Origin of the sequence: Aquabacterium sp., assembly GCF_036279675.1 — a bacterium.
In the GTDB taxonomy this organism is placed as follows: Bacteria; Pseudomonadota; Gammaproteobacteria; order Burkholderiales; family Burkholderiaceae_C; genus Aquabacterium.
In genome coordinates, this window is sequence record NZ_DASUIS010000076.1 from 1 (window position 1) to 57,293 (window position 57,293).

The 57,293-nt window shown below is 63.1% G+C and carries 48 protein-coding genes and 1 tRNA gene; 22 read left to right on the forward strand and 27 right to left on the reverse strand.

What is annotated here, in order from left to right; all coding sequences use genetic code 11:
• The 3 genes from VFW93_RS09250 to VFW93_RS09260 all read right to left on the reverse strand — a co-directional run.
• Positions 1-1,384 (reverse strand): aminopeptidase P family N-terminal domain-containing protein (locus VFW93_RS09250; protein WP_414639634.1); only part of this gene is annotated, 1,384 nt, incomplete at its 3' end.
• Positions 1,385-1,481: 97 nt separating this feature from the next.
• Positions 1,482-3,005, reverse strand: a complete 1,524-nt coding sequence (locus VFW93_RS09255; RefSeq protein ID WP_329693711.1) for an NAD(P)/FAD-dependent oxidoreductase — start codon at positions 3,003-3,005, stop codon at positions 1,482-1,484.
• 145 nt (positions 3,006-3,150) lie between these two features.
• Complete coding sequence (locus VFW93_RS09260) at positions 3,151-4,872, reverse strand: diguanylate cyclase domain-containing protein (protein ID WP_329693712.1); 1,722 nt, start codon at positions 4,870-4,872, stop codon at positions 3,151-3,153.
• A gap of 378 nt (positions 4,873-5,250) precedes the next feature.
• Here VFW93_RS09260 and VFW93_RS09265 point away from each other — a divergent pair, with 378 nt between their 5' ends.
• Positions 5,251-6,924 carry a serine/threonine protein kinase gene (locus tag VFW93_RS09265; protein WP_329693713.1) on the forward strand — a complete coding sequence of 558 codons (1,674 nt, stop codon included), beginning with the start codon at positions 5,251-5,253 and terminating at the stop codon, positions 6,922-6,924.
• 11 nt (positions 6,925-6,935) lie between these two features.
• Here the strand turns inward: VFW93_RS09265 and VFW93_RS09270 are convergent, their stop codons facing one another.
• The gene (locus tag VFW93_RS09270; protein ID WP_329693714.1) at positions 6,936-7,466 is read right to left on the reverse strand and encodes a hypothetical protein; all 531 of its coding nucleotides are present in this window, start codon (positions 7,464-7,466) and stop codon (positions 6,936-6,938) included.
• A gap of 53 nt (positions 7,467-7,519) precedes the next feature.
• On the reverse strand, positions 7,520-8,779 hold the full coding sequence (locus VFW93_RS09275; protein WP_329693715.1) for a GNAT family N-acetyltransferase: 1,260 nt from the start codon (positions 8,777-8,779) through the stop codon (positions 7,520-7,522).
• On the opposite strand from VFW93_RS09275, the gene VFW93_RS09280 reads away from it, so the two are divergent.
• Complete coding sequence (locus VFW93_RS09280) at positions 8,778-10,487, forward strand: NAD+ synthase (RefSeq protein ID WP_329693716.1); 1,710 nt, start codon at positions 8,778-8,780, stop codon at positions 10,485-10,487. The genes VFW93_RS09275 and VFW93_RS09280 overlap by 2 nt on opposite strands.
• Positions 10,488-10,600: 113 nt before the next feature.
• Entirely contained in the window at positions 10,601-10,939 is a 339-nt protein-coding gene (locus VFW93_RS09285; RefSeq protein WP_329693717.1) for a P-II family nitrogen regulator, read from the forward strand.
• Positions 10,940-10,945: 6 nt separating this feature from the next.
• Here VFW93_RS09285 and VFW93_RS09290 read toward each other — a convergent pair whose 3' ends face one another.
• The 5 genes from VFW93_RS09290 to VFW93_RS09310 form a co-directional block, all read right to left on the reverse strand.
• Complete coding sequence (locus VFW93_RS09290; RefSeq protein ID WP_329693718.1) at positions 10,946-11,560, reverse strand: TIGR00730 family Rossman fold protein; 615 nt, start codon at positions 11,558-11,560, stop codon at positions 10,946-10,948.
• Positions 11,561-11,597: 37 nt separating this feature from the next.
• Positions 11,598-12,143 (reverse strand): RDD family protein, encoded by a 546-nt coding sequence (locus tag VFW93_RS09295; protein WP_329693719.1) that lies wholly within the window; start codon positions 12,141-12,143, stop codon positions 11,598-11,600.
• A 79-nt stretch (positions 12,144-12,222) separates the two neighbouring features.
• Entirely contained in the window at positions 12,223-13,065 is an 843-nt protein-coding gene (locus tag VFW93_RS09300) for a DUF3106 domain-containing protein (RefSeq protein WP_329693720.1), read from the reverse strand.
• A 9-nt stretch (positions 13,066-13,074) separates the two neighbouring features.
• Positions 13,075-13,701 carry a DUF3619 family protein gene (locus VFW93_RS09305; RefSeq protein WP_329693721.1) on the reverse strand — a complete coding sequence of 209 codons (627 nt, stop codon included), beginning with the start codon at positions 13,699-13,701 and terminating at the stop codon, positions 13,075-13,077.
• Complete coding sequence (locus VFW93_RS09310) at positions 13,698-14,285, reverse strand: RNA polymerase sigma factor (RefSeq protein ID WP_329693722.1); 588 nt, start codon at positions 14,283-14,285, stop codon at positions 13,698-13,700. Before VFW93_RS09310 ends, VFW93_RS09305 begins: the two co-directional genes overlap by 4 nt.
• Positions 14,286-14,597: 312 nt before the next feature.
• On the opposite strand from VFW93_RS09310, the gene VFW93_RS09315 reads away from it, so the two are divergent.
• The 3 genes from VFW93_RS09315 (at position 14,598) to ilvC (ending at position 18,152) form a co-directional block, all read left to right on the forward strand.
• Positions 14,598-16,379 (forward strand): acetolactate synthase 3 catalytic subunit, encoded by a 1,782-nt coding sequence (locus VFW93_RS09315; RefSeq protein WP_329693723.1) that lies wholly within the window; start codon positions 14,598-14,600, stop codon positions 16,377-16,379.
• A gap of 175 nt (positions 16,380-16,554) precedes the next feature.
• Positions 16,555-17,046 (forward strand): acetolactate synthase small subunit, encoded by a 492-nt coding sequence (gene ilvN, locus VFW93_RS09320; RefSeq protein ID WP_290678165.1) that lies wholly within the window; start codon positions 16,555-16,557, stop codon positions 17,044-17,046.
• An 89-nt stretch (positions 17,047-17,135) separates the two neighbouring features.
• Entirely contained in the window at positions 17,136-18,152 is a 1,017-nt protein-coding gene (ilvC, locus tag VFW93_RS09325; protein ID WP_329693724.1) for a ketol-acid reductoisomerase, read from the forward strand.
• Between the two features lie 807 nt (positions 18,153-18,959).
• Here the strand turns inward: ilvC and VFW93_RS09330 are convergent.
• The 9 genes from VFW93_RS09330 to VFW93_RS09370 form a co-directional block, all read right to left on the reverse strand.
• A complete protein-coding gene (locus VFW93_RS09330) occupies positions 18,960-19,625 on the reverse strand; it encodes a sterol desaturase family protein (protein ID WP_329693725.1) in 666 nt (221 codons plus the stop codon).
• Entirely contained in the window at positions 19,622-21,133 is a 1,512-nt protein-coding gene (locus VFW93_RS09335) for a TolC family protein (RefSeq protein ID WP_329693726.1), read from the reverse strand. The genes VFW93_RS09330 and VFW93_RS09335 overlap by 4 nt, the downstream gene beginning before the upstream one ends.
• Positions 21,134-21,193: 60 nt before the next feature.
• Positions 21,194-22,615, reverse strand: coding sequence for a bifunctional enoyl-CoA hydratase/phosphate acetyltransferase (locus VFW93_RS09340; RefSeq protein ID WP_329693727.1), 1,422 nt, complete (start codon positions 22,613-22,615; stop codon positions 21,194-21,196).
• 11 nt (positions 22,616-22,626) lie between these two features.
• On the reverse strand, positions 22,627-24,363 hold the full coding sequence (locus VFW93_RS09345; protein WP_329693728.1) for an alpha/beta fold hydrolase: 1,737 nt from the start codon (positions 24,361-24,363) through the stop codon (positions 22,627-22,629).
• A gap of 25 nt (positions 24,364-24,388) precedes the next feature.
• Positions 24,389-25,516, reverse strand: coding sequence for an ABC transporter permease (locus VFW93_RS09350; RefSeq protein WP_329693729.1), 1,128 nt, complete (start codon positions 25,514-25,516; stop codon positions 24,389-24,391).
• Between the two features lie 5 nt (positions 25,517-25,521).
• Complete coding sequence (rbbA, locus tag VFW93_RS09355; RefSeq protein WP_329693730.1) at positions 25,522-28,338, reverse strand: ribosome-associated ATPase/putative transporter RbbA; 2,817 nt, start codon at positions 28,336-28,338, stop codon at positions 25,522-25,524.
• A gap of 17 nt (positions 28,339-28,355) precedes the next feature.
• Positions 28,356-29,366: an HlyD family secretion protein gene (locus VFW93_RS09360; RefSeq protein ID WP_329693731.1), complete on the reverse strand. Its 1,011-nt coding sequence runs from the start codon at positions 29,364-29,366 to the stop codon at positions 28,356-28,358.
• Complete coding sequence (locus VFW93_RS09365; RefSeq protein WP_329693732.1) at positions 29,363-30,064, reverse strand: CerR family C-terminal domain-containing protein; 702 nt, start codon at positions 30,062-30,064, stop codon at positions 29,363-29,365. The genes VFW93_RS09360 and VFW93_RS09365 overlap by 4 nt, the downstream gene beginning before the upstream one ends.
• A gap of 126 nt (positions 30,065-30,190) precedes the next feature.
• Entirely contained in the window at positions 30,191-30,676 is a 486-nt protein-coding gene (locus VFW93_RS09370) for a GNAT family N-acetyltransferase (RefSeq protein WP_329693733.1), read from the reverse strand.
• Positions 30,677-30,833: 157 nt separating this feature from the next.
• On the opposite strand from VFW93_RS09370, the gene VFW93_RS09375 reads away from it, so the two are divergent.
• The gene (locus tag VFW93_RS09375) at positions 30,834-31,571 is read left to right on the forward strand and encodes a hypothetical protein (protein WP_329693734.1); all 738 of its coding nucleotides are present in this window, start codon (positions 30,834-30,836) and stop codon (positions 31,569-31,571) included.
• Between the two features lie 42 nt (positions 31,572-31,613).
• Here VFW93_RS09375 and VFW93_RS09380 read toward each other — a convergent pair whose 3' ends face one another.
• Positions 31,614-32,387 (reverse strand): hypothetical protein, encoded by a 774-nt coding sequence (locus VFW93_RS09380; protein WP_329693735.1) that lies wholly within the window; start codon positions 32,385-32,387, stop codon positions 31,614-31,616.
• Between the two features lie 210 nt (positions 32,388-32,597).
• Here VFW93_RS09380 and VFW93_RS09385 point away from each other — a divergent pair.
• Positions 32,598-32,671: transfer RNA gene (locus tag VFW93_RS09385), tRNA-Gly, on the forward strand.
• A 95-nt stretch (positions 32,672-32,766) separates the two neighbouring features.
• Here VFW93_RS09385 and gshA read toward each other — a convergent pair.
• Positions 32,767-34,284, reverse strand: coding sequence for a glutamate--cysteine ligase (gshA, locus tag VFW93_RS09390; RefSeq protein WP_329693794.1), 1,518 nt, complete (start codon positions 34,282-34,284; stop codon positions 32,767-32,769).
• 182 nt (positions 34,285-34,466) lie between these two features.
• Between gshA and VFW93_RS09395 the strand changes: the two genes are divergently transcribed.
• A complete protein-coding gene (locus VFW93_RS09395; RefSeq protein WP_329693736.1) occupies positions 34,467-35,108 on the forward strand; it encodes a hypothetical protein in 642 nt (213 codons plus the stop codon).
• Here VFW93_RS09395 and VFW93_RS09400 read toward each other — a convergent pair whose 3' ends face one another.
• Complete coding sequence (locus tag VFW93_RS09400; protein WP_329693737.1) at positions 35,109-35,387, reverse strand: hypothetical protein; 279 nt, start codon at positions 35,385-35,387, stop codon at positions 35,109-35,111.
• A gap of 267 nt (positions 35,388-35,654) precedes the next feature.
• On the opposite strand from VFW93_RS09400, the gene VFW93_RS09405 reads away from it, so the two are divergent.
• Together VFW93_RS09405 and VFW93_RS09410 are read left to right on the forward strand one after the other, a co-directional pair.
• Entirely contained in the window at positions 35,655-37,601 is a 1,947-nt protein-coding gene (locus tag VFW93_RS09405) for a phosphate transport regulator (RefSeq protein WP_329693738.1), read from the forward strand.
• Positions 37,598-39,205: a PEP/pyruvate-binding domain-containing protein gene (locus VFW93_RS09410; RefSeq protein WP_329693739.1), complete on the forward strand. Its 1,608-nt coding sequence runs from the start codon at positions 37,598-37,600 to the stop codon at positions 39,203-39,205. Before VFW93_RS09405 ends, VFW93_RS09410 begins: the two co-directional genes overlap by 4 nt.
• Here VFW93_RS09410 and VFW93_RS09415 read toward each other — a convergent pair.
• On the reverse strand, positions 39,189-39,422 hold the full coding sequence (locus tag VFW93_RS09415) for a hypothetical protein (protein ID WP_329693740.1): 234 nt from the start codon (positions 39,420-39,422) through the stop codon (positions 39,189-39,191). The genes VFW93_RS09410 and VFW93_RS09415 overlap by 17 nt on opposite strands.
• Before the next feature lie 79 nt (positions 39,423-39,501).
• Positions 39,502-40,197, reverse strand: coding sequence for a lamin tail domain-containing protein (locus VFW93_RS09420; RefSeq protein ID WP_329693741.1), 696 nt, complete (start codon positions 40,195-40,197; stop codon positions 39,502-39,504).
• A 170-nt stretch (positions 40,198-40,367) separates the two neighbouring features.
• On the opposite strand from VFW93_RS09420, the gene VFW93_RS09425 reads away from it, so the two are divergent.
• A complete protein-coding gene (locus tag VFW93_RS09425) occupies positions 40,368-42,482 on the forward strand; it encodes a phosphocholine-specific phospholipase C (RefSeq protein ID WP_329693742.1) in 2,115 nt (704 codons plus the stop codon).
• A gap of 58 nt (positions 42,483-42,540) precedes the next feature.
• On the opposite strand, the gene VFW93_RS09430 is transcribed toward VFW93_RS09425, so the two are convergent.
• Positions 42,541-44,028 (reverse strand): NAD-dependent succinate-semialdehyde dehydrogenase, encoded by a 1,488-nt coding sequence (locus VFW93_RS09430; RefSeq protein ID WP_329693743.1) that lies wholly within the window; start codon positions 44,026-44,028, stop codon positions 42,541-42,543.
• Between the two features lie 171 nt (positions 44,029-44,199).
• Between VFW93_RS09430 and alaS the strand changes: the two genes are divergently transcribed.
• A complete protein-coding gene (gene alaS / locus VFW93_RS09435; protein WP_329693744.1) occupies positions 44,200-46,827 on the forward strand; it encodes an alanine--tRNA ligase in 2,628 nt (875 codons plus the stop codon).
• 47 nt (positions 46,828-46,874) lie between these two features.
• Here the strand turns inward: alaS and VFW93_RS09440 are convergent, their stop codons facing one another.
• Positions 46,875-48,014, reverse strand: coding sequence for a GGDEF domain-containing protein (locus VFW93_RS09440; protein ID WP_329693745.1), 1,140 nt, complete (start codon positions 48,012-48,014; stop codon positions 46,875-46,877).
• A gap of 221 nt (positions 48,015-48,235) precedes the next feature.
• On the opposite strand from VFW93_RS09440, the gene VFW93_RS09445 reads away from it, so the two are divergent.
• The 6 genes from VFW93_RS09445 to dut all read left to right on the forward strand — a co-directional run bounded on the left by VFW93_RS09445 (position 48,236) and on the right by dut (position 54,443).
• Positions 48,236-49,135, forward strand: a complete 900-nt coding sequence (locus VFW93_RS09445; RefSeq protein WP_329693746.1) for a metal-dependent hydrolase — start codon at positions 48,236-48,238, stop codon at positions 49,133-49,135.
• Positions 49,136-49,331: 196 nt separating this feature from the next.
• Entirely contained in the window at positions 49,332-50,216 is an 885-nt protein-coding gene (locus tag VFW93_RS09450; protein WP_329693747.1) for a metal-dependent hydrolase, read from the forward strand.
• Between the two features lie 73 nt (positions 50,217-50,289).
• Positions 50,290-51,357, forward strand: a complete 1,068-nt coding sequence (locus VFW93_RS09455; protein WP_329693748.1) for an AraC family transcriptional regulator — start codon at positions 50,290-50,292, stop codon at positions 51,355-51,357.
• 307 nt (positions 51,358-51,664) lie between these two features.
• Positions 51,665-52,699 (forward strand): helix-turn-helix domain-containing protein, encoded by a 1,035-nt coding sequence (locus tag VFW93_RS09460; RefSeq protein WP_329693749.1) that lies wholly within the window; start codon positions 51,665-51,667, stop codon positions 52,697-52,699.
• A gap of 62 nt (positions 52,700-52,761) precedes the next feature.
• Positions 52,762-53,994, forward strand: coding sequence for a bifunctional phosphopantothenoylcysteine decarboxylase/phosphopantothenate--cysteine ligase CoaBC (gene coaBC / locus VFW93_RS09465; protein WP_329693750.1), 1,233 nt, complete (start codon positions 52,762-52,764; stop codon positions 53,992-53,994).
• Entirely contained in the window at positions 53,991-54,443 is a 453-nt protein-coding gene (gene dut / locus VFW93_RS09470; protein WP_290672260.1) for a dUTP diphosphatase, read from the forward strand. The genes coaBC and dut overlap by 4 nt, the downstream gene beginning before the upstream one ends.
• A gap of 11 nt (positions 54,444-54,454) precedes the next feature.
• Here the strand turns inward: dut and VFW93_RS09475 are convergent, their stop codons facing one another.
• On the reverse strand, positions 54,455-54,976 hold the full coding sequence (locus VFW93_RS09475) for a peptidylprolyl isomerase (protein ID WP_329693751.1): 522 nt from the start codon (positions 54,974-54,976) through the stop codon (positions 54,455-54,457).
• A 141-nt stretch (positions 54,977-55,117) separates the two neighbouring features.
• On the opposite strand from VFW93_RS09475, the gene VFW93_RS09480 reads away from it, so the two are divergent.
• From VFW93_RS09480 to VFW93_RS09490, 3 genes are all read left to right on the forward strand, one after another.
• Positions 55,118-56,278, forward strand: coding sequence for a JmjC domain-containing protein (locus VFW93_RS09480; RefSeq protein WP_414639637.1), 1,161 nt, complete (start codon positions 55,118-55,120; stop codon positions 56,276-56,278).
• A gap of 37 nt (positions 56,279-56,315) precedes the next feature.
• The gene (locus VFW93_RS09485) at positions 56,316-56,831 is read left to right on the forward strand and encodes a hypothetical protein (protein ID WP_329693753.1); all 516 of its coding nucleotides are present in this window, start codon (positions 56,316-56,318) and stop codon (positions 56,829-56,831) included.
• Between the two features lie 158 nt (positions 56,832-56,989).
• A complete protein-coding gene (locus tag VFW93_RS09490; protein ID WP_329693754.1) occupies positions 56,990-57,208 on the forward strand; it encodes a hypothetical protein in 219 nt (72 codons plus the stop codon).
• Positions 57,209-57,293: the final 85 nt, after the last annotated feature.

Below are 57,293 nucleotides of genomic sequence, written 5' to 3' on the forward strand. Positions count from 1 at the left end.
CCAGGGTGTAGTCGCGCTTTTGCGCGGCGCTAGGCGTGCCGATAGGCCAGACGCGGGTGATGTCGGTGGTGCCGCCCACGTACTGGGCGCCGGAGTCGATCAGCAGCAGGCCTTCCTCGCACAGGCCTTGCGGCGTGCTGATCATGGCGTGTGATTCGGCTGTGGCGCGGTAGTGCGGCTGGGCACCGTTCGCATTGAAGCCGGCGATGGTGGGAAAGCTCAAGGAGACGTAGCCCGGCTGCTTCGCGCGCTCGGCGCTCAGACGCTCGTCGATCGTGAGCTCGCTGATGTGTTCATGCCCCAGCGCCTGTTCCAGCCAGGCGTAGAAGGTACACATGGCCGCGCCATCGCGTTCCATCGCCTCACGGATGAAGCCAGCTTCTTCCGGTATCTTGCGGGATTTGGCCAGCGTGGTCGGGTTGATGGCCTCGATCAGCTTCACACCTGCGGGCACCGCCTCGCGCAAGCCCCAGGTGATGCGTTTGGGGTCGATCAGCAGCGTGCTGCCATCCGGCAGTGCCTTCATGGCCGACAAGGCCTGGTTGTAGGGGCGCACGGCCACGCCATCGACAGACAGCCGTGCCTGAAGGGCCGTGTCGATCTTGCCTTCTGCCACGAACAGGGCGGCGTCATCCAGGCCGATCAGCGCATGGCCCAGGAAGACGGGGTTGTATTCCACGTCGGCGCCGCGCAGGTTCAGCACCCAGGCGAGATCGTCCAGCGTGGCGATCCAGTGGTGGGTGGCGCCCTTGTCCTTCATGGCCTGGCGCAAGGCGGCCAGCTTGTCGGCGCGAGGGGTGGCGGCGTAGGGCTGGGCGTGTTCGAACACGGCGGCAGCTGGCAGGGCAGGGCGATCCGGCCAGATGCCATCAAGCACGTCTTCGCTGGTGTGCAACTGCCAGCCCTTGATTTTCAGGGCGTCCTGCAAGAGTTGCGTCTGGGCCAGGCCCATCACGGTGCCATCGATCGCCAGCGTGGCGGGTGCGGCCACCCCAGCCTGTGCTGCCAGCCACTGCACATAGGCCGGCACGGCCGGGCCATCCAGCTTGACCAGGTCCACGCCAGAGCCAGCCAGTTCGACTTCGGCCTGCTCCCAATAGCGGCTGTCCGTGAACACGGCGGCCTGTGTGGCCGACACCAGCAAGGTGCCCGATGAGCCTGTGAAGCCGCTGAGCCACACACGACCTTGCCAGCGATCGGGCAGGTATTCGGAGAGATGGGGGTCGCTGCTCGGGATGAGCACGGCTTGCCAGCCCTTGTCGGCCATGCGCTGGCGCAGGGCCTGCAAACGAGTCGAGACAGGCCATGATGCTGGCGAAGAGGCGGGGCTGGAATCAGCGGCAGAAGCGTTCACGGCGTGCGGGCGGCGCTGGGAAGCGCGCATGAGGGACACAAGCCCTCATGTTGCCATGACAAGGCCAGCCTCAGCCGAGCAAGGGGCAAGCGGTGGCGGGCGTCAGACACCCGGCCACCAGGCCTGATCAGCGGGCGGGCGAAGGTTGCGCAGCCGGCGCACCTTGCGACGACGTGGCAGCGGGGGTGACCACCGGCGTGGCCGCCGTCACGCTCACAGGTGGCACGGGCGGCGGCGCCACGCGCACGAGCATGGCATTGGGCTCCAGTGCGTGCGGGTCCGGGAACACGCGGGCGTGGCGCTGTGAGGTGAAGTAGGCCCAGGCCCAGTCCATCATCACCACGGTGCGGTTGCGGAAGCCGATCAGGAAGTACACGTGCACGAACAGCCAGAACAGCCAGGCCGAGAAGCCGCTGAACTTGATCTGCTTCTTGGTGAAGGGAATGTCCAGCATGGCCACGGCGGCGCGCTTGCCGATGGTGGCCATCGAACCGTAGTCAAAGTAGCGGAAGGCCTGAGGCTCCAGGCCTTTCATGCGGCGGATGATGTTGAACGCCGCCTTGCGGCCCATCTGCTTGGCGCCGGGGCTCACGCCGGGCACGGGCGTCGGGTTCTCGGGATCCAGATAGCTCTTGGCCGAGGCCAGGTCGCCCACCACGTAGATGTTGTTGTGGCCAGGGATGGTCAGATCAGGCTGCACGATGACGCGGCCGGCGCGATCGAGCTGGCAGCCCGTGCTCTTGGCCAGCGCACGCCCCAGCGGAGAGGCCGCCACACCGGCTGCCCACACCACGGTGCGGCTGGGCAGGAAGTGCGAGACGGCCTTGGTCGAGCCATCAGGCTGCGTTTCGTTGAGGTCGTAGTGGATACCAAAGGCGGTGATGTTGGTCACCTTGGCGCCGGTCAGAACCTCGGCGCCCAGCATTTCCAACTGCTCCTTGGCGCGCCTGGACAGGTCTTCCGTGAAGGTGCCCAGCACACGCGGCGCGCCTTCCAGCAGGATCACGCGGGCCACGCGCGAATCGATGCGGCGGAATTCCGCGCTCAGGGTCTGTTGGGCAATCTCGGCCATGGTGCCGGCCATTTCCACGCCGGTCGGGCCTGCCCCCACCACGGCGAAGGTCAGCCAGGGCTCACGCTTGCTCGGGTCGGTTTCGCGCTCGGCCTGTTCGAAGGCCGTCAGCACACGGCGGCGGATGGTGAAAGCGTCACCCAGCGTCTTGAGGCCGGGGGCGTACTTGGCCCAGTCGTCTCTGCCAAAATAGCTGTGCGTGGCACCGGCCGCCAGAATCAGGTTGTCGTAGTGGATGTGCTCGCCGCCATCCAGCACCACGCAGTTCGACGCCGTGTCGATGGACGTGACTTCACCCATCAGCACCGTCAGATTGCCTCTGGCGATCTGGTCACGCAGGATATGGCGGATCGGGCCGGCAATCGCGGGCGCAGGCAGACCGGCTGTCGCCACCTGGTAGAGCAGGGGCTGGAACAGGTGATGGTTGGTGCGGTCGATGACCACGATCTCGACATCGGCACCAGACAGGGCCTTGGCAGCTTCAAGGCCGCCAAAGCCGCAGCCGATGATCACGACGCGAGGCTTTTGTTGCGCTTGGGTTGATCCGGTACCAGAAAACGACGAGGTAGATAGGGTCATGCGCGACAAGAAGGAAGGTGGGACGAACAGACGCCAGCAACTTCCGCTCCAGCGTCCTAAAGAACTAAGTATTTATACCAGTAACCCACTGTGCCATGTGGCCTTGCACCGCCCTGGTGCGCCCCTTGATTGCGGGTAAATTGCATCAATTCGTCCCTTGTCGCAGCAAAGGCATGGTTTCCCCGTCTGACGTCACGGGATCCTTTGACATGATGAAACCGGCCTTGCCTGCATGCTTGGCCGCGTACATGGCGGCATCGGCGCGCTGGCAGAAGGCTTCGGCAGATTCACCCGCCTGCAGAATGGCCGCGCCGATGCTGGGGCTGACGATCACCGAGTCCCCCGACATGTCGTGCGGCACGGACAAGCGCTCCACGATGCGCTGGCAGATGCGAACCACCTCGCCCGGGTTGCCCGCCCCCTCCAGGATCACCGTGAATTCGTCGCCCGCCAGACGGCACACGCAGTCTGTCAGGCGCACACAGGTCAGCAGGCGTTTGGCCACTTCGGCCAGCAGGCGGTCGCCCGCAGCGTGGCCATAACGGTCGTTGACGCCCTTGAATCCGTCCAGATCGATGTAGAGCACGCCCAGCGCCTGAGGATTGCGGCGTGCGCGTGCCATGGCCTGGGTGAGTCGTTCGCCAAAGGCCCGGCGGTTGGGCAGGCCCGTGAGGCTGTCATGCCGTGCTTGTTCTGCCAGTTCACGCTGATGGGCCTTGAGCACCGAGATGTCGCTGAACACCCGGATGTGCTGGGTGATCTTTTGCAAATCATTGCGCAGCGTGCTCACGCTCAGCCAGGTGTCCAGGGTTCGGCCGTCCTGGCAGACCTGCCTGCTTTCGCCGGACCAGCGCTGGTTGCCCTTCAGCGCCTGGATGACGCCTGGCAGATGCGATTCGCGCAGCGGCGGCATGCCCAGCAACTCGGCGTTGCGTCCGATCACCTCGGCCGGGGTCATGCCGGTGAGGTTGAGGAAGGCCGGGTTGACCATGACGATGCGGTCCACCGCGTCACTCACGACCACGGCATCGCCGGTTTCGTCGATCACGCGGGATGCCAGCTTCAACTGCTCTGCCGCCTGGCGCTGATCGGTCACGTCGCGTGCGATGGCCAGGATGTGGTCGACCTCGCCGTCCACGCCATAGACCGGCGCCTTGATCAGGTCGACGATGCGCTCGCCCTTGGGCGTCTGGTAGGTCAGATTCGGGAAGTGGTGGATGCGCGGGTCGCGCAGCACGGCCAGATCCTGCTCGTCGCCTCGGCGGCTCACGTCGGGGGGCAGCAGATCGCTGGCCTTGCGGCCCAGCACCTTGTCGGCCGGCAGTTGCATGACTTCCGCGGCCGCCTTGTTCCACACCACGTATTCGCCGGCACTGCTGGGGCGGGTGCTGCGGGCATAGACCGCCATGGGCAGGCAATCGACCAGCGTGCGGTAGAAGGCTGTCTGCTCGCGTGCCACGCCCATGGCATGGTGGGCCTCGCTGGTGTCACGCGTGATCACGGCCAGGCCGTCGTCCAGCGGCACGATCTGGTGATGCAGCCAGCGCGCCGGCAACTTGCTGCCTGGGCGCGTGAAGGCGTGTTCTTCCACCTGGGGTTGGTGCAGCTCGATGGCGCAGGTGAGCCGGTGGAGGAAGGCCGCGTGCAGGTGCGAAGGCAGGACGTCGAGCAGCAACTGCCCTTGCAGGGGCTTGTCGGCATGGAACAGCTCCCCGCTGCGCGGATTCGCCTGCATGATCTCATAGCCCACAAAGCGCCCGACCTGATCGCGCCGTGCCGCCAGCGTCATGACGCCGACTTCGCAACCCTTGGCCACAGCCTGCCAGAGCCTTTCCGTCTGCAGCGTGCGCTGCAGTGTTTGATGCATGCGCCTGTGGCTGTGCCACATGCTCAACCCTGCGATTCCCGCTAACACGATGCCCGTGAAGTGGGCGGAAGAATGTGGCGAGGACGACAACGCAAGACCGAGGACCAGACCTGCGGCCGACAGCAACTGGGCTGTGACCGAGGGGCGACGGTAAATGGTGGGCGTCCCCATGTTCATCGATTGGATGAATGAAGACATGGACACCCCGACTGCAAAACAACAGCATCCGGGATTTCGGAAGCTGGCGCCGGACCTTTAGCTCATCTTGAACTGAATGTTTCCTGATTCTCCGGTGCAAGCCTGAGTTAAGCTGGTGGATTGCATCAACGACAAGCTGTTGAGAGGGCTGCCGGCGCACTGGGTGGCCATAGCCATTCCATGCCGACCATTTTCGAGCACGAAGCCTTGCCCGCAGGCGCCCGACTGGGCGAGTTCGAGATCCAGAAGATCCTGGGTGTCGGCGGCTTTGGCATCGTCTATCTGGCCATGGACCACGCGCTGCAACGCCAGGTGGCCATCAAGGAGTACATGCCTGGTTCGCTGGCCGGTCGTGGCCCGGATCTGGAGGTCGTGGTGCGCGCCGCTTCTCAGGCGGACACCTTTGCCTTGGGCCTGCGCTCCTTCATCAACGAAGCTCGCCTGCTGGCACGCTTTGATCACCCGTCGCTGGTCAAGGTCTACCGCTTCTGGGAAGAGCACGGCACGGCCTACATGGTCATGCCTTATTACCAGGGGCAGACGCTGCAACAGGTGCGTCGCCACATGAGCGGCCCGCCGGACGAGGCCTGGCTGCGTCGCCTGATGATCCCTCTCCTGGGCGCGCTGGAATGCCTGCACCGGGAAAACGTCTTCCACCGCGACATCGCCCCCGACAACATCCTGCTGCTGGACGACGAGAGTGGCCCGGGCATGGGGCGCCCCGTCTTGCTCGATCTGGGCGCGGCGCGCCACGTCATCGGCGATCACACCCAGGCGCTCACGGCCATCGTCAAACCCAGCTTTGCCCCCATCGAGCAATATGCGGAAACGGTGCAGATCCGCCAGGGCCCCTGGACGGACCTGTACGCGCTGGCGGCCGTGGTGCACTTTTGCATCACGGGGCGCCCCCCCATGCCGGCTACGGCGCGCACGGTGCACGATGCCATGCCCACCCTCAGGCAAATGAGCCCTGGCCTGGCCAGCGATTTTGATTGCCACCTCAGCGAGCCTTTCATCGCGGCGATTGACCACGCACTGGCCGTGCGGCCGCAAGACCGACCTGATTCGGTTGCGGCCTGGCGTGAGGAGCTGTCGGGCATCGTTTGCAAGCCTGTTGGTGGCGCCGAGGCACCAGATTCCGCAAGTTCCGCTCAGACCGTGCTCGTGCGCAATGCGGCGCAAGAGGCGCCGCCCGGTCATCAGGCGATCGAGGCTCAGGCCTACATGACGACGATTCCCGCTGCGGGCAAGCTCAATGGCCCCCCCGCGTGGTCGGCTGGAGCCTCTGCGGCATCGCCTCGCCAGTCACAGGGTGACGCGACCGTCGAGCCCACCGTGCCCATGCCGTCTCCGGGCAGCGAGGCTGCCGCCCGGCCGGGCAAGCCTGCCGGCGATAGCGCCTTGCACATCAACTGGTTGAAGTGGGGCTTTGCGATGCTGGCCTTGCTGACGGGGGTGGCGTTGTGGTGGTCTCAGCATGGCCGGCACAAGGGAGCGCCCGTGCCTGCGCCAGCAGCCAGCGTGGCGTCGGTGAAGGGGCAGGGCAGTGCGCCTGCCGAGTCTCGCAAGCGGGCATCAGCCCCCGCTCCGGCCACATCGCCCTCCAGCGCCGTGGCCGTCAACAAGCCCAGGCGGCCAGCCCGGGAAGAGCCAGCGCCGCCTCGCAAGGAAGACAGCAAGGTTGTGGCGAGCGATGCCAATGAGCCTCTCAACCCGCGCAAGGCCTGCGCAGGCAAATCCTTCATCTTGCTGGCGATCTGCATGAAGCGGCATTGCTCCCGGGCTGACTATGCAGCCCATCCGGAGTGTGAGCGCATGCGGCAGCAGGAGGCCGCTCAGCGACCCAATTACTGAGTCGCCACGAATCAGGCAGCGGCTCGCTCGGAGCCCCTCAGGGCCATCCAGGTCTGCTGCAGGATGCGGGCGTCGGCGCTGGCGCGATGGCGCTCCAGGCCGGATTTGATCGCCACGCCGCGTTTGACTTCATGCCACGCAGCGGCTTCGCTGTCAGACAGCAAGGCACGCAGGCTCTCCAGCTTGAAGGTCGGGCTGCGGTCAGCGGCCTCGTACAGGCGATTGAGCCAGGTGTAGTCGTGCGCCCATGCGTCCGAGTACACCGTCATGCCGCGCAAGCGGTCGTTGAGCACGTCCACGATTTCTGTCGGGCTGCGGCCACTTTGCTGCAGTTGCTCCCGCGTGATGTTGTGCACCGTGGCGGCATTGGGATCCCAGTGCTGCCAGTCGGCCTGCGGTTTGACGAGGCTGCACCAGGTCTGGCCGTTGGGCTGGACGAAGCCAATTTCAATCGGATAGCTGCCCAGGCCAAAACCGGATGCCTCTATATCCAGTATGGCGGGGGGAACAACGGCCGTAGCCTGTGCAGTCGAGACCAACATCTTTTGCCCTGATTTCTAGGATGGTGCATGTGCTTGAACAGTGTCGCACTTCGTCAAGTGTCCTGATCTCCGGGTTTGAACGGGCTTCGCGCGTCTAATTCGGCTGCATATTGATCAACGCCAAGCGTTTCCCGCATCAGGAAATCGGCAACCGCCTGGCGCAATCCCTCGTGCCGCAGCCAGTGGGCCGAGCGAGTCGGGACGGGCAGCAGCCCGCGGGTGAGCTTGTGCTCGCCTTGTGCGCCGCCTTCGAAGCGGCGCACACCATGCTCGATGCACCAGGCCAGTGGCTGGTAATAACAGGCCTCGAAGTGCAGGCAGGAGATGTCTTTCATGGCGCCCCAGTAGCGGCCGTAGGCCACACGATGTTCCGGGTCATATGCCAGCAAGGCCGATGCCACCCTTTCGCCTGCCTGGCTGGCGATGAACAACACCCAGTTGTCGGGCAGGGCATGGGCGGCCATCTGCCAGAACGTGGGTGTCAAGTAAGGGCGCTGCCCTCGCTCGTGGTAGGTCTGGGCATAGCACTGTGCGAAGAAGGCCCAGTCGGCCCCGGTGACCTGCGGCCCGGTCAGCACCTCGAAGCTGACGCCGGCCTCGCGCACCTTGCGCCGCTCCTGCTGGATCTTCTTGCGCTTGTCTCGCTGCAGGCTGGCCAGGAAGTCTTCGAAGCTGTCGTACGGCGCGGGCTCCTGGTTCTGCCAGTGAAACTGCACCCCGTTGCGGATCAGCCATCCTGCTTGCCGGGCGCGCTCGGCTTCGGCTTCGGGCAGAAACAGCACATGCGCGGAAGACCAGCCCTCACTGACACAGCGATCAACCATGGCCTGCAACAACAGGCCACGTGCTTCGTCTTGCGCCGCATCGCTCAGTGCCGGGTGAACCAGCAGCCTGGGGCCGGGTATGGGCGAAAACGGCACGGCGCCCAGCAGCTTGGGGTAGTAGCGCTCGCCGTGCCGGGCCAGTGCGCGATCGTGGGCATCCGCCCAGGACCAGTCGAACACGTATTCGCCATAGGAGTGGCTTTTCAGGAACAGCGGGCAGGCCGCCTGGATGCGCCCCGTGGCGTCCTGCAAGGTCAGAAACTGCACTTGCCAGCCGGTGTCCGGGCAGGCGCTGCCGCTGTCCACCATGGCACGCAGCAGGGCCATGCGCAGGAATGGGGTGCCACCATCAACCGGCGACACCAGTTCATCCCACTGTTCGGCAGGGATCTGATCGAGTCGCTCGTGCCAATGAGCCCTCAGGCCCGGTACCATGCTGGCTTGCGCACCAGCCTGACTGTGCGCACCTACTGAATCGAATCTGTCCATGAACGCTGTGTCGTCTGTTGCCACCCCTGCCCACGCACTGGAAGTGGCCTTGCTGCAATTCAACCCTGTCGTGGGTGACCTGAAGGGCAATGCCCAGGCCATCATCGACGCCAGCCGCCAAGCCTACGCCAATGGCGCGCGTCTGGTGGTGACGCCGGAAATGGCCCTGTGCGGCTACCCTCCTGAGGATCTCTTGTTGCGTCCGGCCTTCATGGAGGCGTGCGACGACATGGTCGCGCACATCGCCCGAAACCTGGCCGATCTGCCGGATCTCCATCTGGTGCTGGGGCACCCCCAGACCGGGCCGGGTGACGATGTGCGGACGCGCTCCTGGTCCGTGCCGCGTCGGCTGAATTCGGCCAGCCTGATTCATGGCGGGCGTCTGGTGGCCAGCTACGCCAAGCGCGAGTTGCCCAACTACCAGGTCTTCGACGAACGCCGTTATTTCATCAGTGGCCGCGAGGCAGGTCTGGGCCCGGTGGTGGTGGACGTACTGGGCTGGCGCGTGGGCCTGCTGGTTTGCGAAGACGCCTGGTTTGACGAGCCCGCCCACTCGGCGGTGGGCGAGGGCGCGCAGGCTTTGGTGGTGCTCAACGCTTCGCCATTCCATGCCAGCAAGCGCGCCGAGCGTGAAGCCCGCATGGGCGACCGTGCCCGTGCCCTGGGTTTGCCGCTGGTTTACGCCCACATGGTGGGCGGCCAGGACGAAGTGGTGTTCGACGGCGCGTCGTTCGCGGTGGACGCCCAAGGCCAGGTGGCCGCGCGCGCGCCCAGCTTTGAAGTGGCCACCCTGGCCGTGACCCTGCAGCCTCAAGGGCAGGTCAGCGGCACGCTGGCCCCGGCCTTGTCGTACGAAGCTGAAATCTGGGCCGCCCTGGTTTGTGGTGTGCGCGACTACGTTGGCAAGAACGGCTTCCCGGGCGCCATCATCGGCTTGTCCGGTGGCATCGACTCGGCCCTGGTGCTGGCCATTGCGGTCGATGCGCTGGGCGCCGACAAGGTCCGCACCGTGATGATGCCGTCACCTTATACGGCCGACATCTCCTGGATCGATGCCCGCGACATGGCCGATCGCCTGGGCGTGCGCCACGATGAAATCGCGATCAAGCCGATGTTCGAGGATTTCAACCAGTCCCTGGCGCCCTTGTTCGTCGGCCGCGCCGAGGACACGACGGAAGAGAACATCCAGGCCCGCATCCGTGGCACCTTGCTGATGGCCCTGTCCAACAAGACCGGCGCCATCGTGTTGACTACCGGCAACAAGAGCGAGATGGCCACGGGTTACTGCACGCTGTATGGCGACATGGCCGGCGGCTTTGCCGTCATCAAGGACCTGGCCAAGACACTGGTCTACCGACTGTCGCGCTGGCGCAATGCCCAGGCCGTCGAAGCAGGGCATGTCGAGCCCATCCCCGAGCGCATCATCACGCGGCCGCCTTCGGCCGAGCTGCGCCCCGATCAGAAGGATCAGGACAGCCTGCCCGAGTACGAGGTGCTGGACGCCATTCTGGAGCGCTACATGGAGCTTGATCAGTCCATCGAAGAGATCGTGGCGGCGGGCTTCCCGCGCGCCGATGTGGACAAGGTCACCCGCCTCATCAAGATCAACGAGTACAAGCGCAGACAGGCACCGGTGGGTATCCGCATCACGCACCGTGCTTTTGGTCGCGACTGGCGCTACCCGATCACTTCTCGATTCCGCGCCTGATTGCTTTTCCGCAGATTGCCTTGCGCCTAAAAGCGCTCAGACGTGCTTAAATAGCTGCAATGCGATGCAGCATCGCCCCTATTTTTCGCTGACTTTATTTCGGAGTTCCCGCCATGAAACAGATCACCGCCGTCATCAAACCATTCAAGCTGGAAGAAGTCCGCGAAGCCCTGGCCGAAGTCGGCGTGACCGGCCTGACCGTGACCGAGGTCAAAGGTTTTGGTCGTCAGAAGGGCCACACCGAGTTGTACCGTGGCGCCGAGTACGTGGTGGACTTCCTGCCCAAGGTGAAGATCGAAGTGGTCGTCAAGACCGCCGATGTGGACCGTTGCATCGAGGCCATCATCAAGGCTGCCAAGACAGGCAAGATCGGTGACGGCAAGATCTTCGTGACGCCTGTCGAGCAAGTGGTGCGCATCCGCACCGGCGAGACCGACGAAGCAGCCGTCTGATCCCGCTCAGATCTCGGACGCGACGCCGCCCGGGCCAGGCTCAGCCAGGTCTGGCGGCGTTTGTGCTTTCAGGCGCGCAAATTCATCTTCGATGCGGTCCAGCAGGCTGTTGATCTCGGTGTCCACCAGCAGCAGCTCCTGGACATCGGGCCACAGGAAGCCGCCATCGCGGCTGCGGTCGATGAAGCGCAGCAGTTCGTCGTAATAGCCGGCCACATTGAGCAGGCCCAGTGCCTTGCGGTGGTAGCCCAACTGGCGCCATGTCCAGACCTCGAAGATCTCCTCCATGGTGCCGATGCCGCCAGGCAGGGCGATGAAGGCATCCGCCTGCATGGCCATCTTGTGCTTGCGCTCGTGCATGCTGTCGACGACCTGGAGTTCGGTCACGCCACCGTGGCCCAGTTCCTTTTCGATCAACCGGTGCGGGATCACGCCGATGACTTCAGCACCTTCGGCCAGTGCTGCATCCGCCACCGCGCCCATCAGACCGGTGCTGCCACCACCGTAGACCAGGCGCCAGCCTCTCAGCCCGATCTGTCGGCCCACTTCGCGTGCGGCGGCCAGGTGGGCGGGGTCCAGGCCATTGCGGGAGCCGCAATAGACGCACAGCGACAGGGACATGTTCAGGCTTTCGTTGTGATCGTTTGAAAGAGTCGTTTCAGGCGCGGGTGTCGATCAGCCGGGTACGGCAGATGATGTCGTGCAGGAACTGGCCTTGGGGCAATAGCCACGTCAACGAGGTGTAGATCAGGATCCAGACACCCATGGCGCCATACAGGAGCTTGGACTGATGCCAGCCTACCAGCCAGGCCGCCACCCACGGGGGCATGAACCACAGCCAGGCGAGCAAGGCTCGTTGCAAGGCCTGCGGGAGCGAGATCGGCGCGCCCTGTTCGGTGACCAGGCGTACATGCCATGTCTTCATCGCCAGGGTCTGGCCACCATGCGTCCAGAACCAGATGAAGTAGAGGGACAGGGCCAGGAACTGTGCGGCCATCATGCCTTCGCGGCCATGCAGGCCGTGGCGCTGGTTGGTCAGGACAGAGTAAATCCCGCCCACCACCATGACCAGGCCGAACAGCAGCACACCTTCATAGGTGAATGCGGCCATGCGGCGACGCAGTGCGGGAGCCGGGCCTTGTGCGCGCTCCTTGCAGGCGGCGGCGCTGAGTGCGGTAGGCAGGGGGGCGGAGGAAACCGTCATGGACGCAGGCAATGGGAATCAGCAAGGGAGGGCGAACGATACACCAGCTTGGCGCTGGCCTGAACGCCGCCGGGCTGAATCAGCGCCGTACCGCAGGCTCGTTGCCGACGGCCGATGCGGGCAGCGATGCCATGGCGGCACTCTGTGCGCCCTTTTTGGGCAACATGGTGACCGGATCGACGAAAGCCTTGCTGGCTGCGATCTTGGTCAGGCCGGTTTGCTGGTGCATCGGCGGCGTGGGGCGCTGGTTGACCAGGGTGGTGGTGGCGCCTGTGCCAGCCTTGACCATGGTCGGGCGCACCACGGTTGGCGTGGGGGCCGTGCCCGTGATCGTATTGGGTACCAGGTTGGACTTCTTGTCCGAACCGTTGGCAGAGGCATTGCGCTTGACGGCGAAGGCTTGCCTGGCCTCGCGCGGACCCACCATGTTGTCAGCCAGCAAGACCGGTTTGGCGCGGCGCTTGGCCTGACGGGTCAGGTCCTGCCGGTCTTCGGCAGAGAGCGCCTGGTAGGCGGCCCATTTTTCCTGGCGCTGATCCGGTGACAACTGGCGTGTCTGCTGGAAGCGCAGGCGCGCTTCGCCGCGCTCCTGTGCAGGCAGTTTGGCCCACTGGGACATGCGCTCCCGGATGCGGTTTTGCTCGGCGGGGGACAGGGCCTTGTAGCGGTTGGCCACGTTGACCCATTTGTCCCGACCGGTTTCGTCCATGCGCGACCAGTGCGTGGCCAGGGGTTGGAGGATCTGCTTTTGCTCGGCAGACAGCTCATGCCACTCGGTAGGCGTGTCGATGATCACCGGGCTGCCTGCATTGGCCCTGTTCAGCACGGCATCGGCCTTGGCCGGCGCGTGCGTGGCCCACAGCAGACCGATGGCAGCCAGGGCCATGGGCAAGGTGCGAACGAGGGTGAGGGACAGCTTCATGACCAGATCTCAGGGCGTGGTGGAAGCCGGTGCCGTCTCGGTGGTCTGAAGATCGCCGCCGATCTCTGGCGCCGCCTCTTCGATGGGGCGTACAGTCGGGCCGGTGTCGGTCTTGAGGAATTCCGCAAAACCGGGGTCCGAATAGGCGGCAGGGGGCAGGTCATCGGTCAGCAGGGCCATGTCCACGTCGGTGGCGGCCTGAACCTGTTCCTGCTTGTAATAGCGGTGGATGCCCCACAGGCCTGCCACCAGCGCAATGACCGGCAGGAGCGACGCCAGGCGCCAGCCCCATGAAGGTGGGCTGTCGTCCAGCCGGCGACCATGGTCGCTGGCGCGGGCGTAACGGCTTTCGTTCCAGTTGCTGTTCTGGCCGGCCCCGCCAGCTCCTGCCGTACTCAGCCCCGCGACGCTGACCTGAACGACTGGCGCCGGCGCCACGGCTGGCGCCAGGGCTGCCGCGCGGGCCTCTCGGCCAGCGCGAATGGCTTGTTCCCGAGCGATACGCAGACGCTCGGAAATATCATGCGGCACAGACTGCGCACCCTCTTCCAGGCGCGCGCTCAGACGCAGGGCAAAGCGCGCCTCGAGGGCTTCGCGTTGCGCTGGTGTCAGCGGGGTGGTGGGACGGGTTTTCACAATGTAATACCGCGAGATTGAAGGGCTTTGGCGAGTGACTGAACGGCGCGAGAGCAATGCGTTTTCACGCTGCCTTCCGAGCAACCCATGGCTGCGGCGGTCTCTGCAACATCCAGTTCCTCCCAGTAACGCAGCAGGAAGGCTTCCCGTTGACGTCCTGGCAGTTTGTTGATCTCTTCTTCTATCTGAATCAGGATTTCGGTTCGGCTGGCGGAATCATCAGCACCTTCCGAGCCAGTTTCGCCAGATCTCAACGATTCAAGCAGATCGAAGTCGCCGCTGTCATCCCCGTCAACAGAGGCTTCGAGGTCACCAATGTTGGTAAATACCGCATTGCGAACTTTCTGGCGGCGAAACCAGTCCAGCGTCGCGTTGGACAGGATGCGCTGGAACAGCATGGGCCACTCGTTCGAGGGGCGGTCCGCGTAACTTTGTGTCAGGCGGATCATGGCGTCCTGCACGATGTCCAGCGCCGCGTCCTCGTCGCGCACGGCGTAAACCGTGCGTTTGAACGCGCGTCGCTCCACACCTTTCAGGAAGGCGTTGAGCTCTTCTTCGTAAGAGGGGCTGGGCAGGGGAGTCATTTCGCGGGCGGATTATGGCATTGAGTCGTGAATCCTTGAGATCAGTGTCTTGGGGTTCGCTTGAATTGACGCGAAGGGATGCGATAATGTTCGTCTTTGCGCCATCTCGATCTGGTCTGAATCTGGACAGCCCGACCCTTAAGTAGGCTCCGGTGGCAGACCGCGCAGGCTCCAAATCCGCCTCACAAGGGCGAGCACGCTGGCAATCCGTTGTCGCAGTGCTGTTGTCTCAGACCTCACAAAAGGCTGTGGCGATGTAGAGGGGCACCGATCGTTTTTCGTTAGAGAAATTCGGAAAGGTTCCAATTCATCATGGACATGTCTCCTTCGGACATCAAACGCGCCGGCACGGCCGACGCACACGCTCAATCCCCCTCCGGCGAGATCCTCAACGGCTCCGACATCCTCGTACGCTGCCTTCAGGCTGAAGGCGTCAAGTACATGTGGGGCTACCCCGGTGGCGCGGTTCTCTACATCTACGACGCCCTGTACAAGCAGGACACCATCGAGCACGTGCTCGTGCGCCACGAACAGGCTGCCGTTCACGCTGCTGACGGCTATGCGCGCGCCACGGGCGACGTCGGCGTGGCCCTGGTGACCTCCGGCCCCGGCGTGACCAATGCCATCACCGGTATCGCCACCGCCTACATGGACTCGATCCCCATGGTGATCGTGACCGGTCAGGTGCCCACGCCCGCGATTGGCCTGGACGCCTTCCAGGAATGCGACACCGTCGGCATCACGCGCCCCATCGTCAAGCACAACTTCCTCGTCAAGGATGTGGCCGATCTGGCTGCAACCATGAAGAAGGCCTTCCACATCGCCCGCACCGGCCGCCCAGGCCCTGTCGTGGTCGATATCCCGAAGGACGTTTCCCTCAAGACCACTGCCTTCCACTATCCCGAGACAGTGGAAATGCGCTCGTACAACCCGGTGCGCAAGGGCCACGGCGGCCAGATCCGCAAGGCCGTGCAACTGCTGTTGACCGCCAAGCGCCCCTACATCTACACCGGCGGCGGTGTGATCCTGGGTGAAGCCTCCAAGGAACTGCGCGAGCTGGTGGACATGCTGGGCTACCCCAGCACCAGCACCCTGATGGGTCTGGGCGCCATCCCCGCGTCGGACAAGACCTTCCTGGGCATGCTGGGCATGCACGGCACGTACGAAGCCAACATGACCATGCAGAACGCCGATGTGGTGATCGCCATTGGCGCCCGCTTCGATGACCGCGTGATCGGCAACCCCAAGCACTTCGCCCAGGTCGAGCGCAAGATCATCCACATCGACATCGACCCCTCGTCGATCTCGAAGCGCGTCAAGGTCGACATCCCCATCGTGGGCGACGTGAAGGACGTGCTGCTGGAAATGATCGCGCAGATCAAGGAATCGCCGATCAAGCCCGACCAGCATGCCCTGGGCAAGTGGTGGGAGCAGGTCAACGAATGGAAGAAGCGCGAGTGCCTGAAGTTCAAGACCTCGACCGAGGTGATCAAGCCTCAGGCCGTGGTCGAGAAGCTGGCCGAGCTGACCAAGGGTACCGACTACTACATCACGTCGGACGTGGGTCAGCACCAGATGTTCGCCGCGCAGTACAGCAAGTTTGAAGAGCCTCGCCGCTGGATCAACTCCGGTGGCCTGGGCACCATGGGTGTGGGTCTGCCTTACGCCATGGGCATCAAGCTGGCCAAGCCGGATGCCGATGTCTTCTGCATCACGGGCGAAGGCTCGATCCAGATGTGCATCCAGGAACTGTCGACCTGCAAGCAGTACAACACGCCCGTCAAGGTGATCGCGCTGAACAACCGCTATCTGGGCATGGTGCGCCAGTGGCAGCAGCTGGATTACGGCGGCCGCTACTCGCACAGCTACATGGACGCGCTGCCTGACTTCGTCAAGCTGGCCGAGGCTTATGGCCACATCGGTCTGCTGATCGAGCGCCCTGAAGACGTGGAAGGCGCGCTGCGCGAGGCCATCAAGTTGAAGGACCGCACCGTGTTCCTGGACATCCGCACCGACCCGACGGAAAACGTCTGGCCGATGGTTCAGGCCGGCAAGGGCATCTCCGAAATGCTGCTGGGTTCCGAAGACCTGTAATTCACATAGGCCCGGCCTGAGGCGGGCAGGGTGCAGTCTGGTGCTTGCCGGTGCCTGACTGACGACCCTGAAAGCTTGGGACCGGGATGGACATTCAACCGATACCTGTCGCACTACGTGGCCACGGCCCTGGGGTTACCGCTCCCTGGCTAAAGAGCCCGCAAGGACGATCCATATGAAACACATCATTGCCCTTCTGGTCGAGAACGAAGCCGGCGCGCTGTCGCGCGTGGTGGGCCTGTTCTCCGCACGCGGCTACAACATCGAAAGCCTGACCGTCGCCACGACGGAAGATCCTTCGCTGTCGCGCATGACCATCGTGACCACCGGTTCCGACGACGTGATCGAACAGATCACCAAGCACCTGAACCGCCTGATCGAAGTCGTGAAGGTTGTCGACCTGTCCGAAGGCCCCTTCACCGAACGTGAGCTGATGCTCATCAAGGTGCGTGCCGTGGGCAAGGAGCGCGAAGAGATGAAGCGCATGGCGGACATCTTCCGCGGCCGCATCATCGACGTGACCGACAAGACCTACACCATTGAACTGACTGGCGACTCGGCCAAGCTCGATGCCTTCATCGAAGCCATTGACCGTGCCGCCATCCTTGAAACCGTGCGCACCGGGACCAGCGGGATCGGGCGCGGCGAGCGCATCTTGCGCGTCTGAGTCTGGCTCACCGCCGTTCTCTTTTTCCCGCTTTTGTTCCCCGCTTTCCCTCAGTTTCAACTGAACCAACTTTTCCGACGGAGATAAACATGAAGGTCTATTACGACAAGGACGCCGATCTGAGCCTGATCAAGGGCAAGAACGTGGCCATCATCGGTTATGGCTCGCAAGGCCATGCCCACGCTCAAAACCTGCGTGATTCCGGCGTCAACGTGACGGTCGGTCTGCGCAAGGGTGGCGCTTCGTGGTCCAAGGTGGAAGCCGCTGGCATCAAGGTCGCTGAAGTCAATGACGCCGTCAAGAACGCCGACGTCGTGATGATCCTGTTGCCCGACGAGAACATCCCCGAGGTGTACAACAACAACGTCGCCCCCAACATCAAGCAAGGCGCCACGCTGGCTTTCGCTCACGGCTTCAACGTGCACTACAACCAGGTCGTGCCCCGCGCTGACCTGGACGTGATCATGGTCGCCCCCAAGGGCCCTGGCCACACCGTGCGTTCCGAGTACCTCAAGGGCGGCGGCGTGCCTTCGCTGATCGCTGTCTATCAAGACAAGTCCGGCAAGGCCCGTGACATCGCTCTGTCCTACGCTGCTGCCAACGGCGGCACCAAGGGTGGCGTGATCGAAACCAACTTCCGCGAAGAAACCGAAACCGACCTGTTCGGCGAACAAGCCGTTCTGTGCGGTGGCGCTGTCGAGCTGGTGAAGATGGGCTTCGAAACCCTGACCGAAGCTGGTTACGCTCCGGAAATGGCCTACTTCGAGTGCCTGCACGAGCTGAAGCTGATCGTTGACCTGATGTACGAAGGCGGCATCGCCAACATGAACTACTCGATCTCGAACAACGCCGAATACGGCGAGTACGTGACGGGTACGGAAGTGATCAACGAGAAGTCGCGCGAAGCCATGCGCGCTGCTCTGAAGCGCATCCAGACTGGCGAATACGCCAAGATGTTCATCCTGGAAGGCAAGACCAACTACCCAAGCATGACCGCTCGCCGTCGTCTGAACGCTGTTCACCCGATCGAGACCGTGGGTGCCGAGCTGCGCGCCATGATGCCTTGGATCGCCAAGAACAAGCTGGTTGACCAGTCGAAGAACTGATCTGTGTGCCGGGTTTGGCCCGGTTGCATGATTGTTTGAATGAAAGCCGCCGGGGTGCAAGCCTCAGGCGGCTTTTTGTTTGTGCCTTGCTTGTTGTTTGATGGTTTTGGCTGTTGCTGTTGCTGTTCAGCATGCGCAGGTGGTGGCTTTTTGTCTGGGCAGCGCGGGGCGCGGCCGAGGTGGCATGCGCCCGGGCTTCAATGTTGGCGGTCCCGCCTCGCGGGACTGCTCTACGGTGCTCGTCCGGCTCAGGTGGCTGCGCAACTCGGCCTGCGGCCTCAAACATGCTCGCCATCCCCTTGTCTGTGACAAGGGGCAAACCTGAGCCTCCCTGCGCGCCTGCGACGCCAACAAGGCGCCCGGCCGCACACCACCTCAGCCTTTTTTCGCCCCGCTAGTGACATGCCTGGTGGTCTGCTGACTTCAGATGGGATGGCTTCTATCGAGCAGAGCACGCTGCGTTTTGCTTGTCAGCCGGCATGCCAGAACCCGCAGCCTGGGCATGCCACGAGCGAGGCGGAAAAGGGCTGAGCCGGCATCTGGCCGGGCGCCTTGTTGGCGCTGAGAAGCGCAGCGGGGAAGTGGGCACGCGCAGCGTGCGTCGTCAACTGACTCGCCGGAGCTGTCTGACCGGAGTGGTCGTCAGACCACGCAGGGAGTTCTCCGGCGCCACTTCCACGCGAGCATCGCAAGGCAGTCCCGCTTTCAAAGCGGGACCGTCAACAATGAAGCCCGGCCGGATGCCGGCTCAGCCCCCGCCTCGCGTTCTACCGAAAAAACGCCCAACTCAGCGCATGAGAACTGCACTTAACGAGAAGGCGCTTCCCAGTGCAAAGTCCCGCACACCTTGTCCATCAAGGGCAGCACGATGTTGAAGTTGTGTGTGTGCATGAGGTCGCGCCGATGATGAAGGCGGTGCAGCTGACGCATCTCGCGCAACCACGGCAGATTCGTCAGCCAGTGTCCGTCAGGCAGATGGTGGCAGGTGTGGAAGAACTCGTAGAGCAGGTAGCCCATGGTGGCGTGCGCCCCGAAGATCCAGCCTGTGTTGGCATCGACCAGCGCACTGATGATCCAGACTGAAGGTGCGACGAAGGCCGCCAGGTACACCACGATCAGCCAGGGCGGAAACAGGATCACACGCCAGTCCAGCCAGCTGTCGTAGCTCATCTCGCGCTCGCTGAAGAAGCTGTGATGGTCGCCAGTGTGCCGCGCATAGAAAAGCGCTGCCCAACTGCGTTTGTGATGGCCCAGTTCCCGGTGTACGAGGTAAACGGCCGCATTGAACACCAGCAGGCCCAAAGGCGCAGCCAGCCATTGCCACGGCAAGGCTTGCTGGACCTGACTCAGGAGCGCGCCGTAGGCCGTCAGGCCAAGGCCGAACACGAATGCAGCGTGCAGCAAGGCGCTGTAGTGCGGGCTGACCTGGGCCCGGTAGCGTTGGCGAAAGGCCTGGACGGCATCAGGTGTCATGGGGCAGGGCTTGGCGTGACTTTGCTGTCCGGCAGTGGGTTGGCTGTCCACCCGCCACCGATGGCTTTGTAGAGTAGCACGGTGGTCAACGCACGTGCAGTCTGCGCCTGGATCAGATCATCCTCACGCTGCAGAGCGCCCAGTTTCGCCTCCAGAACGGGCTGCAGCAAACCGGTACCCTCGTTGAACAGCTTCTCGGCGTGCACGGCGCCGTCGGCCGATGTGCGCCAGGCAGTTGTCAGTTGCAGCGCGCGTTGATCCAGCGCGCGGCGCGCACTGTAGGCGTTTTCGACGTCTTCGAGCGCGCTCATCACGGCCTGCTCATACTGCGCGGCGGCGGCTTCCAGCCTGGCGTCGCTGGCCTTGATGTTGGCCTGGATGCGTCCACCTTCAAAGATGGGCAGCTTCACGCCTGCACCCCAGGCCGTGAAGCTGGACGAAGCCGAAGGCAGGTTGCCGATTTCCAGGTGCCCGTCATTGGACAGGAAGCCCAGGTAGAACTTGGGCAGCACTTCAGCCTTGGCGCTGCCCAGGCGGGCGGCCAGGGCGCGGACCTGATTGGCACTGCCACGAACATCGGGGCGCCGCTCGAGCACGTCAGACGGCAGGATGCCGGGCAACTGGTCGGGGATGACGCTGCCATCTGCCGGGGCGCTGGCCGTTGGCGCGGGCAGGGCTTTGAGCGCCTCCGGTTGCTGGCCAGTCAGCACGGCCAGGCGGCGCAGGCGGGCGCCCAACAGAGATTGCAGTGGGGCCCTCATGGCGCCCAGCGCTTCGACGGCGGCTTGTGCACGGTCCACGTCATAGCGGTTGGCCTGGCCTGCATCGAATCGGCCCTGTGCATAGCGTTGCAGGCGCTGGGCGGTGCTGAGGCTGCGCGCCAGCACATCCATGCGGCGCTCGATGCTGCGGGCCTCGATGTAGTTGCTGGCGATGTCGCCTGCCACGATCATCTGCGCGCCATGCAGCTTTTCTTCGTATGCGAGGGCGGCCTGGCGGGCAGCTTCGGCGTCGCTGCGGCGTGAGCCAAAGATGTCTACCTCCCAGGCGGCTGCAAAACCGCTGCCATTGAAGGAGCTGATGGGGACGTTGAGTGCCGGCAGCGTCACCGGGACAGGCAGAGGCGGCAGGCTGGGGGCACTGACGTCATTGAACTTCTGGCGGCCTGTGGCACCGTAGGCCATCAGGGTCGGGTACAGCGCCGACTCCGCCATGGTCACAACGGTTCGCGCTTCCTTGACGCGCGCAACGGCCACGCGGATGTCGGCGTTGGCCGCCAGACCCTGATCGATCAACTGGATGAGCGTCGGGTCGGCGATGCCATGCCACCACCGGGCGATGTCCTGGTCTGTGGCGGTGGCGTTCGGGCTCTTGCCGACTTCCTCGAACGCCTTGGGTGTGGGCACGTCCGCAGGCATGTCCACCTTGATGGTCGTGCAGGCCATGAGGGACAGGCTCAACAGGGTCGCCAGGCTGCAGGTGCGCAGGGCAGATGGTCGGGTGTTCATGTCTGGCATTCGCAGATAGGCTCGGTACACGGCGTGTGGCAGGGGCAAGGTGCGATGTGGTCAGTTGACTGCTTCCAGCTGACCTTGTGCAGCGGCCAGCAGCACCGCCAGGGCCGTGGAGGCCACGCGCGTGCGCGGGCTGTCGGTGGAGTCGGTCAGGATCACCGGGACGCGGCAACCCAGCACAATGCTGGCCACATCCGCGCTGGCCAGAAAAATCAGTTGTTTGACCAGCATGTCGCCCGTTTCCAGGTTGGGCACCAGCAGCACATTGGCCTGGCCGGCCACGGGCGATTGCGGATCCTTGATGCGCGCCACATCGGCGTTGATGGCCGAATCAAATGACAGAGGGCCGTCAATCAGGCCGCCGGCAAGCTGGTGCCTTTCCAGCATCTTGCACAGGGCGGCAGCATCCATGGAGGATGGCAGGGCGCTGGTGATGGAATCTGCTGCGGACAGGATGGCCACACGTGGTTCATCAAAGCCCAGGATGCGGGCCAGATCGATGGCGTTCTGCACGATGTCGCGCTTGTCTTCCAGCGTGGGCTGCACGTGGATGGCCGCGTCGGTGATGATGATGGGGTGATCACACTTGGGCACGTCCGCCACATAGGCGTGGCTGGCGCGGCGATGGTGGCGCAAGCCGCCTTCGGCCGCCGTCACGGCTTGCAACAGCGTTTCACGGCCGATGTGACCTTGCATGATGGCGTCCACGCTGCCGGCGCGGGCGAGCGCCACGGCCTGCAGGGCGGCACGCATGGGCGTAGGGGCCTCGTCCCAGTCGCAGCCGGAGAGATCCAGTGCCAGTTCGGCAGCCAGTGCTTCAATGCGTGCACGTGGCCCGATGATGATCGGCTTGATCAGGCCAGCCTTGACTGCATCCAGCATGGCCATCAAGTTGTGGGCCGCGTCGGGAAACACCACGGCGCACCGGATGGCAGCGCGGGATGTGGTCAATGCCATCAGTTGAGCAAAACGCTCGTGGCGGTAGAGTTGCAGATCAGGCAAGGGCTGGGCTTCGCGCTTGACCTTGAGCGTGGGGGCCATGACCTCAGCTTCGCCGGTGATCACGGGTTTGCCCAGCTGGTTGCTGCACAGACAGTCCAGCAGGACCATGTTCTTGTCGCGCTTTTCCTTGACGGTGACCTTGACCGTGATGATGTCGCCCACGTTCACCGGCCGCACGAAGCGCAACTGCTGGCCCACATAGATCGTGCCGGGCCCGGGCAGTTTGGTGCCCAGCACGGTAGAGATCAGGGTGCCGCCCCACATGCCATGCGCGATCACCTTGTGGAAAGGCGTGTCGCGGGCATAGGCTTCGTCCAGGTGAGCGGGGTTCACGTCACCGCTGAGGATGGCGAACAGTTCGATGTCGGTCTTGGTCAGCTCGCGGGTCAGAGAGGCGCTGTCACCCAGCTGCAGTTCGTCGTAGCAGCGGTTCTCCAGCATCACGGGTGCGGCGGCATCCAGTTCGGTGTTCATCTTGTTGGTGCTCACTGTTCGTGCACGTAGTCGCCGGGGGCGTCGGGCAGCTTCTTCTTCTGGCCGGGCAGGCCCATGCGCGGCGGTGCGGTCAGGCCGCTGGAATGCTCGACCAGCCAGTTCTCCCAGGCGGGCCACCAGGAGCCTTCCTGATGCGGTGCCTCGGCCTGCCAGCGCTCGGGTGAGATGTAGCGCTCGTCCGGCGTGCGGCGGCGGATCTGGTAATGGCGTCTGGAATGGCCGGGTTCGCTCACGATGCCAGCGTTGTGGCCGCCACTGGTGAGCACGAAGGTGATGTCCAGCGGCAGCAGGTGCAGCTTGTAGACGGACTTCCAGGGCGCCACGTGGTCGCTGATGGTGCCCACGGCAAAGCAGGGGATGCGGATGTCGGTGAACCAGATGGGGGCACCGTCCACCTCATAGCGGCCGGTGGCCAGGTCGTTGTGCAGGAAGAGCTTGTGGAGGTATTCCGAGTGCATCCGGGCCGGCATGCGCGTGGTGTCGGCGTTCCAGGCCATCAGGTCATTGGGCTTGTCGCGCTGGCCCAGCATGTAGTCCTTCAAGGCGCGCGACCAGATCAGGTCGCTGGTGTGCAGCAGCTTGAAGGCACCCGCCATCTGCGAGCCTTGCAGTACACCTTGCTCGGCCATCATGGCCTCCAGCAGGTTGACCTGGCTGTGGTTGATGAACAGCAGCAACTCGCCGGCTTCGGTGAAATCGCCTTGTGCGGCAAACAGGGTGATGGTGCCCAGGCGGTCGTCGCCATCGCGGCCCATGGTGGCGGCCGCGATTTCCAGCATGGTGCCCCCCAGGCAGTAACCCACGCTGTGGATCTTGCGCTCGGGGACGATGGTGCTGATGGTGTTGACGGCCGCCATGACCCCATCGACACGGTAGGTCTCCATGCTCATGTCGCGGTCGACCGAAGTCGGGTTCTTCCACGAGATCATGAAGACCGTGTGGCCCTTGTCGACCAGGAACTTCACCAGCGAATTGTGCGGCGAGAGATCCAGGATGTAGTACTTCATGATCCATGCCGGCACGATCAGGATGGGCTCGGCGTGCACCTTGTCGGTCGTGGGGCTGTACTGGATCAGTTCGATCAGGTGGTTGCGGAAAACGACCTTGCCCGGCGTGATGGCCACGTTCTGGCCTGGGGTGAATTCGTCCACCCCGGCAGGCGGGAGCTTGTGCACGATGCGGTGCAGGTCGTCGAGCCAGTTCAGCGAGCCACGAAACAGGTTCAGGCCATGCTCGTCCTGGGTGGCGTTGACCACATCCGGATTCATCCAGGGCACGTTGGAGGGCGAGAACACGTCCATCCACTGGCGTGCGGCAAAGGTGGCCACGTTCTCGTGCTTGTGGCTCACGCCTGGCACGTCACGTGTGGCACGGTCCCAGGCGCGCTCCATCACCTGGAAGGTCTGGGCATACAGGTTGTAGGGCCAGTGTTGCCAGGCCGGGGTGCTGAAACGAGGGTCGGTACAGCAGGTCGCTGATGGGTTGGCCTGCATCAGATTGGCGGCGGCCTGCTGGGCGTCCTCCAGCGTGCCCTTGATCACATCGAGCTGCTTGCCCGGCGAAATCATCAGGTGCGACAGCCAGTCCAGGTAGACGAGCATGCCGTGGATGTGCGACATGCCGCCGGTCAGCTGCCCCAGCTCGCCCTGCACATGGCGGTCGATCTTGTGGACCAGCTCCTGCCATTGGTCGGCGCTGGGTGTGTGTACCTGGATGTCGTTGCTCATGTGATTCACCTTGTGTGTGCGGATGTCAGCCTTGTCTGGCCAGCATCGAACGGAATCTTGTCAGGGCGATGAAAAGAAACAGCGCCCCGCAAGCGGCCACGGCCAGCAGCTGGGGCCAGACGATGTCGATGCCCGCACCTCGGTACAGCACGGCCTGGGTCATCTTCACGAATTGCGTGGTGGGCGATATCTGCACGATACGCTGAATCAGCTCCGGCATGCTCTCTACCGGCGTGGCGGCGCCTGACAGCAGGTAAAGCACGACGTAGACCGGGGCGGCCAGCAGCCCGAACTGCGGCATGGACGAGGCCAGCGTGGCCAGCAGGATACCCAGAGCCGTGACGGCGAACAGGTAGAGCGCCGTGCCAGCGAGGAACAGCGGCACCGAACCCAGCAGGGGCACATGCAGCCACTCGTGCACCACCAGCCACAGCGACAGGCTGACGGCCAGCAGGATCACGCCGCCGTTGGCCAGGATCTTGGCCATGGCGATCTCGCTGGGCCTCACCGGCATGACCAGCAAGTGCTCGATGGTGCCGTGCTCGCGTTCGCGGATGACGGCGGCACCCACCAGGATGATGGCCAGCACGGTGACGTTGGTGACGATCTGCATGACCGAGGTGAACCAGTGCGACTGGTTGTTCGGGTTGAACAACACGTGCATCACGGGCGGTGCAGGCAGCATGGATTCGATGCCCTGCTGGTGGAAGAAGTCCAGCAGTTCCTTGAGGAAGATCTGGTTGAGGTAGACCACGCCCAGGCCGGCCTGCGTCATGGCAGTGGCATCGACCGTGACCTGCACGGCGGGTGCGCGGCGCGCCAGCACATCGGCTTCGAAGCGCGGCGGGATGTCGATCACGAAGATGACGTCGCTGCGGTCCAGCGCCAGCGTGGCCTCCTGATGGGTGATGTCTCGCGGGGCCTTGAAGTAGGGCGGGCGAATGGCATCGCGCAGGCGGCGTGACAGGGCGGAGTTGTCGCTGTCGATGATGCCGACCGAGGCATTGGCCACTTCGGCCTTGACACCCTTGGCGGTGGAGTAGATGGCCACCGTGAAGGCGAAGATGATGAGGGCCATCAGCGGCACGTCGCCAAACAGGCTGCGCAGCTCCTTCATGGCCAGGCGCGAGACGTTGAGGATCCATTGGCGCATGGTGCTCAACCCTCCTGCTTTCTGACCAGCACCCGTGCCAGCCCCAGGTAGAGCAGGCCGAAGCCGGTCAAGGCGGCGTACATGGGCACGAAGCTGTCAAAGCTCAATCCCTTGGTGAAGGTGCCCAGGCTGATCAACTGGAACCACGAGGCCGGAAAGCCTTTGCCTACCCACAAGGCCGAGCCCGTGAGGGTGGACACCGGGTAGAGCAGGCCCGAGAAGTTCACCGAGGGAATCAGGCAGATGATGGCTGAGGCAAAAGAGGCGGCGACCTGTGATTGCAGGAAGGCCGAGATCAGCAGACCCAGCGCCGTGGTGGCAAACACGAAGGTCAAGGCGCCGAGCGCCAACGCGAAGAAGTTGCCTTTCAAGGGTACCTGCAACAGCACGATGCTCAGGAAGACCAGCGTGAGGAAGCTCGCCATGGCCAGCGCGATATAGGGCAGTTGCTTGCCCAGCAGGAACTGGCCCACGCTGGCCGGCGAGGCATACAGGTTGATGATGGAGCCCATCTCTTTTTCGCGCACCACGCCCAGGGCCGTGAGCATGGCCGGGATGATGATCAGGCACAGCATCAGCAGGCCTGGCGTGGAGGCGTAGATGCTGCGGAACTCCTGGTTGTAGGAGAAGCGCGGTTCCAGGCTGGCAGGCAGGGTGGGGGGCGTCAGCCCCGGTTGCTCTCGGGCGAAGCGCATGGCGTGTTCCAGCACGATGCCGGTGGCGTAGCCCCGCACGTTTTCGGCGGTGAAGGGGCTGGCCCCATCGATGTAGAAGGCCACTTCGGGGCGCCTGCCACCGATCAGGTCACGCCCGTAATGCGGCGGGATCTCCACCACCAGCGCGGCGTCGTGGGCCTGCAGCACGCGGTTGACGTCGGCCATGTCCCTGAGCGGCTCGCGTTGTTCAAAGTAGCGCGAGCCGGCAAAGTGCTCGATCAACTGGCGGCTGTCGTAGCTCTGATCGTGGTCCAGCACCGAAAACGCCACGTGCTCGATGTCGAAGGAGATGCTCCAGGCAGCGGTCACCAGCAGGATGATGGGGCCCAGGATGGCGAAGGTCAGGCGGATCGGGTCGCGCTTGAGCTCCATGGCTTCGCGGCGGGCGAACGCCCACATGCGTGACAGCCACAGGGTCGTGCCATTGCTGCGCTGGTGGTTGGCTTGTGTCGACGCCCCGCCGGCTGGTGATGGTGCGGCTTGTTGCCCGGTCTGTGGCGCCTCGGCCTTCACGGTGGAGGCTGCCTGCGCGGCCTGCACGGTGTCGTCGGCCTGTTCGAGGTAGGCGATGAAGGCGGTCTCCAGTGTGTCGGCCTGCTTGCTGTCGCGCAGTTCCTGCGGTGTGCCCACGGCGAGCACCGTGCCACGGTGCATCAGCGAGATGCGGTCGCAGCGTTCAGCCTCGTTCATGAAGTGGGTCGATACGAAGATGGTGACCTGTTCGTCGCGTGCCAGTTTGGCCAACTGGCGCCAGAACATGTCGCGCGCAGCCGGGTCCACGCCCGAGGTGGGTTCATCCAGAATCAGCACCTCCGGGCGATGCAGGCAGGCCGCAGCCAGTTGCAGGCGCTGGCGCATGCCCAGAGACAGCGCCATGGGGTTGGCTTCGGCGTGCTCGGCCAGATCGAAGCGCTGGAGGCCGTCTTCAATGGCTGCATCAGCCGCCGTGCCTTCGAGGCGATACAGCCGGGCATGCAGCGCCAGGTTTTGCCGCACGCTCAGTTCTTCATACAGCGAGAAGGCCTGGGACATGTAGCCCACACGCATGCGCGTGGCCAGGTCCCTGGCGTTGATGGGCTGACCCAGCAGCATGGCTTCTCCGTCGCTGATGTCCAGCAGGCCGGTGAGCATCTTCATGGTCGTGGTCTTGCCGCAGCCGTTGGAGCCGAGGAAGCCGAAGATCTCGCCGCGCTCGATGCGAAAGCTCACGTTGTTGACGGCGATGAAGTCGCCAAAGCGGCGTGTCAGGCCACGTGCCTCAATGGCTGGCGGGCCGTCGGTGTGGGCGCGAGGCGGGATCACCAATGGCTCGCCGCTGCCGCGTTTTTCCGGGGGCAGCAAGGCGATGTAGGCCGCTTCCAGCGTCTTCTCTGGTGTGCGCTCCAGCACCGCGCACGTTTCATCAAACACGAGGATGCGCCCGGCGTCCATGGCCACGAGGTATTCGAAGCGCTCGGCCTCTTCCATATAGGCCGTGGCCACGATGACGGTCATGCCCGGGCGTTCTCGACGCAAGGTTTCCACCAGCGACCAGAACTGGCGCCGTGACAAGGGGTCCACACCCGTGGTGGGCTCATCCAGGATCAACAGATCAGGGTCGTGGACGAGGGAGCAGCACAGGCCCAGCTTCTGTTTCATGCCGCCCGAGAGTTTGCCGGCGGGGCGGTCTCGGAAAGGCGCCAGGCCGGTGGCGTCCAGCAGGCGCTGGATGCGGGCTTCGCGCTCTGCAGCGCCTTGGCCGAACAGGCGCGCGAAGAAGTCGATGTTCTCGGCCACCGACAACGTCGGGTAAAGGTTGCGCCCCAGGCCTTGCGGCATGAAGGCCACACGCGGCGCCATTTGCGCGCGGTTGTTGGCGTCGGCCATGTTCAGGCCCAGCACCTCCACCTGACCATGCTGGATGCGCTTGACGCCCGCGATGATGGACAGCAGTGTGGACTTGCCCACGCCATCAGGCCCGACCAGGCCGATGGTCTTGCCCATCGGGAGCGCCAGGTTGACGTGGTCCATGGCACGCGTGGCGCCGTAGGTGTGTCCCAGGTCCGTGACCTTGACGGCCACCTGCTGCGCGGCGTCCACGGGCTTGTCGGCTTCAGGCCGGTTCATGATGGTGTGGCCTGTGCTCAGGGTTGGGCGGCTGAGGCGGCTTCGGCCGGAGGCAGTTTGACGCTGAGCTTGGCGGGCCAGGCCACAGACGCATCCGAGCGAACGAAGCCATAGCCGGTGAGGCCTGCCTTCACATAGGCGGCATATTGAGCGGCCACTTCCGTGGGCACCTGCAGCTTGACGCGGTAGACCAGCTTGTCTCGCTCCGACATGGTCTCCACATACTTGGGCGTGAACTGCGCTTCACCCGCCACAAAGGACACCTGCGCGGGGATGACGAACTGCGTGGCGGCATCCAGCACGATGCGGGCCTCATCGCCCACCTTGAGCTTGCCGGCCACCGATGTGGGCAGAAACACGGTCATGTAGACGTTGGAGGTGTCCAGCAGCGTGGCCACGCGGCCGCCGGACGGGATGACGGAGCCAGGCTCCACCACGCGGTATTCGATGCGGCCTTTGACGGGCGCGCGCAGGCTCATGTCTTCGATGGCGATGTCCAGGCGCTTCATTTGCGCTTCGGCTTCGGCGCGGGCGGCGGTGGCCTCGCCAATGGCTGCCGTGGCCACCATGACGCCAGCGTTCTCTCCATCGCGTTGGGCCTGCCGGCGCTCGACTTCGGCGCCGGACACCAGTGCGTCCTGCTTCAACTTCGTGGTGTGATCCAACTCCAGTTGCGCCATGCGTGCCATGACTTTGCGGACTTCGGTTTCTGCCGCCGCGCGTTGCATGGCCTGACTTGCACGCTGGCGGGCAGCTTCCACGGCGGCGCGTTGCGCGACCAGCTCGGTGCTGTCCTGGCGGGCGATCAGGTCGCCGGCCTTGACGATATCCCCTTCACGCACGGGCAACTCGATGATGCGTCCTGGGTACTTGGCCGCGATCTCGATGCGCTCGACCTCCAGCCGCCCGTTGCTGCGCACCAGGCCGGCAGGAATCGGATCGCGATGGCTGTTGACCCACCAGGCCACGCTGCCGGCCACGCAGGTCAGGGCTGCCAGGATCAGCCAGGTGTTGGTTTTCTTGCTCATGGGTGGACAGGGAGATGGGCCGCGCTCAACAACTGAGCGCGCAGATGAGGGGCGATCACGTCGAGCAACTGTTCGACGCGTTCGGGGGTGATGGCGTCCCAATCCATGCGACGCATCAAGACCGAGTCTGCAAGACGGAAGCAGACAAATTGATGAAGCACGACAAAGGAGAGGGCGCGGGTCTGGAAATCGTCAGGCGAGCGCTGGATGATGCGCGCCATGATGTCGGTGAGGCACTGCTGCATGGGCTCCACCACCTGCGCAAAGATGCGCTCGAAGGCTTCGCCATGCTCGGCTTGTGCGCGCAGGAAGAACTGGATCCAGCTGGCGGGCACCTTGTCGGCCAGCAGCAGGCGGGCTTGCGTGAGCATGAACGCCATGACCTGGTCGATCAACTGGTGCACGTCATTCGTTCGGGCGCTTTGCGCCTTGAGCAACTGAAGCGGTGCGGCTTGTTCCTGCTCGATGAAGCCGGCCAGGTAGCCCGCCGCTTCGGCATACAGATCGTCCTTGGAGCCAAAGTAGTAGGGAATGGCGCCCAGGTTCATCTCGGCGGCCTGGGCGATCATGCGCGTGGTGGTGGCGTCAAACCCATGTTTGCCGAACAGATCCAGCGCCGCCAGGATCATGCGTTCGCGCGCCTGGGCGCCGCGGGAAGCGTCCGGTGTTCGGCTGGCATGCTGGGCGGGAGCGGACATGGCACGATCTGAAATCAAAGTCAGTCGATCGTATGACTTTGAATTTCTAAGGGTTTGACCCAGGTCAAGCGCTTGTTGACGCGGCTCGCTTTTGCGTCAGGCACGGCGCCGTGCCCGCGTCGGCGGTCAGTCGATCGGACGACTCATGAACACCGCGCCTGTGCCGAAAGAGGCCAGTTTCTCGCCGCTCGCTTGCTGCCCCGATTCATTGATGGCGAACCCGAACCGACTCCAGAACGCGCTGGAGTCCTGCACGGCAACCAGGCCGGCCTGTTGCAAGCCCAGGTCTTTCGCCCGGGTCAGGGCCTCGCTCACCAGCATGGGGGCCAGCCCAGTGCCACGCGCTTGCGGTCCGATGGCCAGATCGTGCAGATAGAGCCAGTCAGGCGTGATGCTGCGTTGAAATGCGCTGGCATGCAGCGCAGGCAGCTTGCCGCCCTCGATGGGCAGGCACACCAGATACGCACAGACCTGGCCCTGCTGCTCTGCCACCCAGCAGGTGTCGGGCGATGCGGCCCATTTGGATTCGAAAGCCACAAGCGGCTCATGGAATGCGGGCAGATAGCACTGTTGCTGGATGGCCAGCACGGCAGCAAGATCCTGGTGTGCCATGGGGCGAATCAGTGGTTTGGATGGGCGTGTCACGACGGAAGTGAGCGTTTAACCTGAGGTGTTTTTTGCAGACAGTCGCCACTGGTCACGCAATCTGACCATGGCTTCGTGCAAACTGCTGCCTTTTGAGGCGTAGGCCGTTTGAGGTCAAGTATTCATGATTACATATCAGCGTTCCAAGTCCTGGCAGATCGCTGCGGCCGTGGCTGTGGTGGCAGGGGTAGCAGGCGCCATTTACTGGTTCACGGGATCGTCCGATGAACACGCCGGCGTGGTCCTGGCCGACAACAAGGCCAGCGGTGCGGGCTGGGTTCAGCCTGGCGTAGGCTCGGATGATCTGGGGGCCGCTCTCAAGGTTCCAGTCCTGGCCGATGGCCGACCTGCCGACGTTCAGGCCGAAGACTGGAACACCCTGAACGGCATCATGGCCAAGCTGGGGCAGCCCAAGCAGGAGGCCGAGCGCATTGTTGGTTACCTGCGTTACCAACACACCTTTGAAGCCTGGCAGACGCTGGACGAAACCAAGGATGCCAAGCGCCGTCAAAGCGCCGCCAAGGCCTTGCTGGCCGAGTTGCCTGATCGTCTCTCAACGGGTGAGTTCACACCCATTGAGGCCAATCTGATGGGCGCAGTGCTGCTGGCTGACATCGAACCGGACGAAAACAAGCGCAACAAGCTGGTGGAAGAGCTGCAAGGCAAGCTCAATGGCATCGCGCCCATGACCGAAGACGAGCAGCAGATGCAGGCCAAGACGCGCCAGACGGAACTCAAGCGCCGCATGGCCACCGCCTATGGCGAGTGGCAGGCCAAGACGAATCCGGCAGACCGTACGCCCGCCAAGCTGGAGCAGGCACTGGAAGAAGTGCGCCGCGCTTACAACAGCGGCGAGTTCTGATCTGACGGAAGGGCGTGTGCCGACCGTGGTCGGCGCCGCTCATCAGGCGTTCAGCTTGCGTCGCGTCGCAATGGCGATGCCGAACATGCCCAAAGCCAGCATGCCCACGCTGGGAATCTCGGGCACAGGCGCTGCCATCGTGGCGGTGTAAGGCTTGTCCGAGACGTTGAAGCGCAGTGCTGGCGAAATCTTGATGTCCAGCCGACCGAAGTCGAGTTGCCCCAGCACGTCAATGGCGTAGTCGGGCAGCACCAGCGCTTGCATGAACGCAGACTGCGCGCCCGTCGTCAGCTTCATCTGCGTGAGCGACATCTGCATGGACAGGCCTCCTGACGTGGAGACGTGCAAGCCTTGTTCGACGTTGAAGTTGTAGACGTCGAAATTCCTGGTGGTGCCCGCCTTGCTGATGAAGTCAGCCGACAGCACGTTGCGCTTGAAATCCAGCGCAAAGTTGGCGAGTTGCAGGCCACCTTCCTCGCTGTAGATCCCCAACGCCGAGCCACTGGCATGACCAGCCGTGGGCGAAATGTTCAGGGGCAGCAGGGACATCGACAAGCTGACGTCCGTGACCGGCATCGAGAAGGACCACAGGCCAGGTGTGGTCTGCTTGCTGTTACCCAACGCGCGGACACTGATGCCCATGTTCTGCATCAGATCCTGCGTATCACTGTTGAAGGTGTACTGCGAATTGGCTTGAATGTTGGTGGTGGGCAGCGTCACGTTGATGGCGGCTGCTTGCGTGCTGAACGATGCCGCCACCACGCCGATGGCCACCGACGCGACATGCAAACCGGATCTGATTGAGGTGCTGACCATCTGATACTCCTTGATACCTTGATCGAAGGATGACAGAAGCGCTCCGTTGTGGCATGCGTGTGCCCTCACGCAAAAAGGCGCCGGTCAACTTGTTCACGATATGGCGTGATGTGCCGTGTGGTCCGGGCGACAACAAAGCGGTGCTTTCGACGCTTATGAATGAGGCCGGAGCGCAGACTGTGATCTGGATCACGCTAGAATGGCGCACACGCGGGTGTCGTTCAATGGTAGGACTCTTGCTTCCCAAGCAAATAACGTGGGTTCGATTCCCATCACCCGCTCCACATGTGAATTGAAAAGGCCAGTCCGAGACTGGCCTTTTTTCATCGTGTTTCTGCTGTCAATCAGGCCTCGCAGGTGCGCGAGCCATCACGGGCATTCAGACGACCAGATGCCGCTCGGACATGTAGTCCTTGCGAAAGTCCTCGAAAGACTGCTTGTCAGCGGCTTCAATGGTCGCCTGCTCTGTCAACGATGCCTGAGCCTGCTCCTTGAATCGCGCGAGCGTCTCAGCAGGCAACGCTGTCGCCATCAGTGTTTCCCGAATTTGTGCCGATCGAGCATTGGTAAAGCCTGCATGACCATCCCCCGGGGCACCCTGCAGGGCTGTGACGACGCGGGCTGAGGGCAGCAAGGATGGATCAAGCAAGGCCGCGTTGGCCGCCTGGCAGATGCGCTGGTGCGAGTCTCCTCCTTGGAGCGCATCCAGTGCCTGCGCGATCGGTTCACATTCCGCGAGAATGGTTTGGGCCCATTGAGTCAGAGGGATCTGCTGTGCGTCTTTGTCGATGCGCAGCCCGGGTTCGCGGCCGCGCGCTGCCACGATTTGCTGATTGCGCACCAGCGCCGCGATCTCCTGGGGCGTGTCCAGCGGGCTGTCTGACAACAGGCAGTGCAGCAGAAACATGTCGAGAAATCTGGCCGTGTCCTCGTCGATGCCAACCGGCAGGAAGGGGTTGAGGTCCATGCACCGGACCTCGACATATTCCACGCCGCGCTCACGAAGGGCGTGCAGGGGGCGCTCACCCGTGTGGATCACGCGCTTGGGGCGGATGGTGCTGTAGAACTCGTTTTCAATCTGCAGCAATGAGGTCGATAACTGCCGGTATGCCCCGTCCACATCCTGGATGCCGAGCGCCTCGTAGGGCGGATAGGCGTGTGTGAGGGCGTTTTGAAGCGAGGCGGCATAACCTTTGAGCCCGTTGTAACTGACGGCCAGCGAGCTCTGGGCATCACTTTGGTAGCCCAGTCGGCCCATTCGCAGCGACGTCGCGTGTGGCAGATACAGGGTGTGCTCGCCCAATGGTTGCAGGCCGTGAGGTTGGCCTTTCACGAAGTCCGCATTGACGGCCGGGGAGGCACCAAACAGCACGAGCAACAAGAAGGATTGCCGGCGGAAATTGCGGATCAGGCCGAAATAGTCTTCATTGCTGAGTCCCGGCATGGACCAGTTGTAGTGGATGCCGGAAATGGTTTGCATCCGCCTGCCGTAGCGATGCGACAGGCCCATGCGGTAGACACTCTTGGCTTTGCCAACATTGGACGATCCATATTGGCCGATGGGGATGTCGTCATCCGGTGGCAGCACGCAGGGCATGCTGCTTGCCCACAGTAGCTCGTCACCGATGGCTCGGTAGACAAACTGATGAATGCGGGTCAGTTCTTGCAGGCAGTCCTGTACGCTTTTGTGCGCGCCTGTCACCACCTCCACCTGAGATTCGCTGAAATCAGTGGTGATATGGGGGTTGGTGAGCGCAGAGCCCAGGGCTGGGGGATGAGGCGTCAGCGCCAGTTGACCGCTCGGAGTTGTGCGCAGGCTTTCCTTCTCGATACCACGTCGGATGCCAGCCAGGCTCTCCGGGGGCAGTGCGCGCAGACGTTCATGCAAGCTGGTCAAACGCAATCTCCTCAATTCATGTCGAGGCGCGAAGTTATCAGAGATCGACAAACCTTGCAGATCATGCGCTCGCTGCATATGTATCTGATGGAGCATTTCTTGCGGGATATCAGGAACAGCCTATGGTTCAGCTTGTTCCTGCCGATATGACGGCATGGCCTGTTGTCCAGAATACCCTTGACATGTGTCTGATCATCAAAAAGCCCTTGGGGCGCCACATCACTGCCGACTTCCTGGAAAACGCATGGCAGCGTAATTCCCACGGTTGGGGTACCTTCCACCTCGCCAACGGCAAGGTGGTGTGGTCGCGCGGTCTGTGCTTGCGGGAATTGATTGCACACAACGCCAGGTTGCCGCTGGACGCAGAGGTCTACCTGCACCTGCGCCGCGCCACCTATGGTGAGGTCAACCAGGACATGGCCCACCCCTATGTCGTGCGGCCGGGCATGCTTCTGATGCACAACGGCAGCATCGCCCATCTGGCGCCACAGGATCCGTCGCGCAGTGATACGTCGGAACTGGCGCGCCTGCTGCACGACATGCTGGCCGATCTGACGGATGCACAGGCAGCCAGCATCATCCGATCACAAGGGTTTCGGGCGCTCACCGCGCCACTGATTGAAGGCTCCATGGTGGTACTGATGGACGCCCAGGGCCCGGTGCGCCTGGGCCGCGACTGGCACACCATTCAGGCTGTTGACTGGAGCGAGGCCATGGCTGGCGTGGATGTGTCGAACACACATACATGGGGGCGCCAGACCTCTGCCAAGCCCTCGTCCCAAGTGGGCGAGGCTCACGCGGCTGTATTGGCCGAGCCAGCCTGATCAGGCTCTGGCGCAAGGCCAGCCCAGGAAAAAATGCTGCGCTTGATGCTCGGGTGCCCGAATGAGCCCCGAGGCGGCCATCTTCTGGATGACCGAACTGGTCAATTCCTCGTCGTGCAGCAGTGCACGCAATGCCGTCAGTGGCGTGAAACCGTTGAGGACGGCAAGCAAGCGCCTTTCGCTGGCGTTCAGCGATGAATGAATTGCCAGCAACGCAGATTGTCCTGCCGCTGTTCGCTCGAAAACAGCGTCATGAAGGTGTGACGAAGAAGGCTGCATGTCTGCTCCTGGAAGTTGCCAAAATGATCAATCACCATCGCCAGATTTCGTCGTCACTGACTGTTTTCTGAGTTCCTCAGTTCGAATCCAGAATAGCCGGTAACGCTGGTGAAACCCGAATGCCCCCTCGCCTTGATGGGGCACCCAGGTGTCCCGTCATGTTTCTGCCGACCGCTTTCGAGACTTCCCCCCAGTGAAGCGCTGCGCTGCCATGTTTTCGTCACACGTGGGTAGCAGACTCTGCGGCAGGATTACTCGGGGGCAAGCATGCAAAAGAGTCAAGCGCTGGCGTCATTGGGGCAACGTGGCCTGTTGATGCCGGTATGGGTGAAAGCGGCATTGGCCGCCAATGACAGGCTCAAGGTTTACCTGACGGTATTGCAGGCCGCAGCAACTCACGCGGATCATCCCGATCGCGAAGCGTTGGACCTGGCCCGTGAGCTGGATGCTGCAGGCTTGGGCAACGCCACCTGGTTGCATGATCTGCCTTCCGGGGCAAGTTGCATCGATGGCATCCTGATCGTGCCTGAACTGGATCGCCTGATCAGCAGTCTGGCGGATGATCTGGCCACCATGGCCAGGCCCGTGCTGGAGGCCTGCACAGATGATGCCGAGCCACATCTGCGGGTACACCAGTGGCAGGATTGGCTGGACGCATTGCACGGCGAACAACTGGAAAAATCGCAGCTGCACAGCCTCACACATGGTGACCGACATGCGGGTGACAGCGTGCACCTGCTGATCATGGATCTGCACAAGCAGATCAACCACCTGGCGGCCTCACTGGCCAGCGAGGTGATCGATGGCGCACATGTCTGGCAGTTGAACGACGACGATCGTCCGCTGGTGAGCGCGTTCATGCGGGGGCTCAACCGCACGGCGCCATTGAAGCTGGATCACCCAGGCCTGGACACGGCGGCCACGCGCGACGGTGAACTGTTGCTGCTGCAAAACGACATTGGAACCAACGATGCCCACGTGCTGGTCATGCGCATCAAGGGGCTGGACATCAGCCTGACTTACTCCGATCTGCACAGCAGCCGCTTTGCCTTCTTCCAGAGTTTGCTGGCGCCACTGGGGGCATCCTGGTCCGCGACCGAGTCTCGTGTGACGGCAGACCTCAACCAAGGGGCCGCCTATTCAGTCGGTACGGCACGCTTTGCTTGCCAGGACGAGGCGCAGTTGGCCCAGACGCTGGAGGGCCTGGGCGCGAGCATCGTTTTCCTGATCGACTGGAACCGGGCTCGCAAACGTTTGCTCCATTTCGTGAGCAAGGAAGGCGCCATTGCGGTGTTGACGGCGGCGGCACACGCTGAAGTCGGGCACATGGCCTGGTTGAAGGCGGGCGGGGAGCGCCTGGTGTTCAATGCCATGCAGACCGCTGGTGCCGGGGCCTTCCGCATTGGTGATCGACTGGATGATGTGTTGGGCGATGTTCAGGCGCAGAACTTCCTGCTGGATGTGATGCGCCTGGCCAGCGAGGCCTTGTTGCATGGTCAGCCTCTTGCGCTGATCGCCGATGAAACGCGCCTGTTGTTGTCTCGGCAGGTGCAGAAGCGCACGACGGAGTTTGACCTGCTGGATGATCACGCTGCCTATTGCCAGGCCCTGGCGCAGGCCGTCAGTGATGGCCTCGCGCACGGCCACGACAGCTTGCGCGAGGAGGCGCAGGACCTGGCTGCGCGTGCCAAGGCCTGGGAGCGTCGCGCCGATCACCTGGTGATGCAAGCCAGACAGGAGGCGGAGCGTCAACCGCGCTGGCAGCCTGTGGCACGGCTGATGGCGCTGTCCGACGACGTGGCTGACGCGCTTGAAGAAGCGGCCTTCATGATGAGCCTGATCGCCGACCATCATCAGAAGGGCTGGAACCTCGATGTGAGGCAGGCCTTGTCCAGGTTGGCTCAGACTGTCTTGCAGGCCACGCAGGATCACATCAAGGCCCTGGCCATTGCGCGCACCCTGGGCAGCCAGAGTGATGCATCCGACAGCGATGCCTTCCTGGCCGCGACCTGGAACGTGCTGCGCGCCGAGCGTCAGTGCGACGAGTTGCTGCGCCAGGCCAGGCGTGTGATCCTCCACGCCATTGACGATGCGCCCTCCCTGATGCTGGCCAACGACCTGGCCATGACGCTGGAACTGGCATCCGACCGATTATTGGCTGCAGGCTACGGGCTCAGGGAACTGGCCTTCGACAAGGCGGGAGCGCAGTCATGAGCATGGCCAACGCGCTGTATCTGATCGGGTGCGGCAGCCCTGAGCAACGGCATGAGCAACAGGGGCGTGCCACTGCTCAGACCATGGGCTTCAAGGCGTACAACCTGCTGCGCATGGCTCAGATCAACCTGCCAGTGCCCCCCGCCTTTGTACTGGGGACAGCCTACTGCCAGGACGACGCCACCCGCGCTGAAGCTTCGACGCCCAAGACCTGGGTGCCAGGCTTGACAGCCCTCCAGGATGCGTGCGGGCTATGGTTGGGTGATGCTCGTCGGCCCTTGCTCCTGTCGGTTCGATCGGGTGCGCCTGTGTCCATGCCCGGCATGATGGAGACGCTGCTCAACATTGGCTTGTGTGATGCCACCGTGCCCGGGATGATTCGTCAGACCGGCAACCCTAGGCTGGTCTGGGATGCTTACCGCAGACTGGTGGTGACTTACGGCGAAGTCGTAGCGGGGCTGGATCTCGCCTTGTTCGACGCCGAGACAGCCGCAGTAGCTGGCGGCCGCGACGAGCGGGATCTGGATTTTGCCGAGTTGCGAGCCATCACACGTGCATGTCTGGCCACGTATGCCCGAGAGGCCGGACACGCTTTTCCCCAACATCCACAGGCTCAATTGACCGCAGCGATTTCGGCCGTGCTCAAGTCCTGGCAATCAGCCAAGGCTTGTGAATACCGGCGTGTCAACCAGTTGCCTGATGACCTGGGAACCGCCGTGACCGTGCAGGCCATGGTGTTCGGCAACGCGGGTGGCCAATCCGGCGCTGGAGTGGGTTTCACGCGAGACCCCGCCACGGGTGAGCCTCATCTCTGGGTGGACTTCCTGTTCAATGCGCAAGGTGAAGACGTGGTGTCTGGCCGTCGCAGTGCACACGGTCATGATGAGATGGCCTCGGTGCTCGCACATGCCTGGCGCTCGCTGCAAGACGCAGCCAGCCAGCTGGAGCACCACTTTGGCGACATGCAGGATTTCGAATTCACCGTGCAGGACGGGCGGCTCTACATGCTGCAGACCCGAACAGGCAAGCGCACGCCACAGGCTGCAGCACGCATTGCACTGGATCTGCTGGACGAAGGCCTGATCTCACGAGACGTGGCTCAGGCACGTACCGCCAGTTTGACGCCCCAGGGACTGATGAGCACACGTGTGGTGTCAGACAATGGGCAGCCCCTGGTGCCGCTGGCGCATGCGGCAACGGCCTGCAATGGCGTGGCCATCGGCGAAATCGCCTTTGATGAGGCCCGGGCTCGCTCGCGTCAGGCGAGCGGCGCTGCCGTCATTCTGGTGCGGCGCGATGCCGAGACCAGTGACATGGCCGCGCTGGCGTCCGCGGTGGGTTTGTTGACGCAACGAGGGGCGCGTACCTCTCATGCCGCGGTGGTGGCGCGACAGCTGGGCAAGGTGTGTCTGGTGGGCTGTGGCGCCATGTCGCTGGATGAAGCGGCTCGTACCTTGTCATTCGGTGAGCTGACCTTCCACGAAGGCGATGTGATCACCCTGGATGGCAATGAGGGCGCCGTCTATCAAGGGGCGGCCAAGACCGTGGTCGAGGAGCCAGTCGAACTCCTGGCGCGACTGGCGAAACTCAACAGCGCTGAATGAGACCCAGGGCAAGCAGTCGATCGATGACGATGCGCGTGTCTTGAGCTGACATGCCGGCCAACGTCATCAGCGCGTGAGTGGGTGTCAGGCCATTGACCATGCGCAACCACAGGATGAGCTCATGGTCTATCGATGATGCCTGGCCGGCTGCAACGATCTGTCCTTTGTGGGTGCGCTGATAGACCGAGCTATCAGATGAATCCAGGTCAATGCTCATGTACTTCCAAGCCTTGAATGCGCGCGTCGTATTGTCGATCCTGGGCCTGGATCACGCAATGAGCTGAACGGATCATGTGTCAAGCTTGACGGCGCCGTGCGCGGGCCAGGCCCCACATGCCCAGGCTGGTCAACATCAGCACCACGCTTTCCGGTTCAGGCACGGCTGCGATGGTGCCGGGCGATCCAGTTTCAATCCCGTTGGCGGACAAGCGCGCACCATTGACGCCAGCCGTACTGAAAGTCGAGAGGGTCGTGTTGTTCAAACCTGCAGCGTTGTCGAACGAGCGGCCCAGCGTGGAAGCGGCAAGGTCCACGCGGGTGACGAGCGAGCCTGTCGATGTGAAGATGTTGACCGCATCACCCGATGTGCCGAGTCCCACACCAGAGCCACCATAGTTCCCGATGAGCAGATTGCCGGGGGCATTGCCGCCAAACCAGGCCTGGACGAAAGCAGCGTTGATGGCAGCATCGGTGGAGCCGGTCGAGTTGCCTTCGACGAACACGACGGATTGCCCGGCAGCAATGCTGGTCACGCCACGCAAGGCCACGGCGGAGACGAATGCATTGGAGTTGTCATCCATCTTCCAGCCGCTGATGTTGACAGCGGTGGAGCCGGTATTGGTCAGCTCGAACCAGTCTGCGTTGTTGGCGGCGCTGCTGCCAGCCGCATCGACTTCGGTGATGACGATGGCGGCCTGGGCTGTTTGCACCAGAACGCTGGCCACTGCGGCAGCCATGGCCTTCGCGGCCAGCTTGAAGGTGGTGGACTTCATCGGGTACTTCCGGGATGTGGGTGTTGATCCCACCAGCATCCGCTGCCTGGGTGACAAGGTCATGAGCCGGGTGTGGTCCCTATGGCTCTTTGGTCTGAATGCGGCATGGCCTTCATGCGAGCGTCACGTCCCCTGATTACCTTGAGGTCAGTTTTTTCACGAGGACTGTCATGCAAGATCAAAGCCGTCGCCAACTCCTTCAACTGATCGCCGCGGGCGCCGCAGCCGGCGCACTGCCCAACAGCATCGCCAGGGCCCTGGCCATTCCTGCGCATCGCCGCACGGGCACCATCGAAGATGTCGAGCACATCATCATCCTGACCCAGGAAAACCGCTCGTTCGATCACTACTTCGGCACCATGCGCGGTGTGCGCGGCTTTGCTGACCCTCGCGCCGTCAAGCTGCCATCAGGCAAATCGGTGTGGCACCAGCCTCATGGCGACAAGGAACTGCTGCCTTTCCGCCCGCCCGTTGAAAACGTCGGTCTGACCTTCCTGCAGGACCCACCTCACGGCTGGAATGACACGCATGCAGCGTGGAACCTGGGCAACCATGACCAGTGGGTGCCCAACAAGGGCATCGTGGCGATGACCTACCACACGCGTCAGGACATCCCGTATCACTTCGCGCTGGCCGATGCCTTCACGGTGTGTGATGCGTATCACTGCTCTCTGATGGGCCCCACCGACCCCAACCGCTATCACCTGTGGTCGGGTTGGTGCGGCAACGATGGCCAGGGTGGCGGCCCGGTGATCACCAACGCTGAAGCGGGCTATGACTGGTCCACCTTCCCCGAGAAGCTGGAGAAGTCGGGCATCAGCTGGAAGGTCTACCAGGACGTGGGCGTGGGTCTCAACGCCGATGGCTACTGGGGCTGGACGTCCGATCCCTACATCGGCAACTATGGCGACAACGCCTTGTTGTACCTGCACCAGTACCAGCATGCCCAGCCGGGCAATCCCCTGGCCGACCGCGCCAAGGTTGGTACCAACATCAGCCAGCAAGGCCGTGATCCGCTGCGTCTGATCGACGACTTCCGCAATGACGTGAGCCAGGGCAAGCTGCCTGCGGTGTCATGGATTGCCGCGCCCGAGGCCTACACCGAGCACCCCAATTTCCCGGCCGATTTTGGCGCCTGGTATATCTCGCAGTTCATCGACGTGCTGGCCGATTACCCCGAGGTCTTCAGCAAGACCGTGTTCTTCATCAACTACGACGAAGAGGGCGGCTTCTTTGACCACGTGGTGCCACCCACGCCCGCGGCCACGCCTGAGCAAGGTGGCTCGACCGTTGACATCGTCAATGAAATCTACCCTGGTGACAGCAGCCACCCCAAGGCACCCTATGGCTTGGGCATGCGTGTGCCACTGCTGGTGATTTCGCCCTGGAGCAAGGGCGGCTGGGTCAATTCCGAGGTGTTCGATCACACCTCCCTGATCCGTTTCATCGAAGCACGCTTTGCCAAGTCTCACCCTGAACTGCGCGAAAGCAACATCACGCCTTGGCGCCGTGCCGTGGTGGGCGATCTGACGTCGGCCTTTGATTTTGCGTCGCCAAGCCGTGCCCCGGTGACGCTGCCGGATACCGATGCCTACCTGCCAACGGACCTGACTCGCCAGCCCAACTACGCGCTGGTGGTGCCTGACACGCAGCAGTTGCCGAAGCAGGAAAAGGGTGTGCGCCCCGCGCGTGCCCTGCCGTACGCGCCGCATGCACATGGTCGCGTGAAGGTGCTGGATGGCGCTTTTGGTATCGACTTCGTCAACACGGGGCGGGCCAGCGTGGTCTATCAGGTTCGCTCTGCCAGGGGCATGCACGCACCGCGTTCTTACACGGTCGAGCCAGGCAAGTCGCTGGCGGGGGTGTGGCCCGTGAAGGCGCTGGGCTTGTCGACCTATCAGCTGGAAGTGCATGGCCCCAACGGGTTCTACCGTGCCTTCAAGGGCGGTGTGTCGCAGTTGAGTACCCGCCTGCTGGTGCGTGCCGCCTACGACGAGCGCCGTGCCGACGTCGTTCTGAGCATCACCAACCAGTGCGAGCATGCCGCCACGGTGCGTGTGGCTGATCAGTACATCGGCCACCGCAGCGAGAAACGCCGCCTGTCGGTGGGTGAGACGGCCATGATGCGCGTGCCACTGGAGCGCACACGCGGCTGGTATGACCTGCTCGTGACGGTCGATGGCGACAGCACTTACGCCTGCCAATTGGCGGGCCACGTCGAAAACGGCCGTCACAGCATCAGCGACCCGGCCTTGGGCGGCCTGCGCTTCAGCCAGGACGACTGAAGCCTCCAGCCTGACTGAGTTGCGGGCATCGGTGCCAGGCCGATGCCCGGATTCGGGCTTACTTGTCCAGCCCGCCCAGGCAGATGTACTTGGCTTCCACGTAGTCATCCATGCCCTGGCGCGCGCCTTCACGACCCAGCCCGGATTGCTTGACGCCGCCAAACGGCACCTCACAGGTCGAGATCAGGCCTGTGTTGACGCCCACCATGCCGTACTCCAGCCCTTCACTGACACGGAAGATGCGGCCCACATCGCGGCTGAAGAAATAGCTCGCCAGACCGAATTCGGTGTTGTTGGCCAGTTCGATCGCTTCGGCTTCAGTTTCGAACTTGAACACCGGTGCCACAGGCCCGAAGATTTCTTCGCGGGCCATGCGCATGTCGGCCGTCACGTTGGAGAGCACGGTCGGTTGGTAGAAGTGCCCACCCGCGATGTCGGCACGCGCGCCGCCGGTCACCACATTGGCGCCTTTGGCCAGGGCATCGGCCACCAGTGTTTCCACCTTGGCCAAGGCGTCAGCCTCGATCAAGGGGCCCTGGGTCACGCCGGCTTCAAAGCCGTTGCCCACCTTCATCTGCGCCACGCGCTCGGCCAGTTTGGCCACAAACGCATCGTAGATGCCTGATTGCGCATACAAACGGTTGGCGCACACGCAGGTTTGTCCCGCATTGCGGTATTTGCTGATCATGGCGCCTTCCACGGCGGCATCCAGATCGGCGTCATTGAACACGATGAAGGGGGCGTTGCCGCCCAGTTCCAGCCCCAGCTTCTTCACGGTGGGCGCGCATTGCTTCATCAGAATGCGGCCCACTTCGGTCGAGCCGGTGAATGAGAGGTGGCGCACCGTGTCGCTTTCGCAAAGCGCCTTGCCCACTTCAATGGACTGGCTCGCATCCGCCGTGATGATGTTGAGCACGCCAGCTGGCATGCCCGCGCGTTGGGCCAGTTCGGCCACGGCCAGGGCCGACAAGGGCGTGGCTTCGGCAGGCTTGATGACCACGGGGCAGCCGGCCGCCAGGGCAGGGGCCACCTTGCGGGTGATCATGGCGATGGGGAAGTTCCAGGGCGTGATGGCCGCGCACACGCCAATCGGCTGGCGGATGACCAGAAAGCGCTTGCTCGGGTCCGTGCTGGGCACGGTTTCGCCGTACACGCGGCGGGCCTCTTCCGCAAACCACTCGATGAAACTGGCGCCGTAGCCCACTTCACCCTTGGCTTCTGCCAGGGGCTTGCCTTGCTCGGCGGTCATGATGCTGGCGAGGTCGTCGGCGTGCTGATTCAGCAGGTGGAACCACTTCATCATGATCGCGGCCCGTGCCTTGGCTGTGAGCGCACGCCAGGCGGGCCAGGCGCGGTTGGCTGCGGCGATGGCGGCGTGCGTCTGCTCGGCACCCAGGTTGGCGACTTCGGCCAGCGTGGCGCCCGTGGCGGGATCCGTCACGGCAAAGTGGCCAGGGCCGTCCACCCATTGGCCATCGATCAGGGCCTGGGTTTTCAGCATGGTGGGGTCTTGAAGCAACGCCAGGGGAGAAGTGCGCTCGTTCATCTTGTCGGTCCTCTTGTCTGTCCTCGGTTTTGCGTGCGGCTCGCCCGCCAGAAACGGGTCGGGTGCAATCCGCCATGATAGGGCGCCTCAAACCTATAATCTCAGGTTCCGCCCTTGACCCCTGTCGGGCGGGCAGCATTCCGATACGAGCGACAAAAGCAGAAAGCCCTCATGAAAGCCGCTGATATCCGCAAGACCTTCCTGGAATTCTTCCAGTCCAAGGGCCACACCATCGTGGCGTCCAGCCCCGTTGTGCCGGGCGACGACCCGACCCTGCTGTTCACCAATGCGGGTATGAACCAGTTCAAGGACGTGTTCCTGGGCTTTGACAAGCGCCCCTACACCCGCGCCACCACCTCGCAAAAGTGCATCCGCGCCGGCGGCAAGCACAACGACCTGGACAACGTGGGCTACACCGCGCGTCACCACACTTTCTTCGAAATGCTGGGCAACTTCAGCTTCGGGGATTACTTCAAGCGTGACGCCATCAACTACGCCTGGGAGCTGCTGACCAAGGAGTTCAAGCTGCCGGCCGAGAAGCTCACCGTCACGGTCTACGCCGAAGACGACGAGGCCTATGACATCTGGACCAAGGAAGTGGGCGTGCCCGCCGAGCGCGTGATCCGCATTGGCGACAACAAGGGGGCCCGCTACGCCTCCGACAACTTCTGGATGATGGGTGACACCGGCCCTTGCGGCCCTTGCACCGAGATCTTCTACGACCACGGTCCCGAGATTGCTGGGGGCCCTCCAGGCAGCCCCGATGAAGACGGCGACCGCTTCATCGAGATCTGGAACAACGTGTTCATGCAGTTCAACCGCGATGAAGCCGGTGTGATGCATCCGCTGCCCAAGCCCTCGGTGGACACCGGCATGGGCCTGGAGCGCATCGCCGCTGTGCTGCAACACGTGCACGCCAACTACGAAATCGATCTGTTCGTGGCCCTGCTGGCCGCAGCCAAGGCTGCTGTCGAAGCGGGCGGTGGCAGCGATGTCGATCCCGAGAGCCCCAGCCTCAAAGTCATTGCCGACCACATCCGCGCCTGCTCGTTCACGGTGGCCGATGGCGTGATCCCCAGCAACGAGGGCCGTGGCTACGTGCTGCGCCGCATCACCCGTCGCGCCATCCGCCACGGCTACAAGCTGGGTGCCCGCACCCCGTTCTTCCACAAGCTGGTGGCAGCGCTGGTCGAGCAGATGGGCGATGCCTATCCCGAATTGCGCCAGAACGAAAAGCGCATCACCGATGTGCTCAAGACCGAAGAAGAGCGCTTCTTCCAGACCATCGCCCATGGGATGGAAATCCTGGAAGGCGCGCTGGCCACCGGTGCCCGGCAGATCGACGGTGAAACCGCGTTCAAGCTGCACGACACCTATGGTTTCCCGGTTGACCTGACCGCTGACGTCTGCCGCGAGCGCGACGTGACGGTGGACCAGGCCGGCTTTGACGCCGCCATGGCGCACCAGCGTCAGCAAGCCCGTGCCGCCGGCAAGTTCAAGATGGCTGCCGGCCTGGAATACAACGGCGTGGCCACGGGCTTTCACGGCTACGAACACCTCACGGTGGATGCTGCCAACGTGACGGCCATCTACGTGGACGGTGCGGCGGTGACCGAAGCCCATGCCGGTGATGACGCCGTCATCGTGCTGGATCACACCCCCTTCTATGCCGAGTCCGGCGGCCAGGCTGGTGACAGTGGCGATCTGCGCAATGGCTCCAGCCGTTTCGTGGTGGAAGACACCCTGAAGATCCAGGCCGAGGTGTTTGGCCACCACGGCCGCGTGGTCGAAGGCAGCATCAAGGTGGGCGACAAGATCAACGCCCGCGTGGACGCCGACGTGCGCGCGAAGACCGTGCGCAACCACAGCGCCACCCACCTGATGCACAAGGCCTTGCGCGAAGTGCTGGGCGATCACGTCCAGCAAAAGGGCTCGCAGGTCACCGCAGACCGCACCCGTTTCGACTTCGCCCACAACGCCCCGATGACGGACGAAGAGATCCGTGAAGTCGAAGAGCTGGTCAACGCCGAGATCCTGGCCAATGCCGATGCGATCGCTCAGGTCATGGCCCTGGATGACGCGCAGAAGTCCGGCGCGATGATGCTGTTTGGCGAGAAGTACGGTGAGACCGTGCGCGTGCAGACCATCGGCTCCTCCAAGGAGCTGTGTGGTGGTACCCACGTCAAGCGCACGGGTGACATCGGCCTGTTCAAGATCGTGGCTGAAGGCGGTGTGGCCGCTGGCGTGCGCCGCGTGGAAGCCATCACCGGCGCAGCCGCTCTGGCCTATACCCAGAACCTGGAGACCACGCTCAACGGCGTGGCCGCCCTGATCAAGGCCACCCCGCAGGAAGTGCCAGCCCGCGTGGCCGCCGCCATGGATCAGATCCGCGCGCTGGAAAAGGAAATCGCCGCTCTCAAGGGCAAGCTGGCCTCCAGCCAGGGTGACGAGCTGATGGCGCAAGCCGTGGACGTCAAGGGCGTCAAGGTGCTGGCTGCGGTGCTGGAAGGCGCCGATGCGGCCACGCTGCGCAACACCATGGACAAGCTCAAGGACAAGCTCAAGACCGCCGCCATCGTGTTGGCCGCAGTCGAAGGCGGCAAGGTCCAGATCGCCGCGGGCGTGACGGCCGACACCACATCCAAGGTCAAGGCCGGCGAGCTGGTCAATTTTGTGGCCCAGCAAGTGGGCGGCAAGGGTGGCGGCAAGCCGGACATGGCCATGGCCGGTGGCACCGATACCGCTGGCTTGCCCAAGGCCCTGGCGGGCGTGCAGGGCTGGGTGAGCGACAAGCTCTAAGCCTGACTACTGACTGAGCCCGGTCATGAGCCTGCTCGTCGCAGGCTTCAGGAAGCGGCCGCAACCACTACCCGGTTGCGGCCGTTTCTTTTGCCCTCGTACAGCGCCGTATCGGCGCGGGCGATGGTCTGCTCGGCGTTCTCACCCTTCTGGATGACGGCCACACCCAGGGTCATCGTGACCTTGAATGGCTCATGGCCCGGCGCCTCGATCAAGGCACCCTCGATCTTGCCTCGAATGCGTTCCGCGACCAGTTTGGCACCTTCTTCGTCGGTGTCGGGCAGCACCGCCAGGAACTCCTCGCCACCCCAGCGCGCGACAAAGTCCACATCGCGCATGCAGCTTTGCAGTGTCTTGCTGACTGATCGGAGCACAGCGTCCCCGGCGTCATGCCCTTTGCTGTCGTTGATCGATTTGAAGTGGTCCAGATCGCACAAGATGAAGGACAGGTAGGGCTGACCGCGGCGCACGCGGCTTTCTTCTCGGCGGATCACTTCGGTGATGGCGCGACGGTTCCTCAATTGGGTCAGCGGATCCGTGGAAGCCATCTCACGCAATGTGGCGGCGGCCTTGTCGATCAGGTAGTAGTAATAGCCGGCCAGGAAGATCAGGATGATCATCACGCCCACCACGTTGAAGTAGTGCAGGCCGTCGATCACCACCATGGGCAGCTCGTTGGGCGGGGTGCGGTGTCGCAGCACGATGTCCAGCACGAGGTAGGTCATCATCACGCCCAGCACCGTGGCGGCTTTGAGCGCCACCGGGCGAATCGAGCTGATCACCGCCACCGGGATCACCAGAAGGATGTAGTAGTGGAAACCGGTGTCCCAGCCAATCACCGATACGGCCAGGATGGCGTGGCCCAGCACTTCCAGCACGGTCACGGCCCAGGCCTGTTCGACCTGGCCGCGTCGCGCCAGCGCAAACACCCACACATAGCTCAGGATGCTGCCGATGTTCACATAGGCCAGCGACGTCACGTGCGCCCAGAAGAACAGCGCGCAAAAGGCCACGTGGGTGAGCCCGGCGATGACGCCAATGCCTTGCAGCAAGGCGCGAAAGGCCTCCGGCTGCGTGGCTTCCGTGCCCACGTGCCAGGCTTGTTGATCCGCCTCGTTGGACACAGGCGTGGCAGGCTGAGGCAGGACCGAGGCGGAATCGGAAGCGGATGGGGAAGAAATGGCCACGCCGACACTCCTCGCTTGGTGGATGCGTAGATATCGGAATACCGGAAGCCGCACTTGAGTCACCAGGGGTGTGACATTTGGCACGACGTGTCGTTTGAGCCGCGTGGAATATCTGTGAGTTTGTCGCAGCTGCACCCTCACTGTCACGCGTGATCCTGTGCACGGGCATGGTCATCGGGCTAAATTAAAGACACCGAGGAACCGATCTACAGGTGATGAACATGAGCGCCAACAACATCAAACACGATGCCGTGCATCCGATCATCCCGCGCGAGAAGCTGGACTTTGGTCTGAGCGGCGACGTACCCAAGTACTGGTTCGGGGGCGATCCCTTCAAGAGCCGTTTCTGGGATGCCCTGTCCATCATCTTCCCGCCTGGCGAGAAGTTCTTCATGACCTGTGTGCGGGATTTCCGTGACCAGATCCAGGATCCCAAGCTGCTGGAAGACATCCAGGGCTTCAACCGTCAGGAAGCCCAGCACACGCTGGTGCACCGTCAGGACAATGACCGCCTGCGTCGCCAGGGGGTTGATGTCGACAAGCTGACCAGGTACGTCGACAAGATGCTCAATGTCGACTATCGCAACCAGTACAGCCGCGAGTACACCCTGGCCATCACGTCTGCGCTGGAGCACTTCACCTCCATCATCGCCCACAGCCTGTTCGACAAGCGTGATGTGATGAAAGAGGCCGACTACCGCGTTCGCGCCATGTACGCGTGGCACGCCATCGAGGAAGTCGAGCACAAAGGCGTCGCTTACGACGTGATGGAGGACTACGCCAAAGTGGGTTACTTCAAGCGCGTGGGCGCGCTGGTGCACGCCTCGGTGATGTTCCCCAAGACCATCTTCGTGATCCAGCGCCAGTTGATGATCCATGACGGCTTCAACGCCTGGCAGCGTGCAAAGATGATGGCTGGCGGCCTGTGGTGGTTGTTCAAGCCAGGTGGCCTGCTGCAGCCCATGGCCAGGCACTACTGGACGTATTACAAGCCCGGCTACCACCCCTGGCAGGAAGCAGATCAGGTTGGCTACGACGAGTGGCTGGCTGCTTTCAACAGTTCCAAGGATCCGTTGAAGGCGAGCGAGCAGATGCGCCACGATCTCGCACTGAGTGCGTAAGGGTATAACCAGAAAAGGTTATGCGAGGCCTCTTCGGAGGCCTTTCGCTTTTGGGGCCGCAGGGTCAAAAAACCTGGTAGAAACACCAAGTTGGCTGTGTCGCACAGGAATCCCTGGTGTCACCCCTCATCCTGTTGCTTTGCCTGACTACTTTTTACAGTTGAGGCATCCCGGAGAACGAGGAGAGACTCATAACATGGCAAAGCATCCACAAGCCCTGCACCCCATCATCCCGCGTGAAAAGCTGGATTTCGGTTTTGACAGCAGCATCCCCAAGTACTGGTTCGGTGGAGACGCCTTCAAGAGCCGCTTCTTCGACGCGCTGTCGGTGATCTTCCCGCCGGGCGAGAAGTTCTTCATGACGGCCGTGCGCGACTTCCGCGACCGTGTCAACGATCCGAAACTGTTGCAGGACATCAAGGATTTCAACCGCCAGGAAGCCCAGCACACGCTGGTGCACAACCAGTTCAACGATCACCTGAAGACGCAGGGCGTCGATGTGGACTACCTGCTCAAGTGGCTCAACAAGCTGCTGTTTGATACCTACCGCAGCCGCTACAGCCGCGAATACACCCTGGGCATTACCTCGGCCCTGGAGCACTTCACGGCACTGGGCGCACACGCCATGTTCGACAAGCGTGATGTGCTGAAGGAAGCCCATCCAAAGGTGCGCGCCATGTACGCCTGGCACGCCATCGAGGAAGTCGAGCACAAGGGCGTCGCGTATGACGTCATGATCGACTACGCCAAGGTCGGTTACGCCCTGCGCATCTGGACGCTGTTGCACACCACCTTGATCTTCCCTCTGGTGATCTTCAAGTTCCTGAACTTCATGCTCAAGCATGATGGTTTCAGCTGGTGGCAGCGCGTCAAGCTCAATGCCAAGGGCATCTGGTGGTTGCTCAAGCCGGGTGGCTTCGTGGGCCCCCTCTACAGCCACTACTTCCTGTACTACAAGCCTGGTTATCACCCTTGGGATGAAACCGAACAGCCCGGCTATGAAGAGTGGTTGCAAGCATTCAACCTGCACCGCGACCCGGTGGAGGCCAGCGAATTGATGCGCGCCACGATGGCTCTGTGATTTTTTATTGCGTTGACAGCTCAGTAGTTGGTTAGACTTCGGCACACCTCATGGGGGTGTGCCGATTTCGTTTATGCGTATTCCACTGCCACCACAAGCCGTTCTAGAGGCAATGGGTATCAAGCCCATTCCCTTGTTCATGTTGTCTGCCTGGATCAAGGCGGCTACCAAATGCGGATTCAACGTTCAGCCCCTGTTCAAGGAGGCTGGCATCAAGATCGACCTGATTCGGCTGGAGGACGCCCGCGTCTCGCCGATACAGTTGATCTCCCTGCTGGAGCAATGCGTCGCCCTGTCGCCACCAGACAAGCATTTCCCGCTCGTGCTGGGTGATACCTTTGCCTTCGAGTCTCTGCCCGAGTTCGAAACCCTGCTGACCACCAGCCCGACCCTGCGCGAAGCCTTGCGCGTGGCCGATCTGGCGCGCCGCATGGTGCTGCCGTGGCTGACCCTGGAGGTGAGGGAAGAGGGCGACCTGGCCAAGGTCATCGTGGGCCTGGACGTGCCTATTCCCAATGTGGCGGCCTATGGTTTGCCACTGCAACTGGTGTCTCAAGCCATCCTGGCTTGCATCCGCAAGTTCGGTCGCACGCTGCAGGGCTCTGAAACCGGCTTTGTCGGTGTGACCATGCAGGGGCCACCTCCGCCATACGCCGCACAGTTCGAGCCCTTCTTTGGCGTGCCCGTGACCTTCAATGCCCCGCAGGATGCGCTGGTGTTCGAACGTCGCATCCTGGATCTGCCGCTGGAAGGGGCCTTCCCGGCCTTGCACGAACAGGCTCATTTCCTGGCCGAGCAGCGCCTTGGCAAGGAAGCGCGCCGCCAGGGTGTGGCCGCCGAGATCGAAGAGTTCATCACCCGCGATCCCAGCCTCCTGGCGCTGGGTGTGGAGGACATGGCCGATCGGCTCAACCTGCATCCGCGCACCTTGCAGCGTCGCCTCAAGGACGAGGGTGACAGCTACCTCAACGTGCAGGCACGCATGCGCCATCGACTGGCATGCCAGTGGTTGCGCCAGGGTGATGTCTCGATCGATGACATCAGTGCACGTCTGGGATTTTCGGATCGCCGCGCTTTCACGGCCGCCTTCAAACGCTGGGAAGGCACCACGCCGAGTGCCTGGCGCGAGCAGCAGGGCTGAGTGATCTGTAACGGTTTATCTGACCTTTTGAAAAGTCAGATAGACCATTGCCTGGCTTCATGGCCTCGACGATTGGCGCCGCCATCCGGTGCTTCGGGGTTATTGCCTCCCCGGACCGGGTTAGATGCGGCGCAGCAATTTCAATATAGTCGCGAAATGATCCTTTTGGCTGCACGCGGTGATTGCGAGGCCACGCACTTGCACATAGATTGAAGTGATTCAGACGACCGTTTGAATTCGCGCAACGCACGAGATCGTTTTTTGGTTTGGTGTGTTGTCAGAACCGTTCCTTGTGCTGGACTCACTGATGCATCACCCGTCGCCAATCTCTTCCGTGCCACTTCCTGCCTTGGGCAGCTGGCGTCAGGCCGCCAACGTGTGCGGCTTCACGATCGAGCCAGTCTTGCGCGACGCCGGGATCGCCACGTTTGACATGCAGACGCCCCTCAGAGTGGCGCCCACGCACCTGTTCAAGGCCTTCTCGATGTGTGTGGAACGTGCCAAGGGGCACCATTTCCCGTTTGCCCTGGGCGACTCCTTTGTCTTCGAGCACTTTGCGGAGTTCGAGGCCTTCATCGCCTCTTGCGCCACCCTGCGCGAGATGCTGGAGCTGGCCAGTTGGGCCCGTGATCTGCTGGCGCCCTGGCTGGTGGTCCACCTGGATGAATTCGGTGCGGAAGCGCACTTGCGCGTCGAGATGAAGGTGCCGGACCCTGACCCACATGCACTGTGCCATGTGCGCGAGGTGGCACTGTCGGCCATCAACCAGCTCATCCGTCGGGCCACCAAGGGGTCGCGCTGGCTGTTGTCGGTGCGTGTGGCCAGCATGCCGCCCAGCCATCAGCAGCAGTTTGTCGACCACTTTGGCGTGCCGGTCTTCTTCGGCGAGGCGGCCGATGCGCTGGTGATGGACCGCCGCTGGCTGGACATGCCGCTCAACACCTTTGTGCCGGAGGTGCACAGCCAGGCCCGCCAGATGATCGAACGCCGCCTGAACCGCGAGGTGGGTGAACGCCGCCTGGTCGATGAAGTGCGTTGGGCACTGGAGCGCCGCCCCGAGCTGTTGCGCGATGGCCTGGAGGCCACGGCGGCGGCCTTGTCCTTGCATCCGCGCACCCTGCAGCGGCGCTTGCAGGCCGAGGGCTTCAAGTATGTGGATGTTCAGTCCCAGGCGAAATGCCAGCGCGCGCAGACCATGCTCAAGCGTCGCGCCATCAGCATGGAGTCCATCAGCGTGGAGCTGGGGTTCTCGGACCGTCGCGCCTTCACCTTTGCCTTCAAGCGCTGGACGGGCCTGTCGCCCAGCGCCTACCGTGATCAGTTGGGCCTGAGCCCCCGGTGAGCAAGCCCTGAACCTCAGGCCGCAGGCGCCGGACAGCCTGGGGCTCTGATAGAGTGCCGCTCATGTCAGAACGTTCAGATCTCCTGGGCCGGCACATCGTGCTGGGCCTGACGGGCGGCATCGCCTGCTACAAATCGGCCGAACTCGTTCGCCTGTTGACCAAGGCTGGCGCCACGGTTCAGGTGGTCATGACGGAGGCAGCCGAGGCTTTCATCACGCCGGTGACCATGCAGGCCCTCTCGGGGCGTTCCGTGGTGACCAGCCAGTGGGATGCGCGCGAGCCCAACAACATGGCGCACATCAACCTGGGCCGAGAGGCCGACGCCGTGATCGTGGCCCCCGCCAGCGCGGATTTCATCGCCAAGCTCGCACAGGGCAGGGCAGACGAATTGCTCAGCCTGTTGTGCCTGGCGCGGCCCCGTGAGCGTTGCCCCTTGCTGGTGGCGCCGGCCATGAACCGCGAGATGTGGTCGCATCCGGCCACACAACGCAATGTCGCCACCCTGCGTGCCGATGACACCCGCATCCTGGGGCCCGGTTGCGGCGACCAGGCTTGTGGCGAGGTGGGTGACGGCCGCATGCTGGAGCCAACTGAACTGCTCGATGAATTGATCGCCTTCTTCCAGCCCAAGCTGCTGGCCGGACGGCGCTTGCTGATCACGGCGGGGCCGACGTTCGAGCCCATCGACCCGGTGCGCGGCATCACCAACCATTCCAGCGGCAAGATGGGGTTTGCGCTCGCGCGAGCTGCGGCAGAAGCGGGTGCCGATGTCACGCTGGTGGCCGGGCCGGTACACCTGCCCACGCCTCGCGGCGTCAGGCGCGTCAATGTGATGACCGCCCAGCAGATGTACGACGCCGTGGTGCCAGACGCCGCAGCGCATGAGGTGTTCATCGCCACCGCGGCTGTGGCCGACTGGCGCCCGGCCAGCCTGAGCGAGCACAAGATCAAGAAAGAGGGCAAGAAGGTCGCCCCGACTTTCGAGCTGACCGAGAACCCGGACATCCTGGCAGCCGTGGCCGCCTTGCCTAACCCACCGTATTGCGTCGGTTTTGCCGCCGAGAGCGAAAACCTGCTGGAGCACGCCCGTGCCAAGCTGATCCGCAAGCGCATTCCGCTGATCATCGGCAACCTGGGGCCGGCCACTTTCGGCCGTGACGACAATGCCTTGCTGGTGGTCGATGCCCAGGCGCACCACGCGCTGCCTGCCGATGGGCAGCCTACCGACAAACTCACCCTGGCCCGCGCCCTGATGCAGGAGCTGGCCCAACGTCTTCAAGCAGTTCAAGCATGACCACCGTTGACATCCGCGTTCTCGATCCCCGCATGAGCGACAGCCTGCCGGCCTACGCCACACCTGGCAGCGCCGGCCTGGACCTGCGTGCCTGTCTGGACGAGCCCGTCGTGCTGGAGCCCGGGCAAGCGCATCTGATCCCCACGGGCTTGTCCATGCACCTGGGTGATCCGGGGCTGGCAGCCATGATCCTGCCGCGCTCGGGCCTGGGCCACAAGCACGGCATCGTACTGGGCAACCTGGTCGGCCTGATTGATTCAGACTACCAGGGCCCCCTGATGGTGAGTTGCTGGAACCGCGGCAGCGCGGCCTTCACGATTCAGCCCATGGAGCGCATCGCGCAACTGGTGATCGTGCCGGTGGTGCAGGCCAGCTTCCGGCTGGTGGACAGCTTTGAAGATGCCTCGCACCGGGGTGAGGGCGGCTTCGGTTCAACCGGTCGCGGCTGAACCCGTCGCGCTCAGTGAAGGGTCTCGTCGGCCGGTGCAGCCTGCAACAGGCTGAACGGTGAATCCGAGACGGAGCCTTGTTCCGTTTCCTCTTCGGTGGCCGTGCGCACGTCCATCACCTTGAGGGCCAGGCGCAGCGCCAGGCCGGCCAGCGGGTGGTTGCCGTCGAGCACCACGTGCGTGTCGTACACCTCGGTCACGGTGTAGATCACGTCCTTGGGCAGATCAGGGGTGGTCGAACCTTCCGGCGGGCCTTCGAACTGCATGCCCTCCGAGACCTCTGGCGGGAAGATGTCCCGGGTTTCGAAGAACACCAGCTCGGCGTTGTAGTCGCCAAAGGCGTCTTCGGGTTCGAGGTGCAAATTGGCCTCGAAACCGGCGGACTGGCCAAGCAATGTTTGCTCTACCTTGGGCAGCAGGTCTTCGCCGCCCAGGAGAAACTCCATCGGTTCGGCCAGTTCATCAATCAGTTGGCCCTGGGCGTCTTCCAGACGCCACACCAGGCTCACTACGCAGGGGGAGGAAATGATCATGCCCCCGATCATCTCATGCCGTGCCGCCCCGGCGCTTTGACGCGTCACCAGGCTCGTTGAGCCTGATCAGGGGTGACAGGGGCGCGGGCGTCGCACAATGGCGGCATGAAAGCCTCCAAGACCAATACCAAGTCGGCCGCTCTGGCCATTGATCAGCCCACGCCTTTGCTGGGCGGCATGTCGCCAGCCAGGTTCATGCGCGACTACTGGCAGAAGAAGCCCTTGCTGATTCGCCAGGCCATTCCCGGCGTGAAGCCGCCCATCGAGCGCAGCAAGCTGTTTGCGCTGGCCGAGAGTGAAGACGTCGAATCGCGCTTGATTGTCAAGACAGAGGGGCAGGCGAAGAGGTCTCGCAAGGCGGCCACTGCCGACGCCGGCTGGCGCCTGAGCCATGGCCCGATGAGCCGACGCAGCCTCCCGGCCATGTCGCAAGCTGGCTGGACCTTGCTCGTGCAAGGGCTGGATCTGCACGTTCCGGCGGCCTATGAGCTGTTGCAGCAATTCCGGTTCGTACCGGATGCCCGCCTGGACGATCTGATGATCTCGTACGCGACGGATGGCGGTGGCGTCGGCCCGCATTACGACTCCTATGACGTCTTCCTGCTGCAGGTGCATGGTCAACGTCGCTGGCGCATCGGGCCCTTGAAGGATGCCAGCCTGCAGGCGGATGTGCCCTTGAAGATCCTGACTCGTTTCGAGCCCGAGCAGGATCTGGTGCTCGAGCCTGGTGACATGCTGTACCTGCCCCCGCGCTGGGCCCACGATGGCATCGCGCAGGGCGAGTGCATGACTTGCTCGGTGGGCTTCCGCGTGCCCGAGAAGACCGATCTGGCGCGTGAGGTGCTGATGCGCCTGGTGGAAGGCCTGGAGTGCCCGGATGTGCCGGACCTGTACAAGGACCCCAGGCAGCCTGCCACGGCCACGCCCGGCCAGATCCCTGCCGCCCTGCAGGAATTTGCCTTGGCGGCCGTGATGAAGGCCTTGAAGGATCCGTCCGCCTTGCACTCTGCACTGGGCGAGGTGTTGTCGGAGCCCAAGCCGCGCGTCTGGTTCCAGGCTGGCGAGCCATTGCCGGATGGCGTCGGCGTGCGTCTCGACCCGCGTACGCGCATGGTTTACGATGAAAAACGCGTGTTTGCCAACGGCGAGTCATGGCTGGCTGCGGGCAAGGACGCCCGTCAGTTGCGCCAGCTTGCGGATCGGCGTGCGCTGCCTGCGTCCGAGGTGGCCAAGGTCAGTCCGGTGCTCAGAGAGCTGCTGGACCAGTGGACCGAAGACGGTTGGGCGCATCCAGCGCCCTGAGTGTGCCTTGACACCATATTTGCAGGAGATCGACGCCATGGAACAGATGCCTGTGACGCCAGCCGAGTCCGACCAGTCCGGTCAGATCAGCAGCTGGCGTGATTTCCAGGACCGCTTTCGGGCGGCGATGGCCATGGCTGCGACCCAGGCAGCAGACCTGACCCTGGTCGATCATGACTTTGCGCACTGGCCATTGGGCGAGCGCAGTGTGATGGAGGCCTTCCATCAATGGGGATTGCTCGTGCGCGGCACGCACTGTCAGATGCTGGCGGCCAGCTATGATGTGTTTGCCAACGCACACCCTCGCTGGGTGAGCTGGCGCGGAACGTGGTCCCACCGCGTGAAGTGCTGGTTGGCGCCCGATGAAGTGGCCTCTTCATTGATGCCGGTGTTCATCGTTCATGGCGTCATTGGCCTGCGTCTGAATGAACCTTTGCACGGAACCGGCATCTGGACCCGTGAAACAGGGGTTTTGCGGACATGGCTCAGTGAAATTGACGTAAATTTGCAACGCTCGCATGAGGCTCTGCCTCCCACGACCCTGGGGCTATAGGGAATAGCCTTATGCGACGTATAATCATTGGCTGAATGTGGAGCAACGCCAGTTGCGATGCATCCTTTGCCCTTGTCTCGTATTGCTATGGGACTATGGGCTCTGCACATAGTTCCAAGACCACAGTTTTTATTGACACTCCTTTTGAGGACACAAGCATGAAAAAGTCGCTCCTGCTGGCTTCGCTGATCGCTGCTATGGCTCTGACCGCTTGCGGCAAGAAAGAAGAAGCTCCTGCTGCTCCTGAAGCCGCATCCGCTGCTTCCGAAGCTGCTTCGGCCGCTTCTGAAGCTGCTCCTGCTGCTTCCGCTGCTTCGGACGCTGCTTCGGCCGCTCCTGAAGCCGCTTCGGCTGCTGCCAGCGCTGCTTCGAACTAATTCCAGTTCGATGCTACAAAAAGCCGCTCTCCGGAGCGGCTTTTTTTCGTCCGCATTGCACACATTGCGTCTGGACCGATCGTTT

Excerpts from the sequence above, each read along its gene's own strand:
- VFW93_RS09255 (WP_329693711.1), bottom strand. The coding sequence starts at position 3,005 with ATGACCCTATCTACCTCGTCGTTTTCTGGTACCGGATCAACCCAAGCG.
- VFW93_RS09260 (WP_329693712.1), bottom strand. The coding sequence starts at position 4,872 with ATGCATCAAACACTGCAGCGCACGCTGCAGACGGAAAGGCTCTGGCAG.
- VFW93_RS09265 (WP_329693713.1), top strand. The coding sequence starts at position 5,251 with ATGCCGACCATTTTCGAGCACGAAGCCTTGCCCGCAGGCGCCCGACTG.
- VFW93_RS09270 (WP_329693714.1), bottom strand. The coding sequence starts at position 7,466 with ATGTTGGTCTCGACTGCACAGGCTACGGCCGTTGTTCCCCCCGCCATA.
- VFW93_RS09280 (WP_329693716.1), top strand. The coding sequence starts at position 8,778 with ATGAACGCTGTGTCGTCTGTTGCCACCCCTGCCCACGCACTGGAAGTG.
- VFW93_RS09275 (WP_329693715.1), bottom strand. The coding sequence starts at position 8,779 with ATGGACAGATTCGATTCAGTAGGTGCGCACAGTCAGGCTGGTGCGCAA.
- VFW93_RS09285 (WP_329693717.1), top strand. The coding sequence starts at position 10,601 with ATGAAACAGATCACCGCCGTCATCAAACCATTCAAGCTGGAAGAAGTC.
- VFW93_RS09290 (WP_329693718.1), bottom strand. The coding sequence starts at position 11,560 with ATGTCCCTGTCGCTGTGCGTCTATTGCGGCTCCCGCAATGGCCTGGAC.
- VFW93_RS09295 (WP_329693719.1), bottom strand. The coding sequence starts at position 12,143 with ATGACGGTTTCCTCCGCCCCCCTGCCTACCGCACTCAGCGCCGCCGCC.
- VFW93_RS09300 (WP_329693720.1), bottom strand. The coding sequence starts at position 13,065 with ATGAAGCTGTCCCTCACCCTCGTTCGCACCTTGCCCATGGCCCTGGCT.
- VFW93_RS09310 (WP_329693722.1), bottom strand. The coding sequence starts at position 14,285 with ATGACTCCCCTGCCCAGCCCCTCTTACGAAGAAGAGCTCAACGCCTTC.
- VFW93_RS09315 (WP_329693723.1), top strand. The coding sequence starts at position 14,598 with ATGGACATGTCTCCTTCGGACATCAAACGCGCCGGCACGGCCGACGCA.
- ilvN (WP_290678165.1), top strand. The coding sequence starts at position 16,555 with ATGAAACACATCATTGCCCTTCTGGTCGAGAACGAAGCCGGCGCGCTG.
- ilvC (WP_329693724.1), top strand. The coding sequence starts at position 17,136 with ATGAAGGTCTATTACGACAAGGACGCCGATCTGAGCCTGATCAAGGGC.
- VFW93_RS09330 (WP_329693725.1), bottom strand. The coding sequence starts at position 19,625 with ATGACACCTGATGCCGTCCAGGCCTTTCGCCAACGCTACCGGGCCCAG.
- VFW93_RS09335 (WP_329693726.1), bottom strand. The coding sequence starts at position 21,133 with ATGAACACCCGACCATCTGCCCTGCGCACCTGCAGCCTGGCGACCCTG.
- VFW93_RS09340 (WP_329693727.1), bottom strand. The coding sequence starts at position 22,615 with ATGAACACCGAACTGGATGCCGCCGCACCCGTGATGCTGGAGAACCGC.
- VFW93_RS09345 (WP_329693728.1), bottom strand. The coding sequence starts at position 24,363 with ATGAGCAACGACATCCAGGTACACACACCCAGCGCCGACCAATGGCAG.
- VFW93_RS09350 (WP_329693729.1), bottom strand. The coding sequence starts at position 25,516 with ATGCGCCAATGGATCCTCAACGTCTCGCGCCTGGCCATGAAGGAGCTG.
- rbbA (WP_329693730.1), bottom strand. The coding sequence starts at position 28,338 with ATGAACCGGCCTGAAGCCGACAAGCCCGTGGACGCCGCGCAGCAGGTG.
- VFW93_RS09360 (WP_329693731.1), bottom strand. The coding sequence starts at position 29,366 with ATGAGCAAGAAAACCAACACCTGGCTGATCCTGGCAGCCCTGACCTGC.
- VFW93_RS09365 (WP_329693732.1), bottom strand. The coding sequence starts at position 30,064 with ATGTCCGCTCCCGCCCAGCATGCCAGCCGAACACCGGACGCTTCCCGC.
- VFW93_RS09370 (WP_329693733.1), bottom strand. The coding sequence starts at position 30,676 with ATGGCACACCAGGATCTTGCTGCCGTGCTGGCCATCCAGCAACAGTGC.
- VFW93_RS09375 (WP_329693734.1), top strand. The coding sequence starts at position 30,834 with ATGATTACATATCAGCGTTCCAAGTCCTGGCAGATCGCTGCGGCCGTG.
- VFW93_RS09380 (WP_329693735.1), bottom strand. The coding sequence starts at position 32,387 with ATGGTCAGCACCTCAATCAGATCCGGTTTGCATGTCGCGTCGGTGGCC.
- VFW93_RS09395 (WP_329693736.1), top strand. The coding sequence starts at position 34,467 with ATGTGTCTGATCATCAAAAAGCCCTTGGGGCGCCACATCACTGCCGAC.
- VFW93_RS09400 (WP_329693737.1), bottom strand. The coding sequence starts at position 35,387 with ATGCAGCCTTCTTCGTCACACCTTCATGACGCTGTTTTCGAGCGAACA.
- VFW93_RS09405 (WP_329693738.1), top strand. The coding sequence starts at position 35,655 with ATGCAAAAGAGTCAAGCGCTGGCGTCATTGGGGCAACGTGGCCTGTTG.
- VFW93_RS09410 (WP_329693739.1), top strand. The coding sequence starts at position 37,598 with ATGAGCATGGCCAACGCGCTGTATCTGATCGGGTGCGGCAGCCCTGAG.
- VFW93_RS09415 (WP_329693740.1), bottom strand. The coding sequence starts at position 39,422 with ATGAGCATTGACCTGGATTCATCTGATAGCTCGGTCTATCAGCGCACC.
- VFW93_RS09420 (WP_329693741.1), bottom strand. The coding sequence starts at position 40,197 with ATGAAGTCCACCACCTTCAAGCTGGCCGCGAAGGCCATGGCTGCCGCA.
- VFW93_RS09425 (WP_329693742.1), top strand. The coding sequence starts at position 40,368 with ATGCAAGATCAAAGCCGTCGCCAACTCCTTCAACTGATCGCCGCGGGC.
- VFW93_RS09430 (WP_329693743.1), bottom strand. The coding sequence starts at position 44,028 with ATGAACGAGCGCACTTCTCCCCTGGCGTTGCTTCAAGACCCCACCATG.
- alaS (WP_329693744.1), top strand. The coding sequence starts at position 44,200 with ATGAAAGCCGCTGATATCCGCAAGACCTTCCTGGAATTCTTCCAGTCC.
- VFW93_RS09445 (WP_329693746.1), top strand. The coding sequence starts at position 48,236 with ATGAGCGCCAACAACATCAAACACGATGCCGTGCATCCGATCATCCCG.
- VFW93_RS09450 (WP_329693747.1), top strand. The coding sequence starts at position 49,332 with ATGGCAAAGCATCCACAAGCCCTGCACCCCATCATCCCGCGTGAAAAG.
- VFW93_RS09455 (WP_329693748.1), top strand. The coding sequence starts at position 50,290 with ATGCGTATTCCACTGCCACCACAAGCCGTTCTAGAGGCAATGGGTATC.
- VFW93_RS09460 (WP_329693749.1), top strand. The coding sequence starts at position 51,665 with ATGCATCACCCGTCGCCAATCTCTTCCGTGCCACTTCCTGCCTTGGGC.
- coaBC (WP_329693750.1), top strand. The coding sequence starts at position 52,762 with ATGTCAGAACGTTCAGATCTCCTGGGCCGGCACATCGTGCTGGGCCTG.
- dut (WP_290672260.1), top strand. The coding sequence starts at position 53,991 with ATGACCACCGTTGACATCCGCGTTCTCGATCCCCGCATGAGCGACAGC.
- VFW93_RS09475 (WP_329693751.1), bottom strand. The coding sequence starts at position 54,976 with ATGATCATTTCCTCCCCCTGCGTAGTGAGCCTGGTGTGGCGTCTGGAA.
- VFW93_RS09485 (WP_329693753.1), top strand. The coding sequence starts at position 56,316 with ATGGAACAGATGCCTGTGACGCCAGCCGAGTCCGACCAGTCCGGTCAG.
- VFW93_RS09490 (WP_329693754.1), top strand. The coding sequence starts at position 56,990 with ATGAAAAAGTCGCTCCTGCTGGCTTCGCTGATCGCTGCTATGGCTCTG.